The organism is Rossellomorea sp. SC111, assembly GCF_024733565.1.
GTDB lineage: Bacteria > Bacillota > Bacilli > Bacillales > Bacillaceae_B > Rossellomorea.
Genome location: NZ_JANIOC010000018.1, coordinates 1 through 57,671, shown reverse-complemented (window position 1 = coordinate 57,671; position 57,671 = coordinate 1). Strand labels below are relative to the sequence as shown.

The 57,671-nt window shown below is 40.4% G+C and carries 56 protein-coding genes and 1 riboswitch (1 of these 57 running past the window's edge); of the genes, 35 read left to right on the top strand and 21 right to left on the bottom strand.

What is annotated here, in order from left to right:
* Nucleotides 1-264, top strand: the 3' portion of a protein-coding gene (locus NQ095_RS19490) for a hypothetical protein (RefSeq protein ID WP_258265106.1). The gene continues 60 nt to the left of window position 1, outside the view; only the last 264 of its 324 coding nucleotides appear in the window; its start codon lies off the left edge, out of view; the stop codon is at nt 262-264.
* A gap of 487 nt (nt 265-751) precedes the next feature.
* Here NQ095_RS19490 and NQ095_RS19485 read toward each other — a convergent pair whose 3' ends face one another.
* The 3 genes from NQ095_RS19485 to NQ095_RS19475 form a co-directional block, all read right to left on the bottom strand.
* Nucleotides 752-1,987 carry an efflux RND transporter periplasmic adaptor subunit gene (locus NQ095_RS19485; RefSeq protein WP_258265105.1) on the bottom strand — a complete coding sequence of 412 codons (1,236 nt, stop codon included), beginning with the start codon at nt 1,985-1,987 and terminating at the stop codon, nt 752-754.
* 23 nt (nt 1,988-2,010) lie between these two features.
* Nucleotides 2,011-2,607 (bottom strand): hypothetical protein, encoded by a 597-nt coding sequence (locus NQ095_RS19480; protein ID WP_258265104.1) that lies wholly within the window; start codon nt 2,605-2,607, stop codon nt 2,011-2,013.
* 185 nt (nt 2,608-2,792) lie between these two features.
* Entirely contained in the window at nt 2,793-2,921 is a 129-nt protein-coding gene (locus NQ095_RS19475) for a hypothetical protein (protein ID WP_258265103.1), read from the bottom strand.
* Between the two features lie 16 nt (nt 2,922-2,937).
* Nucleotides 2,938-3,012, bottom strand: a riboswitch (cyclic di-GMP riboswitch).
* Nucleotides 3,013-3,208: 196 nt separating this feature from the next.
* Between NQ095_RS19475 and NQ095_RS19470 the strand changes: the two genes are divergently transcribed.
* Nucleotides 3,209-3,370 carry a YwzD family small protein gene (locus NQ095_RS19470; protein WP_258265102.1) on the top strand — a complete coding sequence of 54 codons (162 nt, stop codon included), beginning with the start codon at nt 3,209-3,211 and terminating at the stop codon, nt 3,368-3,370.
* A gap of 135 nt (nt 3,371-3,505) precedes the next feature.
* Here NQ095_RS19470 and NQ095_RS19465 read toward each other — a convergent pair whose 3' ends face one another.
* Nucleotides 3,506-3,919 (bottom strand): helix-turn-helix domain-containing protein, encoded by a 414-nt coding sequence (locus NQ095_RS19465; RefSeq protein WP_258265101.1) that lies wholly within the window; start codon nt 3,917-3,919, stop codon nt 3,506-3,508.
* A gap of 196 nt (nt 3,920-4,115) precedes the next feature.
* On the opposite strand from NQ095_RS19465, the gene NQ095_RS19460 reads away from it, so the two are divergent.
* The 8 genes from NQ095_RS19460 to hutG all read left to right on the top strand — a co-directional run bounded on the left by NQ095_RS19460 (nt 4,116) and on the right by hutG (nt 11,908).
* Nucleotides 4,116-4,304, top strand: a complete 189-nt coding sequence (locus tag NQ095_RS19460; protein ID WP_258265100.1) for a hypothetical protein — start codon at nt 4,116-4,118, stop codon at nt 4,302-4,304.
* A 145-nt stretch (nt 4,305-4,449) separates the two neighbouring features.
* Nucleotides 4,450-5,022 carry an REP-associated tyrosine transposase gene (locus NQ095_RS19455; RefSeq protein WP_258265099.1) on the top strand — a complete coding sequence of 191 codons (573 nt, stop codon included), beginning with the start codon at nt 4,450-4,452 and terminating at the stop codon, nt 5,020-5,022.
* A 101-nt stretch (nt 5,023-5,123) separates the two neighbouring features.
* Nucleotides 5,124-5,606, top strand: coding sequence for a hypothetical protein (locus tag NQ095_RS19450; RefSeq protein WP_258265098.1), 483 nt, complete (start codon nt 5,124-5,126; stop codon nt 5,604-5,606).
* A gap of 211 nt (nt 5,607-5,817) precedes the next feature.
* Nucleotides 5,818-6,264 (top strand): histidine utilization transcription antiterminator HutP, encoded by a 447-nt coding sequence (gene hutP, locus NQ095_RS19445; RefSeq protein ID WP_258265097.1) that lies wholly within the window; start codon nt 5,818-5,820, stop codon nt 6,262-6,264.
* Nucleotides 6,265-6,490: 226 nt separating this feature from the next.
* Complete coding sequence (gene hutH, locus NQ095_RS19440; RefSeq protein WP_258265096.1) at nt 6,491-8,023, top strand: histidine ammonia-lyase; 1,533 nt, start codon at nt 6,491-6,493, stop codon at nt 8,021-8,023.
* Nucleotides 8,016-9,686 (top strand): urocanate hydratase, encoded by a 1,671-nt coding sequence (gene hutU, locus NQ095_RS19435; RefSeq protein ID WP_258265095.1) that lies wholly within the window; start codon nt 8,016-8,018, stop codon nt 9,684-9,686. The genes hutH and hutU overlap by 8 nt, the downstream gene beginning before the upstream one ends.
* Nucleotide 9,687: 1 nt before the next feature.
* Complete coding sequence (gene hutI, locus NQ095_RS19430) at nt 9,688-10,971, top strand: imidazolonepropionase (RefSeq protein ID WP_258265094.1); 1,284 nt, start codon at nt 9,688-9,690, stop codon at nt 10,969-10,971.
* The gene (gene hutG / locus NQ095_RS19425; protein ID WP_258265093.1) at nt 10,949-11,908 is read left to right on the top strand and encodes a formimidoylglutamase; all 960 of its coding nucleotides are present in this window, start codon (nt 10,949-10,951) and stop codon (nt 11,906-11,908) included. Before hutI ends, hutG begins: the two co-directional genes overlap by 23 nt.
* A 110-nt stretch (nt 11,909-12,018) precedes the next feature.
* Here the strand turns inward: hutG and NQ095_RS19420 are convergent, their stop codons facing one another.
* Together NQ095_RS19420 and NQ095_RS19415 are read right to left on the bottom strand one after the other, a co-directional pair.
* On the bottom strand, nt 12,019-12,345 hold the full coding sequence (locus tag NQ095_RS19420; RefSeq protein WP_258265092.1) for a hypothetical protein: 327 nt from the start codon (nt 12,343-12,345) through the stop codon (nt 12,019-12,021).
* Between the two features lie 208 nt (nt 12,346-12,553).
* Nucleotides 12,554-12,682 (bottom strand): hypothetical protein, encoded by a 129-nt coding sequence (locus tag NQ095_RS19415; RefSeq protein ID WP_258265091.1) that lies wholly within the window; start codon nt 12,680-12,682, stop codon nt 12,554-12,556.
* A gap of 198 nt (nt 12,683-12,880) precedes the next feature.
* Here NQ095_RS19415 and NQ095_RS19410 point away from each other — a divergent pair, with 198 nt between their 5' ends.
* A complete protein-coding gene (locus NQ095_RS19410; RefSeq protein WP_258265090.1) occupies nt 12,881-13,762 on the top strand; it encodes a helix-turn-helix domain-containing protein in 882 nt (293 codons plus the stop codon).
* Between the two features lie 228 nt (nt 13,763-13,990).
* Here NQ095_RS19410 and NQ095_RS19405 read toward each other — a convergent pair whose 3' ends face one another.
* Both NQ095_RS19405 and NQ095_RS19400 read right to left on the bottom strand, forming a co-directional pair.
* Complete coding sequence (locus tag NQ095_RS19405) at nt 13,991-17,356, bottom strand: S8 family peptidase (RefSeq protein ID WP_258265089.1); 3,366 nt, start codon at nt 17,354-17,356, stop codon at nt 13,991-13,993.
* Between the two features lie 229 nt (nt 17,357-17,585).
* Entirely contained in the window at nt 17,586-18,650 is a 1,065-nt protein-coding gene (locus tag NQ095_RS19400; RefSeq protein ID WP_258265088.1) for a C40 family peptidase, read from the bottom strand.
* Nucleotides 18,651-18,949: 299 nt separating this feature from the next.
* On the opposite strand from NQ095_RS19400, the gene NQ095_RS19395 reads away from it, so the two are divergent.
* Complete coding sequence (locus NQ095_RS19395; protein WP_258265087.1) at nt 18,950-20,068, top strand: glycosyltransferase; 1,119 nt, start codon at nt 18,950-18,952, stop codon at nt 20,066-20,068.
* Between the two features lie 53 nt (nt 20,069-20,121).
* Nucleotides 20,122-21,180, top strand: a complete 1,059-nt coding sequence (locus NQ095_RS19390; protein WP_258265086.1) for a glycosyltransferase — start codon at nt 20,122-20,124, stop codon at nt 21,178-21,180.
* A gap of 135 nt (nt 21,181-21,315) precedes the next feature.
* Here NQ095_RS19390 and NQ095_RS19385 read toward each other — a convergent pair whose 3' ends face one another.
* Nucleotides 21,316-23,889 carry an SH3 domain-containing protein gene (locus NQ095_RS19385; RefSeq protein WP_258265085.1) on the bottom strand — a complete coding sequence of 858 codons (2,574 nt, stop codon included), beginning with the start codon at nt 23,887-23,889 and terminating at the stop codon, nt 21,316-21,318.
* Between the two features lie 278 nt (nt 23,890-24,167).
* Here NQ095_RS19385 and NQ095_RS19380 point away from each other — a divergent pair, with 278 nt between their 5' ends.
* The 14 genes from NQ095_RS19380 to NQ095_RS19315 all read left to right on the top strand — a co-directional run bounded on the left by NQ095_RS19380 (nt 24,168) and on the right by NQ095_RS19315 (nt 39,695).
* Entirely contained in the window at nt 24,168-25,277 is a 1,110-nt protein-coding gene (locus tag NQ095_RS19380; protein ID WP_258265084.1) for a DegT/DnrJ/EryC1/StrS family aminotransferase, read from the top strand.
* A 78-nt stretch (nt 25,278-25,355) separates the two neighbouring features.
* Nucleotides 25,356-26,087: a GumC domain-containing protein gene (locus tag NQ095_RS19375; RefSeq protein WP_258265083.1), complete on the top strand. Its 732-nt coding sequence runs from the start codon at nt 25,356-25,358 to the stop codon at nt 26,085-26,087.
* Nucleotides 26,084-27,094 carry a Gfo/Idh/MocA family protein gene (locus tag NQ095_RS19370; protein WP_258265082.1) on the top strand — a complete coding sequence of 337 codons (1,011 nt, stop codon included), beginning with the start codon at nt 26,084-26,086 and terminating at the stop codon, nt 27,092-27,094. The genes NQ095_RS19375 and NQ095_RS19370 overlap by 4 nt, the downstream gene beginning before the upstream one ends.
* Before the next feature lie 31 nt (nt 27,095-27,125).
* Nucleotides 27,126-28,439, top strand: coding sequence for a nucleotide sugar dehydrogenase (locus tag NQ095_RS19365; RefSeq protein WP_258265081.1), 1,314 nt, complete (start codon nt 27,126-27,128; stop codon nt 28,437-28,439).
* A 16-nt stretch (nt 28,440-28,455) separates the two neighbouring features.
* Nucleotides 28,456-29,877 (top strand): oligosaccharide flippase family protein, encoded by a 1,422-nt coding sequence (locus NQ095_RS19360; protein ID WP_258265080.1) that lies wholly within the window; start codon nt 28,456-28,458, stop codon nt 29,875-29,877.
* A 1-nt stretch (nt 29,878) separates the two neighbouring features.
* Entirely contained in the window at nt 29,879-31,264 is a 1,386-nt protein-coding gene (locus NQ095_RS19355) for an O-antigen polymerase (RefSeq protein WP_258265079.1), read from the top strand.
* A gap of 162 nt (nt 31,265-31,426) precedes the next feature.
* Nucleotides 31,427-32,083: an SH3 domain-containing protein gene (locus tag NQ095_RS19350; RefSeq protein WP_258265078.1), complete on the top strand. Its 657-nt coding sequence runs from the start codon at nt 31,427-31,429 to the stop codon at nt 32,081-32,083.
* A 1-nt stretch (nt 32,084) separates the two neighbouring features.
* Nucleotides 32,085-33,593, top strand: coding sequence for a SpoIID/LytB domain-containing protein (locus NQ095_RS19345; RefSeq protein WP_258265077.1), 1,509 nt, complete (start codon nt 32,085-32,087; stop codon nt 33,591-33,593).
* A gap of 251 nt (nt 33,594-33,844) precedes the next feature.
* Nucleotides 33,845-35,707 (top strand): polysaccharide biosynthesis protein, encoded by a 1,863-nt coding sequence (locus NQ095_RS19340; RefSeq protein WP_258265076.1) that lies wholly within the window; start codon nt 33,845-33,847, stop codon nt 35,705-35,707.
* A 22-nt stretch (nt 35,708-35,729) separates the two neighbouring features.
* Nucleotides 35,730-36,440: an N-acetyltransferase gene (locus NQ095_RS19335; RefSeq protein WP_258265075.1), complete on the top strand. Its 711-nt coding sequence runs from the start codon at nt 35,730-35,732 to the stop codon at nt 36,438-36,440.
* 14 nt (nt 36,441-36,454) lie between these two features.
* Nucleotides 36,455-37,681, top strand: a complete 1,227-nt coding sequence (locus tag NQ095_RS19330; RefSeq protein ID WP_258265074.1) for a glycosyltransferase family 4 protein — start codon at nt 36,455-36,457, stop codon at nt 37,679-37,681.
* Nucleotides 37,682-38,695 carry a Rossmann-fold NAD(P)-binding domain-containing protein gene (locus NQ095_RS19325; RefSeq protein WP_258265073.1) on the top strand — a complete coding sequence of 338 codons (1,014 nt, stop codon included), beginning with the start codon at nt 37,682-37,684 and terminating at the stop codon, nt 38,693-38,695.
* Nucleotides 38,622-39,296 (top strand): sugar transferase, encoded by a 675-nt coding sequence (locus tag NQ095_RS19320; RefSeq protein WP_258265072.1) that lies wholly within the window; start codon nt 38,622-38,624, stop codon nt 39,294-39,296. The genes NQ095_RS19325 and NQ095_RS19320 overlap by 74 nt, the downstream gene beginning before the upstream one ends.
* 177 nt (nt 39,297-39,473) lie before the next feature.
* Nucleotides 39,474-39,695, top strand: coding sequence for a hypothetical protein (locus tag NQ095_RS19315; protein WP_258265071.1), 222 nt, complete (start codon nt 39,474-39,476; stop codon nt 39,693-39,695).
* A 79-nt stretch (nt 39,696-39,774) separates the two neighbouring features.
* Here NQ095_RS19315 and NQ095_RS19310 read toward each other — a convergent pair whose 3' ends face one another.
* Both NQ095_RS19310 and NQ095_RS19305 read right to left on the bottom strand, forming a co-directional pair.
* On the bottom strand, nt 39,775-40,740 hold the full coding sequence (locus tag NQ095_RS19310) for an LCP family protein (RefSeq protein ID WP_258265070.1): 966 nt from the start codon (nt 40,738-40,740) through the stop codon (nt 39,775-39,777).
* Nucleotides 40,741-40,849: 109 nt separating this feature from the next.
* Nucleotides 40,850-41,488, bottom strand: coding sequence for a YigZ family protein (locus tag NQ095_RS19305; RefSeq protein ID WP_258265069.1), 639 nt, complete (start codon nt 41,486-41,488; stop codon nt 40,850-40,852).
* Between the two features lie 508 nt (nt 41,489-41,996).
* Between NQ095_RS19305 and NQ095_RS19300 the strand changes: the two genes are divergently transcribed.
* Both NQ095_RS19300 and NQ095_RS19295 read left to right on the top strand, forming a co-directional pair.
* Nucleotides 41,997-43,139 (top strand): sensor histidine kinase, encoded by a 1,143-nt coding sequence (locus NQ095_RS19300; RefSeq protein ID WP_258265067.1) that lies wholly within the window; start codon nt 41,997-41,999, stop codon nt 43,137-43,139.
* 29 nt (nt 43,140-43,168) lie between these two features.
* Complete coding sequence (locus tag NQ095_RS19295; RefSeq protein WP_254652408.1) at nt 43,169-43,846, top strand: response regulator; 678 nt, start codon at nt 43,169-43,171, stop codon at nt 43,844-43,846.
* Nucleotides 43,847-44,058: 212 nt separating this feature from the next.
* Here NQ095_RS19295 and NQ095_RS19290 read toward each other — a convergent pair whose 3' ends face one another.
* On the bottom strand, nt 44,059-46,434 hold the full coding sequence (locus tag NQ095_RS19290) for an immune inhibitor A (RefSeq protein WP_258265066.1): 2,376 nt from the start codon (nt 46,432-46,434) through the stop codon (nt 44,059-44,061).
* 314 nt (nt 46,435-46,748) lie between these two features.
* Between NQ095_RS19290 and NQ095_RS19285 the strand changes: the two genes are divergently transcribed.
* The 3 genes from NQ095_RS19285 to NQ095_RS19275 all read left to right on the top strand — a co-directional run bounded on the left by NQ095_RS19285 (nt 46,749) and on the right by NQ095_RS19275 (nt 48,962).
* On the top strand, nt 46,749-47,294 hold the full coding sequence (locus NQ095_RS19285; protein ID WP_258265065.1) for a signal peptidase I: 546 nt from the start codon (nt 46,749-46,751) through the stop codon (nt 47,292-47,294).
* Nucleotides 47,295-47,355: 61 nt separating this feature from the next.
* Nucleotides 47,356-48,078: a CalY family protein gene (locus tag NQ095_RS19280; RefSeq protein WP_258265064.1), complete on the top strand. Its 723-nt coding sequence runs from the start codon at nt 47,356-47,358 to the stop codon at nt 48,076-48,078.
* A 59-nt stretch (nt 48,079-48,137) separates the two neighbouring features.
* Nucleotides 48,138-48,962: a hypothetical protein gene (locus NQ095_RS19275; RefSeq protein WP_258265063.1), complete on the top strand. Its 825-nt coding sequence runs from the start codon at nt 48,138-48,140 to the stop codon at nt 48,960-48,962.
* 118 nt (nt 48,963-49,080) lie between these two features.
* Here NQ095_RS19275 and treR read toward each other — a convergent pair whose 3' ends face one another.
* Nucleotides 49,081-49,803 carry a trehalose operon repressor gene (gene treR, locus NQ095_RS19270; protein WP_258265062.1) on the bottom strand — a complete coding sequence of 241 codons (723 nt, stop codon included), beginning with the start codon at nt 49,801-49,803 and terminating at the stop codon, nt 49,081-49,083.
* Nucleotides 49,804-49,921: 118 nt separating this feature from the next.
* On the opposite strand from treR, the gene NQ095_RS19265 reads away from it, so the two are divergent.
* Nucleotides 49,922-50,530, top strand: coding sequence for a Cif family virulence factor (locus NQ095_RS19265; RefSeq protein WP_258265061.1), 609 nt, complete (start codon nt 49,922-49,924; stop codon nt 50,528-50,530).
* Nucleotides 50,531-50,560: 30 nt separating this feature from the next.
* Here NQ095_RS19265 and NQ095_RS19260 read toward each other — a convergent pair whose 3' ends face one another.
* The 8 genes from NQ095_RS19260 to treP all read right to left on the bottom strand — a co-directional run bounded on the left by NQ095_RS19260 (nt 50,561) and on the right by treP (nt 55,780).
* Nucleotides 50,561-50,728 (bottom strand): aspartyl-phosphate phosphatase Spo0E family protein, encoded by a 168-nt coding sequence (locus tag NQ095_RS19260; protein WP_258265060.1) that lies wholly within the window; start codon nt 50,726-50,728, stop codon nt 50,561-50,563.
* Between the two features lie 70 nt (nt 50,729-50,798).
* Complete coding sequence (locus tag NQ095_RS19255) at nt 50,799-51,026, bottom strand: hypothetical protein (protein ID WP_258265059.1); 228 nt, start codon at nt 51,024-51,026, stop codon at nt 50,799-50,801.
* A gap of 11 nt (nt 51,027-51,037) precedes the next feature.
* The gene (locus tag NQ095_RS19250) at nt 51,038-51,421 is read right to left on the bottom strand and encodes a DUF4176 domain-containing protein (RefSeq protein ID WP_258265058.1); all 384 of its coding nucleotides are present in this window, start codon (nt 51,419-51,421) and stop codon (nt 51,038-51,040) included.
* A 55-nt stretch (nt 51,422-51,476) separates the two neighbouring features.
* Nucleotides 51,477-51,713, bottom strand: coding sequence for a hypothetical protein (locus NQ095_RS19245; protein WP_258265057.1), 237 nt, complete (start codon nt 51,711-51,713; stop codon nt 51,477-51,479).
* A 106-nt stretch (nt 51,714-51,819) separates the two neighbouring features.
* Entirely contained in the window at nt 51,820-51,945 is a 126-nt protein-coding gene (locus tag NQ095_RS19240) for a hypothetical protein (RefSeq protein ID WP_258265056.1), read from the bottom strand.
* A gap of 4 nt (nt 51,946-51,949) precedes the next feature.
* Complete coding sequence (locus NQ095_RS19235) at nt 51,950-52,180, bottom strand: DUF5082 domain-containing protein (RefSeq protein WP_258265055.1); 231 nt, start codon at nt 52,178-52,180, stop codon at nt 51,950-51,952.
* Nucleotides 52,181-52,367: 187 nt separating this feature from the next.
* Nucleotides 52,368-54,053 carry an alpha,alpha-phosphotrehalase gene (gene treC, locus NQ095_RS19230; RefSeq protein WP_258265124.1) on the bottom strand — a complete coding sequence of 562 codons (1,686 nt, stop codon included), beginning with the start codon at nt 54,051-54,053 and terminating at the stop codon, nt 52,368-52,370.
* 311 nt (nt 54,054-54,364) lie between these two features.
* On the bottom strand, nt 54,365-55,780 hold the full coding sequence (treP, locus tag NQ095_RS19225) for a PTS system trehalose-specific EIIBC component (RefSeq protein WP_258265054.1): 1,416 nt from the start codon (nt 55,778-55,780) through the stop codon (nt 54,365-54,367).
* A gap of 504 nt (nt 55,781-56,284) precedes the next feature.
* Between treP and NQ095_RS19220 the strand changes: the two genes are divergently transcribed.
* The gene (locus tag NQ095_RS19220) at nt 56,285-57,202 is read left to right on the top strand and encodes a peptidoglycan endopeptidase (RefSeq protein ID WP_258265053.1); all 918 of its coding nucleotides are present in this window, start codon (nt 56,285-56,287) and stop codon (nt 57,200-57,202) included.
* Nucleotides 57,203-57,458: 256 nt separating this feature from the next.
* The coding region (locus tag NQ095_RS19215; protein WP_258265052.1) for a hypothetical protein at nt 57,459-57,671 on the top strand (213 nt) is incomplete at its 3' end.

The window sequence follows — 57,671 nt, the reverse complement described above, 5'->3', positions numbered from 1 at the left end:
TTGGTGTTTTTCTTCAGTCTGTTCGGAAATTTTTTATATGGATTACCTGTCTCACTGATAGCAGAAGTTATTTCTATGAGGTTTTCTTCAATGAGAGCGTGGATTTCCGGATTCATACATATTGGATTCGGGGAGGTCACTTATTTTATCTTCCCCGGTTACTCGTTAGGAGCTATTTGCTGTGCGGTCATATTCTTTCTAATAGATGAAAGGATGCGGAAAAATTCAAAAGAAAAATTAATAATGGGATTATTTGTGAGGTGAAAAATGTTCATTCACAGACCTAACCAGAAAGCAAATTAACCGTAAGTTGTACAAGTTCATTTGGTGCTAAAAAGAGTTTAATAAATAAGCGGAGAAATTCCTTTTAAATTGGGTATAGCACTAAACAATGGCTTGAATAGACGGAGAGATTCCGACTATTACCTCGAAAAAACGCGAAAATGGTGAATTTACTTAGCTTAATCGGAAAATTTACACTTATATAACCCGATCCGAGCTCTATTTGCAGTTTAACCGGAAAATCTCCGTTTATTTTATGATAGATAGCCTTTAAAAGTAATCACCATATACTCCACCTCCAAATCATAAAAATTATTTACACGGTGAATTATGGAACGGCAAGCAAGGAGAAATCTCCAGAATGCAGATAAAATCAAGAAAAAAACGCACTGTGAATTCAAGTGCGTTTTACTATGTGTTCTATAATGCTTTCACCTTTAAAGTATAGGACGTTTTCCTTTGCTTACCCTTATTTCCGTTCCAGAATCCCCAACAACAAATTCTCGAGTATCGTCGGACGATCGAATTTCTTCAAGTCTCTCAGTTTCACTTTATCCCAATCAAGGGCTGTGATGAAAGGGACGCCTTTTTGTAATGCCGGGATCTCATCAGGATAGACGATATAGTATTCGCCAGCTTTGACTCCGGATTTGATTTGTTGCTGTCCGTCAACTGTAAGGCCGGTTTCGACCTTGCGTTTTTCGACGGTGCCTTTTGACGTTAAAATCCAAATATATTTCGATTCGCCATCTTTTTCAACGGCCGTCACTGGGACCACGAATGCACCTTTGACTTCTTCCGTGATGATGGATAAGAAGACGTGATGTCCTGGAAGCAGCTCGTTTTTTGTGTCCTGCAGTTTGATTTCTACAGGATACAAGCTGTCCGTTTGGATGTGCGGATCGTTTTTAGGGAGGGTTGCCACACGGGTAACAAGCCCTTTTTGAGTCTTTTTCTCAATATCCGATTGGACGGTTGCACTCATGTTTTCATCGACTTGGACGATTTCTTTTTCCGTGAGATCGGTTGTGACGATGGTTGATTGAGATGCGATCGTGATCAATGGATTGTCGATGGCATGGGAAAGATCTTTAATGGTTCCGTCCACACTGCTTTGGACGGTCAGGGTGGTTTCGTAGGATTCGATATCCTTGATTTGGCGCTCAAGATTGTCAATTTGGCTTTCAAGGCGGTCGATTTCCAGTTCTTTCGCGGCAATTTCTTTTTTTAAATCATATTCCGATTGAAGGGCACTTGCGTCGATTGGGATTTCTTTATCATCCGTCGAGCCTGATGGAAGGGATGATTCCAATCGCTTCAGGTCGGAAATATTGTCTTCGATGCTGTCGATTTCGTCTTCCAGTTGATCAGCTTCTGATTCCAGGACACTCTTTTGCTGGGATTGATCAGTTACTTCATATTCATAGAGGGGGCTTCCGGATTTAATCTGATCCCCTTCTTTGACGAGGAATTTTTTAAAGGAACCGAATTCATCGTTAAAATAGATGTAGTTTTCTTCCTCGGAAGCAACGACTCCTGCTTTCGGCATTTCTTTTGCCAGAGCCCCTTTGTTGACAGGTTCCCATTCGGCGACACGGACTTCCCGGTCGACTTTACTGTCCGCTTTTTCAATGAGGTATGTATTGGCACCTATAAAAAGGAGCGTCAGAGTGAGGGTGGTATAGAATAAGGTTCGTTTGTTCATGAATGTTCACAGCCTTTTAATAGTTAGAGTAGAGTGGAAATACTGAGATAAGCCAATAAGGCATTTATTGACCAAATGAAAAGGTTTGTAAGGAAGATAGCCAGCCAGATGATCCAATTCTTCTGCCCCGTTAATCGCTTGATTCCCTTATATTGAATGAAAAACACCCATACCTTGAAGAGTGAGAAACTTCCCATTAAATAAATGACATATGTATTGGATGTGGCATACTGGGTTATAACCCCTAGCGATAGCGGTGAAGAATACCATTCAAGTGAGAAAAGAAGAGATAAAGGTATGTAAGTAAGGTGTTCAAGTAATAGAACAATTAAGACCAGACCTTGTGTCATAACTAGTTTTCGATATTCGCCTTCATTCGATATCGTCCAAAAAATAAGTGAACAGAAAAAGAGGACGATGGACGCATATAGCAATCCGGCTATTAATCTACCCAGGAAAAACAAAAATTTTTCTAATTCAAAGGTGACGGGTGAGAGAGTTGTAATTTCTTTTGAAAGAGGATCCATGCCAATCCCGAAAGATGAAATGAGACCAAAGACGATAATTGACAGCCATAAGAGGTGAAAAACCTTTTTTCTATATCCTGTTACAACCTCCATGTCTTTGAGTTGATAAAAGAAGAGCGATGGTTTGAGTAAACCTCTGAAAAGTCTGACTTCTTTTTGCATATAATGTAGTCCCCCAAGTAGAATAGATTCCATCTACTATTCTATCGGAAATAATCGAACTTTTCCATATATTGTAGAATGACATTTGAACTAAAAAAAAGCGTCGAATGGACGCTTTACATCTGGTACGTAAGAAATGTCGTACCTGCTATGAGGATGATCGTAAATAAAAACAGTCCTGCGTACATCCATTTTTTCATTGTTTTCTTTCTAATATACATCTCTTCTGGTGTTAAAAACGACAAATACAATCCCTCCTGGTTTGGTAGCTGGCTGGCATGGTTAGCCCCTATAGCTTTGCGTCATCACCTTTCGATGATTTTGCCATTATTCAGAACCTTACTCTCATTGTATAGACAGATTAATACAATGAGAGTAAGGTAATTTGCACTTATTTACTGGAAAGTATTTAGAAATACTCTATCTAAATTTGCATTTTTTTGGTATTATATCAAGTAATTGATGCTTGAACTTTTGTCTAATAGTGTAATAAAGTGATAGAAACTGTTTGATAATGTAGGAGGTTGCTATTTTGAAAAGAAATGTGAACGACGATCAGCATATTTTGAACGTGATCCAAAAAGCGTTCGACAAAGGTCAACAAGGAAACATGGACACAAACACAATGATCCACTGGCTCAAACAAGAACTCCAATCAGGATATACCGTAGATACAAACCAAAAAGCGCTCTAGACCCCGAAACCCGGACATCTAGGCGCTTTTTTTGGTTAAGGGGCGGACCTCATTTTAATGATAAAATGGGAGCGGAAATCCCGGTATAACAGGGTTTATGCTATGGATAGTGAGGTCCGTCCCTCTCGGTAAGCTCTACCAACCTTTCATCGTCTGGTAGAAGTGGTTGACGTGTGCGATGAATTTTTCTTTGCGCTTTTCTGTGAGGTAGCAGAGAGAGGACAGGGTTCGTTTGAATTTTGGGTGCTCCTGGAGGATTTTCAGAATTTCTTTTGTTTCTTCGTCTTCGAAGGTTTCTCTCAGAATCATGGGGTCGTGGCTTTGCCCAAGGCTTTCGCTTTCCTCCCCGTACAAGATCCGATTCATTTCGTGGGTCGGGATTTTATAGACTTCTTTAAAGGTAAGCAGCATTTTGTAAGGGATGTCCCGTGCGCCAGTTTCATAGTTTGATAGTGCGCCCTGGCTGATATTCAGGCGAAGGGCTGCTTCTCTCTGGGTAAGCTCTAATACATCATTGCGGTAATGCTGTAACTCTACATGTAGATCCATTGTTTTCACCGACTATCCCTTTTTTCTTCAAGATAAAGGTTTTATGTTCAGGGATTAGGAATTTACACGATTTGAAATGGTTATATTGATTACGATTTAAGATAATTTGGAAAAAGCATACAAAATTACAGATATACGTATTAGAATGAAAATATAATTGTGATTTTGTCGAATCGGGGGTAAAGGTGGAGATGGAATGGGGGACCAAATGAACGGGAGAGGGGTAAACCTTTCAGCTGACACAGAAAAGAAAACCATCACATGGGTATGGCTGAAACCAGAATCAAACCTTGTCTTCAGCACGAAGCAACACAGCAAACAGCGAGTCATCTACTACTCGCAAAAAAACATCACCAACCTTGACTACCACAGAAGAGATAAATAATAGGAGGGACGGACCTCGCTACCCTTTCATTTTCACGGCTTTGTGAAAGAATAGAGGTCCGTCCCTCAATAAAAAAGAGGATTTTACGCATTTATGTCGAATAGGTTAGGTGTAAGATTATGAGGTTGTGAGAAGGAGTGATGTTATGGTTCGAACGCCTCGGAATTGGAGTCCGGGATCGACGTATCATGTGACGGCAAGGGGGAACCGGAAGCAGGATCTGTTTCATGATGATGAAGACCGCAAGAAGTATTTGACGTATTTGCAGGAAACGAAAGACAAGTACCCTTTTACCATCCACGCCTACTGTTTGATGTCCAACCACATTCATCTGCTGATCGAAACCCACGATGTTCCACTGGAGAAGATCATTCGAACTCTTCATACCCGATACGCCGTCTATTTCAATAAAAAATACGATTATGTCGGACATGTGTTCCAAGGCCGATATGGATCCAATAAGATCGATACGCCATCGTATTTTATTAAAGTGAGCAGGTATATCCACCACAATCCAATTGAAGCGAAACTCACCCCACACCCCGAGAAATACCCCTGGAGCAGTTATCCTTTCTACATCCATTCCATCAAAAACCCACTACTTTCCAAGGAACGAACGCTTAATTATTTTCAAACTCCCCAAATCAGCCGGTATAAGGAATATGTAGAAAAAGAAGCTCAAAGCGAAGAGTCGTACAAAAGCCCCATTAAAAAGTGAAAAAAAGAAATTATTTTTGGAAATTTTTAGAGGATTTTGGATATTGGTGTCGAAATTCATAGTCAGTAGGACAAAATTCCTATTTTGAGGAGGAGGAAAGTATGAGAAAAGAGTTTATTTTAGTATTCGAGGATCTTCACGTTTCCAGAAGAATCGTCAAGAAATCAAAAAAACATTTAGTCGTTTTTCAAGGGCAGCATTATTACAATAAGTTAGTCGTGGTGAATCGTCCGCCGGGATTTTCACATGCGCTTGAGAGCATTATGTACTCGGACAAGATTCTTGAAACAGTTGGATTCACGACATTGTTTGCCGTTCCGATCGACCGGAATCACTCCATCCCATTCAAGTTTGTCCGCATAGGCGACAATACACCAAAGGATTGTAAGATTGTACTCGATAAGCGTGAAGGAGTGGAGCAATTGAATATCCTGCCCCTATACCCTGTAGACGGTCCACTGTCCCCCGAAGACAAACAGGACATCCTATCCTACTTAAGCCTGAAGTCCGATGACGGAACCGTCACCTACCTCATGAACAATCCCCAGGTATTCAAAGGAAAAGGCAAAAAACAAGAAGAATAAAGGAGGAATGAGGCGAACCTGAACAGGTACGTCTTTTTTTGAGGGACGGACCTCCACAAGCGCCACCGCAAAAACCCTTTACCACACTACCAAACTACCTCTCTAAGTTTCTAAAATCACCACTTTTTTCGTTGACCTCTCCTGAATCAGACCATACAATAATAGTAGTTATTAGTATTTTTAGAATTTTCACGTAAGGTGCGAATGCCATTTGAATAAGACAGATCATACTCGTATCGGAAAGAATGCCATGCTTCTTCTCCTCTTAGACAGGGAAGAGGAAGAGTGGAATCGCCATTTCAATGAGCTGAATTGGAGTTACTGCACGGGGAAAATCGGATCCATGGACAGTCAGAAGATCGTAGCTGCGATTGAAACGGCGGCAAAGCGGAGTGACCTGGTCCGGGAAGATCTGTACCGGGAGATGCATGCCTTGTATCACGCAATCATGGAAGCACTGACGGGGGTTACCCGGGGTCATACCCAATTGGGAGAGATCCTGCGCACGGTGGGACTGCGTTTCTCTGTTGTGAGGGGTACTCCGTATGAAAGTGAAGAGGAAGGCGAATGGATCGCAGTCGCGCTATACGGGACGATTGGGGCGCCCATCAAGGGATTGGAGCACGAAACAATCGGACTTGGAATTAATCATATTTAAATAATCCAGAGCCTAGAGATATTAGTTGATAGGAGGCTCGACCAAGGGCAGAAGTCTGTCTTTGGTCGAGCCTCCTTTTTGTGTGGGAACGTGTCCGAAGGTCCGTCCCCAACAGGTTAAAGCGTTAAAAGTGAAAAACCCAGTAATAACGGTAAATAGCAGTGGGAACGCACTGAAAACAGCTGTTTTTCAGAGGTCCGTCCCTAAATAGAAGGAGTGAACGGAAATGGTGGAGTTGACGGGTTGTAGTTTGAGTTTGGATGAGGCGAAGCGGGTGATTTATGGGAAGGAGCATGTGGAGCTTTCGCCGCTTAGTATGGAGCGGGTGCGGAAGAGTCGCGGGGCGGTTGAGAAGATTGTGAAGGAGAAGCGTGTGGTGTATGGGATCAACACGGGCTTCGGGAAGTTCAGTGATGTGCTGATCGATGCTGATGATGTGGAGGAGCTTCAGCTGAATCTGATTCACTCCCATGCGTGTGGAGTGGGTGATCCGTTCCCGGAGAATGTTTCACGTGCCATGCTTCTGCTGAGATGCAACGCTCTGTTAAAAGGATATTCGGGTGTCAGACCGGTGATCGTCGAGCGATTGGCAGAATTTCTGAACAAAGGGATCCATCCGGTGATTCCGCAGCAGGGTTCCCTTGGAGCGAGCGGAGACTTAGCTCCACTTTCCCATCTGGCCCTGGCTTTGATGGGAGAAGGAGAGGTCCATTATCAGGGTGAGGTCCAACAAACCCTGCCGGTCCTATCTAAAGAAAACATCTTCCCAATCCAGCTTCAGGCCAAAGAAGGATTGGCCCTCATCAATGGAACGCAGGCGATGACGGCAATGGGTGTCATTGGGTACCTGGAAGCGGAGGAGCTTGCTTTCCAAAGTGAAATGATCGCCAGTCTGACCTTGGAAGGATTAAGAGGAATCATGGATGCCTTCGACGAAGATATTCATGTAGTAAGAGGATACCCTCAACAGGTCGCAACGGCTCAAAGAATCAGAGATTACCTGCAAGACAGCAAGCTCACAACGAAACAGGGAGAACTCCGAGTACAGGACGCATACTCCCTAAGGTGCATCCCACAGGTTCATGGAGCATCCTGGCAGACACTGGACTACGTAAAAGAAAAACTCGAAATCGAAATGAACGCAGCGACGGATAATCCGCTCATTTTTGATGATGGCGAGAAGGTCATTTCAGGCGGGAATTTCCATGGCCAGCCGATCGCATTTGCTATGGACTTTATGAAACTTGCTATAGCAGAGCTGGCCAACATCTCAGAACGACGCATTGAACGACTTGTGAACCCGCAGCTGAATGACCTGCCACCTTTCTTAAGCCCACAGCCGGGACTTCAGTCCGGTGCGATGATCATGCAATACTGCGCGGCATCACTCGTCTCGGAAAACAAAACCCTGGCCCACCCGGCGAGCGTCGACTCAATCCCGTCATCCGCCAATCAGGAAGATCACGTCAGCATGGGAACGATCGGATCACGTCACGCCTATCAGATCCTGCAGAACACAAGAAGAGTCCTCGCAGTCGAGCTTATCTGCAACCTGCAGGCGGCGGAACACAGAGGGACGGACCTCATGGCAAGCAAGACAAAACAATTTTACGATGAAGCGAGAAAGGTCATTCCCTCCATCACAAAGGATCGCATCTTCTCGAAAGATATAGAGAAAGCCAACGAGTGGCTGCAGCAAACCACTCTTAGCGCACTGATCAAACCAACCAAAACAAAGGAGGAAACGACAAATGGTTAAGGCAGACAAACGTATCGTACATGTAAAAAGAGGGACGGACCTAGAATGTAAAGGATGGGAGCAGGAAGCGGTCCTCCGCATGCTCTACAATAACCTCGATCCTGAAGTAGCGGAAATCCCTGAAGAGCTCGTTGTATACGGAGGAATCGGGAAAGCGGCCCGTAACTGGGATTCTTTTGACGCTATCGTCCATACGCTCAGAAACCTGGAAAACGATGAAACCATGCTCGTCCAATCCGGTAAGCCGGTTGGTGTGTTCAAAACCCATAAAGCGGCGCCGAGAGTCCTGCTATCCAACTCAGTCCTCGTTCCGAAATGGGCCAACTGGGAGCACTTCCACGAGCTTGATCAAAAGGGCCTCATGATGTACGGCCAAATGACGGCGGGAAGCTGGATCTATATCGGGACACAAGGAATTCTGCAAGGGACGTATGAAACGTTCGCGGCACTGGCGAAGAAGCATTTCAACAACTCCCTTAAAGGGACGATTACTCTCACAGCAGGCTTAGGCGGAATGGGTGGGGCACAGCCACTCGCCGTCACGATGAACGGAGGAGTTGTAATCGCCGTCGACGTCGATGCAGAGCGCATCCAGAAGCGCCTTGACACGAAATACTGTGACGTAAAAACCGATTCCATCGAGGAAGCGCTGATGATGGCGTATGAAGCGCGTGACCAGGGCAAGGCTCTGTCCATCGCCTTACTTGGGAATGCGGCTGAGGTTCATCATGAACTCCTTAAGCGTGACGTCAAAATCGATATCGTAACCGACCAAACATCCGCTCACGATCCACTGAACGGTTATGTACCAGAAGGATATACACTCGAAGCGGCAGCAGAACTTCGCAAACAGGACCCGAAAGCCTACACGGCCCTGTCACAAAAAAGCATGGCGAAACACGTAGAAGCGATGCTCGAATTCCAGCACAGGGGATCCATCGTATTCGACTACGGCAACAACATCCGTCAGGTAGCGAAGGATGAAGGAGTCGAAAATGCTTTCGATTTCCCTGGTTTCGTCCCCGCATACATCCGTCCACTATTCTGTGAAGGAAAAGGACCATTCAGATGGGCGGCACTATCCGGAGACCCTGAAGACATCTACAGAACGGACCGGTTGATCAAAGAGCTTTTCCCTGAAAACGAAGCCCTGAATCGCTGGATCGATATGGCTCAGGAGCAGGTGGCATTCCAAGGGCTGCCTTCACGCATTTGCTGGCTGGGTTACGGAGAACGTGTGAAGATGGGTCTTGCCATCAATGAATTGGTGAAAAATGGAGAGCTGAAAGCACCGGTCGTCATCGGACGTGACCATCTCGACTGCGGATCCGTTGCTTCACCGAACCGTGAGACGGAAAGCATGAAGGACGGAAGTGACGCAGTGGGTGACTGGGCGATCCTGAACGCCCTCATCAACACAGCGGCAGGCGGCTCATGGATTTCCTTCCACCACGGCGGCGGAGTAGGGATGGGTTACTCACTGCACGCAGGAATGGTCGTTGTGGCAGACGGGACGGACCTTGCGCAGGAACGCCTTGAGCGAGTCCTGACAACAGACCCTGGAATGGGTGTAATCCGCCACGTCGATGCAGGATACGACATCGCAGAAAAAACTGCCGAAAAACATAACATCCACATCCCAATGAACAAAGGAGGAGAATAAGATGACCACTACACATTTCGACACCATCATCGACAACATCGGCCAGCTCCTGACGATGGATCATGGGGACGGACCTCTGAAAGGGGAGGCGATGAGCAAGCTTCCTGTCTTAGAAAACTCGGCCATCGCCATCAAAGACGGCCTTGTTGCATGGATCGGCACGCATGAAGAAGCGCAAACCCTGAAAGCAACGGAACGAATCGACGCAGAAGGGAAGCTCGTCTCACCAGGTCTAGTCGACCCGCACACGCACCTGGTCTTCGGCGGCTCCCGTGAACACGAAATGGCGCTTAAGCAGCAGGGTGTTCCATACTTAGAAATCCTGAAACGGGGAGGAGGCATCCTGTCAACAGTGGGTGCCACCCGCGAAGCATCGGAAGAAGAGCTCTTAACGAAAGCACGCTTCCATCTAAACAGGATGATTTCATACGGGATCACAACAGTAGAAGCTAAAAGCGGATACGGACTCGATCGTCAAACCGAACTAAAACAGTTAACAGTAGCTAAACAACTAAACGAAACGCATCCTGCTGAAATCGTCTCCACATTCCTGGGAGCACACGCCATCCCACCGGAATTCAAAGGACGCTCCGATGAATTCCTACAGGAAATGCTAGATTTACTAAACGACATCGAAAAAGAACAGCTCGCTGAATTCGTCGACATCTTCTGTGAAACAGGCGTATTCACCGTTGAACAGTCACGAGAATTCTTAACCAAAGCCACAGAAAAAGGCTTCTCAGTTAAAATCCACGCCGACGAAATCGATCCACTCGGAGGAACGGAAATGGCAACGGAAATCGGAGCGACAAGCGGAGATCACTTAGTGGGAGCATCTGATAAAGGGATCCAGGCACTGGGCGAAACAGACACGATCGCCGTCCTCCTGCCAGGAACGTCTTTCTACCTGAACAAAGGGAAATTCGCCAACGCACGAGGCATGCTGGAAGCGGGAGCGGCAGTCGCCCTATCAACCGACTTCAACCCGGGAAGCTCACCGACGGAGAACTTGCAGTTCATCATGAACCTGGCATCTTTGCAATTAAAAATGACGCCGGAAGAAATCTGGAACGCTGTCACCGTCAACTCGGCTTACGCCATCAACAGGGGAGACTCGGCTGGGAAAATCGTACCAGGACGTAAAGCAGACATCGTCCTATGGGATGTCCCGAACTATCATTACGTTCCGTATCATTACGGAGTCAACCATACCAACACTGTCCTGAAAGACGGCTGTATCATCTACCGCAAGGAGAAGCTTCATGAGCACATTTCAGCACATTAAGCCGGCAGGGAAAGCACAGTTCAAAGACCGCTACACAACGAAAGCGGCCGAACTCCTGACACCATGGGAAGAAGGAAAGAAAGGGGACATCGCCATCATCGGCGCCCCTCTTTCCAAACCATCCATCTCCCACTCAGGAGCAAGCTTCGCACCAGACGCCATCAGACGGTGCCTGAACTCGTTCACGACCTACAACATCGAGAGAGGGACGGACCTCGCCGAAGTCGACGCTCGGAAAGCCATCATCGACTTCGGCGACATCTCAATGCACCCGACCTCCATCGAAGAGTCCCATCAGCGAATCTATGAATCTACGAAAGCAGCAACGAGCACGAAGGCTGCACCCTTCACCATCATCCTGGGCGGTGACCATTCCATCACCACGTCAACGGTCAAAGCCATCAAGGAAACGAAGGGGACGGTCGGCATCATCCAATTCGATGCCCATCATGACCTCAGGAACACAGAGGACGGGGGACCTACCAACGGGACGCCTTTCAGGAGATTAATAGAAGAGGGTTATATTAAAGGAGAGCAACTCATCCAAATCGGCATCCGCAACTACGCCAATGCGAAAGCCTACCATGATTATGCAATCGAGAAGGGTGTGACGGTGTACACGATGGAGGACGTCAGACAACCGAACTCATCCATCACCGAACTCATCCAACACGCTCTATCTCAACTACAAGACAAAGTCGACACCATCTACCTCTCCGTCGACATGGATGTCCTCGACCAGGCATATGCCCCAGGCTGCCCGGCAATCAGTCCGGGGGGGATGCATCCGGATATGCTCACGGAAGCGGTACAGGTGGCGCTGAAGCATCCAAAGGTTCATTCGATGGATATTGTAGAAATCGATCCTACCCTGGATATCAGGGATATGACAAGCAGGATAGCTGCTTCCTTGATTTTGGAAACGCTTATAAAATAATAAAAAGCTTCAGGGAAGCAGAATTTACTTTCCTGAAGCTTTTTATTTATATTGCCGAACCGCGATCATATCCCACCTAGCACTCCATTAGGAGCGGGCTTTCTATAAAATCAATTGCTGACACTCTCACTATTCATCTCATAACCACAATGAACTTCTGCCATTCCGATCACCTTCAGAAAGTGTCTCATCTTCTTCATGCTTACCTCACCAAGCTCACCCACCACATCATACCGATCAATGACTGCACACTTTTCGATTGAGGTTGAAGTACCAACTTGGGACTTACGATACTTCACCTGGTTATTCATAACATACGTTGAAACCATGGCTTCTCCGACTTTACAATCACCTTTTGAAAATTCAAAATGGAACTGGATCGACATATCCATATCCGAGTATAGAGGATTTACTTTCATGCTTATGCTTTGCATCATGAAGCCCCCTTTCTTATATTGTATTTTCATCCTATCACGCCTGACGAGAATGTGTATTTTGGCTCATAAATGCGTAGGAGCTGAAATTCATTAATTTAATGGGTAAAACGTTTTCTTTTCTTTTCTATCATAACTCTAAGCATATTCCTATAAGAATATTATCCAAAAGAAAAAAACTTCCTGAATGCAGGAAGCTTTAACATGGTGATTAATATTGAGTTGGAAGTTCAACTTTTTGAATTTGTACATTTGCAGTTTCAGTATCGTTAGTAGCAAGCCCTGCAATACCAAAAAGAAGAACCGATGCTGTTAAAATTGTAAGAAAACGTCTTTTCATAGGACTTTCCTCCCTTTCTTGTTCGAATCAATGTTCGGTAAAATAAAAGAAATATCTGTTATAATAATTAAAACACATATTAACATTTTGTACATTCTGAATATGGTGTCAAATTACCTAATTAAAAAGCCTATTATTAGGCTTTTCATTTGATTTCTTCAAAAATATAACTCTAGGCATATTTAGGGGTGGATTTATATGGATTTTAAAGCAGTGGGAAACAAAATAAAAGAGTTGAGAAAAACCAGTGGTCTTTCTCAAGAAGATCTTGCACAAGGGATATGTACACAAGCGCAGATCAGTAAAATCGAAAAAGGAGATGTCTATCCTTACGCTTCTACATTGTATCAAATTTCTCAGAAGTTGGGTGTAGATGTGAACTACTTTTTTGATATCGGGACAACTCCACGGCTAGATTACTTTCAGGAAGTATTCCAACAGCTCCAGATACTCCGCAGAAATGGGAAATATGAAGAAATGATGGATATTGTAAAAGCTGAAATAGATAATCCGTTATTTTCACAAAACAACAAAAACCTACAGTTGTTGCTATGGCATAAAGGAATCTATTTATATGAAGTAAAGAAAGATTTGAGTAAATCAGTTGATACTCTAAAAAAAGCCATCCATCTCACCCATAGCAAGGGGAAAATTTTGCTTGAGCGAGAATTAGAAATTTTCTTGGCATTGGGGGCAATTTATGTTAAAGAAGACATTAATAAAGCGCTAGAGGTTTTTGAGGAAGTCAAGGATCATCTTCAGCTTCTTCCCCATTTGAATGATTATAAAATAAAAACACGACATTATTATCATATTACGAGGGTGTTAACTCGTCTAAACAGACAGGAAGAATCAAATAAATATTGTGAAGATGGGATAAAATGGTGCCTGCATAAAGATAGTTTATTCCTATTAGGTGAGTTACATTATCAAATAGGATATAACATGGAGCTGATGAATAAACCTGAGGAAGCCGTCAAGTTTATGAAAAAAGCAATCATCGTTTTTGAACTTCAACAAGATACCAAACACATACAATTCATTAAAAACAGAATTAAGGAACTAAGTGCATTGATTTAATGAAAGATATTCACAGGATGTTTTTTATTATTTGCAGATGAAATTGTATGTACTTTCACTAAAGCTTTTTTGGTCTAAATGTCACTTATGATTTTGAATAGAGTATTATGAATCACGTTAGTCAATTAGAGAAATTCCGGCTTGAACAGTAGGTTCAAATAACAAAAAGCTCCCGAATTCTATCAAGAATCGGGAGCTTTTTATTATAACCACTAAAGAGGTTACTCACTATTTAACAATGACCTTCTTCATCTTACTCACATTCCCCGCCCTATCCTTAGCAGTAACATATAAAGCAGTTCTCTCCTTCTGAGTTTTGATTTTCATTGTGAAAGACCCTTTACTGTTTGCTTTGGCTGTACCCAGCGTTTTAGATTTGGCTTTTATCGTAACGACAGCATAAGGTTCTGTTTTTCCTGTCACGGTTTTGCTCTTTGTTGTAACAGTATTTACTTTAGGTGTTCCTGGGGCGGTTTTATCACTTACGGTCAGATTGGTGCCCTTACTGATATTTCCCGCAGCATCCTTCGCTGTCACAATCACAGTGGTCCCTGCTTTTTGTTTCTTGATCTTTAAGGTGAACAGACCTTTAGAGCTGGCCTTGGCTGTTGCGATTTGCTTTCCTTTAACTTTTGCCACCACATAAGCATTGGCTTCAGTCGTTCCCGAAATGGATATACTTGCATCACTGACCGCCTTTACTTTAGGTGCTGCAGGAGGGGTCCTGTCAATGACTTTCAGGGTGGTTCCCTTACTGATATTACCGGCAGCATCTTTCGCCGTGACAACCACTGTGGAGCCTGCTTTTTGTTTCTTGATTTTCAAGGTGAACAGACCTTTAGAGCTGGCCTTGACCGCTGCGATTTGCTTCCCATTCACTTTGGCTGTCACTGTAGAAGATGCTTCGGCAGATCCAGTGATGCTGGTGCTTAGATCACTGATGGCATTCACCTTTGGAGTAGTAGGGGCGATGACATCGGCAACGACCACTTTTACCTCGGAGCTTTCTTTATAGCCATCGAGAACCGTTACATATAACGTAGAATACTCTTTTTGTTTAGGAATCTTTATGCTGAAGTCACCTTCGTCATTCACGATTCCTGAGGCAATGATTTTTCGTGATGAATCCTTGACCGTTACTTTCAAGTTTGGTTCTGCACTTCCCGAGACCGAAGTGGACAGGTTGGTCAGTTTGTTTACGTAAGGTTTATTTGGTGCTTTTTCTACTATTTTTTTAATCGATGTGGAAGCGTCCTGATTCGAGATAATGACATCAAGGATTTGATCGGCTTTTTGAACAGGGATCGTGATGCTGAATGTACCCGATTTCGCTGAACTGATTCCTAATTGCTTCGTTCCGTTCATAATTTTGATAGTTGACCCGGTTTTGGCTGAACCTGTCACTTTCGTTTGGTTGTTTAAGATCGGTTTCACCTTTGCTGAGAGCTCCACAGCGCTGACGGCACTATAGGCGTTCATACGACCCCATCCGGAAATGGCATCATAACCCGGTACAACCTCTTCAATTGGATATTCAGGATCTTCTTCATAATATTCATCTTCATAGACATATGGATTATCTTGTTCATCGAATGAGACGTCTTTGGACGTTTCCGTTAATATCTTCTCTACTTCTGCAGGCTTTAGATTCGGGTTCTGTGACAATAGTAAACCAGCTACTGCAGACACATGAGGCGTTGCCATGGACGTCCCGCTCATATACGTGACATTGCCATCAGGTAAAAGGGCCGGGATGTCTGAACCGGGTGCGACAAGGTCAAGCCCCTTTCCATAGTTGGAAAAGTCGGATACGATGTCCAGACGATTCGTAGAACCGACTGCAATCGCATATTTGGAAGATGCAGGGTACGATAGTTCTTCCATTCCATCGTTTCCACTTGCAGCGACAATCGCCACGCCTTTCGAGCTTGCGTATTGCATGGCATATTCGATTGTACGGCTATACGGTCCGCCAAGGCTCAGGTTAAGGACCTTTGCCCCTTGATCAGCTGCGTACATGATTCCGTAAGCGATTTGTTCTGTATCGCCACTGCCGCCGCTATCAAGGACTTTGATTGGAAGAATCTTAACAAATGGATTAATTCCTGCAATCGAATAATAATTATCTGAATTTGCCGTTATGATGGATGAAACATGAGTCCCGTGTCCGTTGTCATCCATTGTGTTGTCAGAACGGTCCACAAAGTTTTTCCCTTTTTCCACGAGTACTTTGTCAGAAAGGTCGGCTAACGTGTGGTCAACGCCAGTGTCAGCAACGGCAATGATAGTTGGTTCAAGGGTTTTCCCGTTCAACAATGTTTTCATCGGCTCAAATCCTATGTCACCGGAAATCATATCGTTGTTTTTCAATGACCACTGGTATGGATATTGACTATCAGCGGACAATGCCTGATAGGTCTGAACAGGTTCCACGAATTCTACTTCAGGGAGCTTGGCAAGCTGTTGCATAGCTTTGGTGGAGCTGGCTGCATACTTACCGTCCTGATCTTCTAGATTCACGACTACAAGGTTTTCAGAAGTATCCTTGCCTTGAGATAAGGCTTTCGTTGATTGAACCCCGTAGGTTTTCATTTTAGACAATGCCGCGGTCTGAGACTTTCCGTCCTTGATTTTAACAATCAATCTGGAAGGGTCAGATGTGCTTGTAGTCACTAAACCGGCTTTTGTTATGACTTGAGAAACAGATGAATTCGCAAGGGATGAAATATCCACCTTATTTGTCACGTTTTCAAGTTGTTTTTGCAGAGAGTCAGGCGCGGACTCATACGCAATGGTATAAAGGTTCTGAATGGCTTTCTGTTCACTTGAAGAAATCGTATAGGAACTGAATTCTCCATTTTTGGCTGTGTCAGCCAATAAACCTTTTAATGTCACGAGATCGGCGTAAACCGTTTCACGCGTATTTTTGCTAAAGATCATTTTGGAACTGATGAAAGGAGCTGTTTTATAGTATAGAGAGGTCAACTCTTTTCCATTATCCGTATTGGATAAGAGAGATTGCCTTATCGTACGTAGATCTTGTAAAATGGCTTTTCCATTCGCTCTTTCCTTCGTACTTAGTTCAGCCGGACACTCCTCCCCAATGATCCCGTTGGATGGGGGAAGGGAGACACCATCATAGGTGATGGTATAGGAGATCTGATCTGTTTCGATCTCCTCTTCAACTGTTTCCTCCACATAAGATTCCACTTTAAGATAATATGGTCCCGTCCAGGAAATCGGAAAGTCCACAGAGGCGGTTTCATCTGAATAAGAATAAGCTCTATATTGATCAAACGTTTGATCATTCGTAGCATTTTCCAGACTGGAGTAGACAGTCAAATTGACTTCTTCCTCAGATTGAAGTTTAATCCGGAAATGAGTGAAGCTTTCAATGCTTTCTTCCGAAGGGGTGATCGTATACCAATGGACATGTTCGTCCTGATTAAAGCTCTTGTTCTTCACTTCTGAAAGCAGCAATGGTTCTTCTTCAATTACGCTTCTTTCTTGAGCATGTGTTTCAGGGACTTGCGAAAGGCACAGACTGTACATCATCATGATAACTAGTAAACTTTTAAATACCTTTTTCCCCATAATATCCTCCATCGTCTAATAGAATAGTAAAATCAATTAATTAAACCATATTTAAGATTGATTTGGAATATATTTCATGTAGCCCTGAAATAAATATTATTCTACAAAATGTGAAAACAGAGATAATAAAAAAACCGTGGCGTAGAACTACGCCACGGTTCACACTGCCAATTAGTACATTTCCATTTAGCTGTTGGGAACATACTACAAAGTAGTGGTATATCAAATTTTACAAATCATAAAAGCGTTTAAAACCATCAAGCTTAGATTTCCAATATGAATTACTTAAACTGGTAATCTCCACCCCATTATCACCGGCGTGAATAAACTTATTGTCTCCAACATAAATACCTAAGTGAGAAATTCCTTTTTTGTATGTATTTTCGAAAAAGACGAGGTCTCCAATGGCTGGTTTATTCACATAATAAGAACGATTGTAATAGCCTTCACTGGATGTGCGGGTCACTTTCACACCACTCTTATTGAATGCGTAGTAAATGAAGCCGCTGCAATCGAAGCCAGAGGTTGTAGAACCACCCCATACGTACGGGATGCCAAGCTGTGCTTTTGCGTGAGAAAGGAGCGTACTTGCATTGAAAGACGGATTACTCTCTTCGTTAGGTGTCACATTTTCCGTTGGTTGTGCTGGTTTTGAGGCTTGTGATTTTCCAACTTTCAATACCTGTCCAACATAGATTAGATCACTAGAGAGGTTATTTAGGCGCTTAATATCTTGAACAGAAATATCGGATCTTAGGCTGATATGGGATAAAGTGTCCCCGGATTTAACCGTATATGTACTTGAGCTTCCCTGTTTAGATGGTGTAGAGGGAGCAGGTTTATTCGAATTACTGCTACCTTGCGTACCAGAATGAGTACCTTCACTAACGACAAGTGCCTGTCCTGGATAAATCAAATGAGTATTAATGTTATTCCATTTCTGCAATTCTGCAAGAGTAATAGAATGCTTGTAAGCGATGGCGCTAAGTGTATCTCCAGACTTTACTATGTATTCTTTAGCAGATCCGGTTTGAACAGGTGGTGCAGAATTGGAAGGTGTTGCGGCAGGCTTGTCCATTTGAACAGTGTCTACCTTAAGTAATTGATTGGGAAAAATCAAATCGGATTTCAGTTTGTTTAAATCTTTAAGAGTAGCAACGGACGTATCATACTTAATGGCGATGGACCAAAGAGAGTCACCGGACTCGACTTTATGGGAACTGGCAGCGGCAGAAGCGACAAATGTTGTAGAGAGGACGGCGGTAGTAGCGACGGTAACTAGTGTTTTTTTCACTTGTTTTTCTCCTTTTTTCTCAATACTTGAGTCGATTGGTATATTATAATGTCATTTTATCACATATTTATATAAGTTTAGGGAAAATATTTTGAAAGTTCATAATAGAATTCTATAATATATAGAATTCATACCATTCCTATAATCTAAAGTGTATCTCAGGGATTAAAAATTTCAAAAAGTGGAAAGTCATAACATACAGTTGATGACAAATAAAATAAATGAAATAATGTAATACTATAAAGACTTACCTGCTCTTGGTGAGAACTTAGACAATACGGAGAAATAATGAGGTATGAATGATGAAAAAAATAATAGTTTATTATCCATTTGAGAAAAGAGACCTTACTAGCGGGTCATCAGTTAGACCTGTAAAGTTGTTGAATTCTTTCAAGGCATTTGGGGAAGAAGTAGGGTTTGAAATAATTGAAATTTTTGGTTCCTCCAAATCCAGAAAGGAAAGAACGGAATATATCTATTCCCAAGTCGATCCGGAACAAATCATATACTGTTATATGGAAAACTCGACAATACCTATTTGGTTATCTAATAAAAATCATATACCTACTCATCCATTAGTTGATTTGAAATTCTTAAAATACCTGAAAAAACAAAAAATTCCGTTAGGTCTTTTTTATAGAGATATTTATTGGAAGTTTGATGAACTTTATAAGTTAAGCTCCCCTCAAAGACAGATTATGCAAACGTTATTTAAAGTTGAATTGAGTATGTATAAAAAATATGCTTCAATATTCTATTTACCCAGTTTGCAAATGGGTAAATATTTAAATTTAGAAAGAAAGAACGTATATTCATTGCCACCCGGAGGAGAGGACTATTTAAGTAAAGTTGGCAAAACATACTCTAGCCCGTTAAAAGCGATCTATGTAGGTGGTATACATCCGCGATATGGAGTATATGAGATGCTTGAAGCTTTATCAATTATAAATGAACCAAAAAAGAAAATTGAGTTGACCTTTATTATTCGAGAAGCAGAAAAAGAAAAATATAAAGAGAAACTTGAAAAGTATCAAAATCAGACCTGGTTATCAATTAAACATGCATCTGGATCTGAATTGGAGCCTTACTATTTAGAAAGTCATTTTGGCATTGTGCCAATAAAGAAGGATTATTATAATGATTTTGCAATTGCTGTGAAAATGTTTGAATATTTATCTTATGGTCTACCTATGATTGTTTCAAATTGTGAAGCACAAAGTGAAATTGTAGAGAAAGCAAATTTTGGTATCATTCAAACTAGTACAACGGAAGGCTTTTTAAAAGGATTCAATGAAATTTTAAATGAAGAGAAGTTCAATACGTTGCAAGTTAATGCAAAGAGAAGTCTTCTGGAAGAGCACTTGTGGAAACATAGAGTAGAGAAGATTCATAAAACTTTGATGGAGTTGAGAAACTGAAAATGAAGGTGCTAATACTAACTCAGGCCTATCCTTCGCCAGATAGCCAATATATGATGAATTATGTGCACACAAGAAATAAATATTACGCAAGTGAGGGTATTAACTTTAAAGTTTTAAGTTTCGATACCGATAGATCCTATATTTATGATGGAATAGAAGTGATAAGTGAATATGATTTTCACCAATTACATTCACAAAATGAATTGGATTTGATCATTAGCCATGCACCAAATCTTAGAAACCATTTAAGGTTTTTAAAAAAGAAAGAGGTTAAATATAAAAAGCTTCTATTCTTTTTTCATGGGCATGAAGTACTCATCAAGTCTCATTATTATCCAAAGCCATATAATTATGTTAAAAGAAAGCCTTTGAATGAACTCACTCAACTCCTTTATGATCATGTTAAAGTAAAATTTTTAGGTTCATTTTTCAGGGAAAGGCTAAAAGAAAATCATGCGTCTTTAATATTTGTTAGTCAATGGATGAAAGATGCTTTTATGGATAATATTAATATTGATAGAAAATTAGTGGACAACAATTGTTATATTATCCACAACTCTCTAAATAAGGAATTTATTGAGACTTCTTATAATTTCGACTCAACAAAAAAGGCAGACTTTATTACCGTCAGGCCGTTTGATCAATCTAAATATGCAATTGATGTTGTAGTTAAATTAGCAGAGGAAAACCCTCAGTTTACGTTCCATGTCTATGGTAAGGGTGACTATTTCAAACATAATCTTAAACCGAAAAATCTTGAAGTTTTTTATGAATTCTTTACGCCAGAGCAGCTATCGAACCTATTAGATCATTATAGATGCGCGATCATGCCGACTAGACTAGACGCCCAAGGAGTAATGATGTGCGAAATGGCTGCATATGGAATCCCAGTAATTACTTCAAACCTATCTATTTGTAAAGAAATGGTGAGTGATTATGGCAACACTTATTTTATCGATAATGACCAAGCAGCTATTAATTTAGAAAAAATAATGGGAAAATTCGATAAAACTACAAGTCCTGAAACCCTAAAGAAGAAATTTTCAAGTCGGAATACTTATTATCGAGAAGTAGAAGTGATAAAAGAAATTATTAATAATAAACCTTAATTCGTTTTGGAACTAATCATTTAGGTTAAGTATGACTTATATAGTTTCTCTAATTATTATAAATTTCAATAATAAAAAGCACTCTATAGGTAGAGAGATGATTAATCTCTACGCTACAGGGTGCTTCTTTGTTAATTACTCAAAATAGCTTATTAATCCGTTAATGATACCGTCTGTTGCGTTATCTTGGAAATTGGATGTTTGAACCTCGTATTCATCATGCATATTGGACAAAAACCCCAGTTCTACAAGGATACTCGGTCTGCTATTCTCTCTGATTACATGGAAGTCTCCAAACTTTATATCTCTATCATAAAAACCGGTGTGGTTGATAATGTTTTGTTGTACGACGAGAGCAAGGCTTTTGTCTACAAATTGATTGTAATAATAAGTTTCTATACCGTTTGGAAGAGTACTAGTATTCATATTGTAATGAATACTAACAAATGCATCTGCCGCATTCTGTTTGCTGATAGTGGCTCTTTCACTTAATTCTAAAAAGACATCAGTGCTTCTGGTCAATATGACATTTGCACCATGATTTCTTAATTTTTCTGCTAATAGGTTTGCAGTAGTAAGATTTAGACTCTTTTCAAATACTCTTGTATACCTGCCGATGGCACCTGAGTCATGGCCGCCATGTCCTGCGTCAATGACAATGGTTTTCCCCAGAATCGAAGTATTCCCTCTTTCTGAAAGAATAATAGAAGAGGAAGGGGCCCATCCATATTGGCTATTTAATTTTATATAATAATAGCCTTCTACTTCCCGAATGATATCGATGATCATTCCTTTGTTTATAACGCCTATCGAAGTGGAATTTGAACCTTGATCTTTCGTCACTGTAATATTATCAGATATGGAAATTCCTTTTACTATAGGAAGATCTGTTCCTGTTTCGATATGACTGTGGTAAATCCAGCCAATCATATTATTCATTTTTACTTTGTACCAACCATTTAATTCCTCAATAACCGTAAACTCAACCCCGCTTGAGAGGACTGTTTCTATATTCTCTCTCGTACTTGGCTTCTCATATATTACGACGTTAGCAGCATTTGTAATTTGTTCTTTGAAGATAATATTCTTATATGTCCACCCTTTTTTACCTGCTGAATCAACTAGATACCAACCATTAATTTCTCCCAAGACAGCTACTTCAGAATTACCTGGTATTGTATAAATGATATTCTGTCTGGTGCTCGGTTTATCATACATATAGGTGGGGCTTTCCGTGGAAATTATGGCTTGTTTATTAACAGGATTAAGAGTTACATTACTGTTGTCATCTATGTGAGTAGAATAAACCCAACCAGAGTAATCCTTTGTTTCAATCTGATACCAACCATTAATTTCTCTTATAATTATGAAATCGGTTCCTTTATTCAATACATTGACAATGGTTTGTCGCGTACTGGGTTTATTATATAAATTGGCTCCGTTAGAAGTTACTTTCTGGTGAATGGGAAGTAGACCTTGGTAAACCCATCCTGTGATGTCACCTGAAGATATATTGCACCAACCATTAATTTCCTTATGAACTTTTACTATATCATCCTTTTTTAAGGATGATATAGTAGAAGATCGGGTGCTGGCTTTATTATAAACGTTTAGAGTTTCAGGGAGAACGATAGATTGATCATAAGTAGGAATGATTACTGGACTACCGTTGTACACGTGACTTGAATAAACCCAACCTTCAGTGTTCCCACCAGAAACGAAGTACCAGCCATTAAGTTCTTGTTCAATTATTAGTGGATTCCCCTTTTGAAACATCCCTATTTTTGGAATATTTACAGAGGGTTTAGGGTATATATAGACGGTTGGCCCAAGGACCGTTATTTCCGAATAAAGGACCCCCCTATAAACCCATCCCTGTCCCTGATTGCTATCAATGTAGAACCAGTTCTGGATATTATAAAGGACCTTTACAGGTGTGTCTTTTTGTAAGGAGAACGAGCTACCTGAACTGGAACTCGGTTGATCAAAGACCGTTTGAAGGTCATTTTTGATTATTGCTTTCTTATTCAACACGTTTTTAACCACCGGACTGCCTTCGGTTATATGGCTTGAATATATCCATCCTGAAGCATCATCACTTTCTATCCAATACCATCCGTTAATTTCTTGTTTTATAGTAATTGAATCCCCTTTGGTTAAACCACCAATCACGACTGATCGGGTGCTTGCCATTTCATATACATTCACATGATCGCCAACAATTTCAATTAATTCAGGACTGTCTGATAAACCTTCATAAATCCATCCTTGAAAGGAAGAAGAAGTAATATGATACCATCCATTTACCCATTTATTAATCATCACATTTTCTGAAGAACTTGTGCTATATGTAATGGCAGAGTGAGTGCTTGGATTACTATAAACATTAGTATCGCTACCAATATACGATTGATAGGGAATTTGTTTCTCTACTAACCATGAAGCAATCCATCCTACTTTCCCATCAGGCAATTTTACATTGTACCAATCATTACTTTCGCCAAGAATGACAACAAATTCATTAGCAGATAATTGATCAATCCTCGAGGAATTAATATCACTTTGCTCTCTTACGTTAACGAAATCATCAGTAATTCGACCGTAAGTCAGGCTGTCGGCACTTACTGAAGTAAAACAAACGAAAAATCCATATAGTAGAACCGAGAAATAAAGAGACAAGAGTTTAAATGTAGTGCTTTTAATTGTCATTACCTCCAAAAATTAGTTTACAAAATATATATCGTACAAATTTCGGAAAAATGAAGTGGAATATAAAGGAATTTACAGAGGGTGCTTAAGAGGGGTTAGAGTAGTCAGTTTCCTATACTGAAAAGTGAAATATATTCCTTATTGACGTTAAAACACGAAGATTACATTATAACAAGTAAAAATGTTTTTTTACATTCGTTTTTCAAAGCTTTTGTATTTATTGTAATTATGGTATTATATCAACGAATTAAAAGTTATCTCAAAGGAGAAGATTAATTGTGAATGTTCCAATGTTGGATCTAAAAGAGCAATATTCATATTTAAGGGATGAAGTTTTAGAAAACTTAGATAAAGTCATGTCATCATCCAGATTTATTTTGGGTGAAAACGTAAAAAAAATAGAAAATGATATAGCAGATTATTCGAATGTTGCAAGAGGAGTAGGAGTTGCGAATGGGAGCGATGCCCTTCATATTGCGTTACAAGCATGTGGGGTAAAGCAGAATGATGAAGTGATCACCACTCCATTTACTTTCTTTGCTACTGCAGGAGCCATAGCGAGAGCCGGGGCAAAACCTGTATTCGTAGACATAGACCCTAAAACATTTAACATAGATCCGTCTAAAATTGAAGAAGCAATAACTGAAAATACAAAAGCGATTCTTCCTGTTCACTTATATGGACAGACGTCAGACATGGATCCGATCAAAGAGATTGCCGAAAAGCATAGTTTACATGTAGTTGAAGATGCTGCACAAGCAATTGGTGCCAAATATAAAGGGAAGATGGTCGGAGAACTGGGAGACGCGGCATGTTATAGTTTCTTTCCTACCAAAAACCTTGGCGCATATGGAGATGCAGGGATGATTGTGACCGATTCAGAAGAGTTGGCAGACAGTATGAGTGTCATAAGGGTACATGGAAGTAAACCAAAGTATTATCATCATGTACTTGGTTATAATAGTAGATTGGATGAGATGCAAGCGGCCATTTTAAATGTAAAGTTTAAACACATCGACAGCTGGATTGAAAAAAGACGCCAGCTTGCTCGAAACTATACAGAACTCGTCAGTGAATTAAACCTTGATATTGTTACGCCAGAAGAAGAGAATGATCGTTTCCATGTTTTCCATCAATATACCATCAGAACAAACAAACGTGATGAATTGCAGAAGTTTTTATCTGATAGAGGAGTACAAACAATGATTTACTATCCTCTACCATTGCATATTCAACCAGTATTTTCAGATCTTGGATATAAAGAAGGGGATTTCCCTGAAGCGGAAAAAGCAGCAAAAGAAGCTATTTCATTACCGATGTTCCCTGAATTGAAAATTGAACAACAGGAATATGTAGTTTCCCAAATTAAAGAGTTTTTTAATCAATAAGAAGATTCTAAACAAAACATCCTATAAAAAGTATTTCTTTATGGGATGTTTTGTTGCAGTATAATTTTGGAGGTTCACATGAAAAAAAACAATTATGTTTTTTATGAATACCTGCATTTTTTTTGGAGAAAAAAGGTTATATTCTTTTTAATACCTTTAGTTGTGGCTTTGGGTACTGTTATGTTCACTTTAACAAAAGATGATGTTTATAAAGGTGAAATAACTGTCTACACTTCTTCTATTGGAATAAATGACTTGACGCACCCTGACCTTATTCAATCAAAATTCAGTGGAAAAGTCAGTGAAATAGGTGTAGATAATTTTAATGTCAGTGCTACTACCGGGAGAGTGTTATTTTCCTTTAAAGATCCTGATAAGGACCAGATAAAGGAAGCTATTGATATTATTGAAAAAAACTATTTAAAAGATTTAAATGAGGAATATTCCAATAGGAAGAGGCATCTTGAATCGGCAATTGAATCCTATGAGAAGGCGGATAAGATGCTTCAGATTAGAACTGATTTTTTAGAAAGAAAAGTTCAACAGGGAACGTTAACTTCAGATGAATTACAGGAATCTAACTATCTTTCAGGAAAATCAGATTTTCAATTCATTGAAGATATGAAAATGACTAAGATGGAACTCGATGAGCTTGACGATCCCAAGGTTTTGTCAAGTTCTATCACAAAAAGTAACAACTTCATAATAAGCAATTTGATCACTTCAGTACTCATAGGGTTTATTTTTTCTACTTTGATACTCATGTTATGGAAATATATTTTAGATGCACGAAAGGAGAATGACCTTTGATAGGATTTGCAATAGTGGGTATTGGCCACATTTCTAAAAAACATATAGATGCCATTCATCATAGCTCAGATGCTAAGTTAGTAGCTATTTGTGACAATAATTCAGCTCGATTAGAGGAATTTAAGGATAAATATAACTGTTACACCGACCTGGAAGAAATGTTGGAGAAACAAAAAGATTTAGACGTAGTAAACATTTGTGTTCCTTCCGGTTTGCATTCAACCATGACTAAATTATGTGCAAAACATGGAAAGCATGTCATTGTTGAGAAACCTATGGCTTTAAAAGAAGAAGACGCCCAGGAAATGATGAGGACATCTGAAGAATATGGAATAAAACTCTCGGTTGTTCACCCTAATCGATTTAGACCTGCTTTTATTGAGTTGAAAAAGCATATGGAAAAGGGAGATTTCGGGAAGTTAAGTCATGCAAATGCCACAGTCCGTTGGAATAGAAATCAGGAATATTATGATCAAGCACCATGGAGAGGAACGAAAGAATTCGATGGTGGTGTATTGATGAATCAAGCGATACATGATATTGATTTAATGTTATGGTTAATGGGACCTGTAAAATCTGTTCAGTCAATGGTGACGACGAGGCTGCGAGATATCGAGTCAGAAGATGTAGCTATGGCAGTTGTAGAATTTGAGAGTGGTGCATTGGGGATGATTGAGGCTGCTACAACCATTTACCCGACAAATCTGGAAGAATCATTATCCATTTTCGGTGAAAAAGCTTCTGTCAAAATTTCCGGTAAAACGGCGAACTATATTGAAACTTGGAATATGGAAGGTCTTTCAGATGATGAAACCCTTTCTATTAAAGAGAAAATAAATAATGATCCGATCGGCAAACCAGGGCATCAATGGATTATTGAAGATATGGTAAAAGCAATAAAGGAAGACACTACCCCAATTGTCAGTGGATTAGATGGATACACTCCTGTCAAGCTGATTTCGGCAATTATTGAGTCGTCTGAGAGTGGTTCAAAAGTATATTTATAATTAAACCTAATTTTAGATAGGAGAAATTCATATGAATTACGCAAATGATTTAATAAATAAAATTGATAGTAAAGAGGCTGTTATTGGAGTGGTAGGTCTTGGTTACGTCGGGTTGCCATTAGCAGTTGAAAAAGCAAAAGCAGGCTTCAGGGTAATCGGGTTCGATGTTCAACAAGCCAGAGTGGATCAAGTGAATAGTGGTGTAAATTATATCGGCGATGTGGTTGACGCGGAATTAAAGGACTTAGTCGATAAAGGTCTCCTTACTGCAACCACAGATTACCAGAAAATCAGTGAAGTGGATGCTGTAGCAATTTGTGTGCCTACACCATTAGATATATACCAACAACCAGACACATCTTATGTTGAGGCATCCACCCTGGAAATTGCAAAAAATGCACATGAAGGAATGTTGGTAGTACTAGAGTCTACCACATACCCAGGAACAACAGAAGAAATCGTTCAAACTGAACTAGAGAAGCATGGGTTTAAATGCGGAGAGAATATGTTCATCGCTTATTCTCCTGAGAGAGTTGACCCTGGAAATAAACAATTCAAAACAAAAAATACGCCTAAGGTAGTAGGTGGGATTACACAGGAGTGTACAAGGGTAGCAGCTACTTTATACAGAAGTGTTCTTGAAGGGGATGTACATGAAGTTTCCAGTCCGTCGGTGGCAGAGATGGAGAAGATTTTTGAAAACACATTCCGAAATATTAATATAGCTTTATCCAATGAAATGGCCATTCTATGTGAAAAAATGGGCATAGATGTTTGGGAAGTCATTGATGCTGCAAAAACAAAGCCATACGGTTTCATGGCATTCTACCCTGGTCCTGGACTAGGTGGACATTGCATTCCAATTGATCCATTCTACTTAACATACAAAGCAAGAGAATTCAATTATCATACCAGGTTGATTGAATTAGCCGGCGAAATCAATAATTCTATGCCTGAATTTGTAGTGAATAGAATGATGCATATCCTGAACGGTGAAAGTAAAGCTCTAAGAGGTGCTAAAATTGCCATCTTGGGTGTTGCATATAAAAAGGATATCGATGATTACAGAGAGTCTCCTGTATTACCGATACTTGATTTATTAGAAAGAGAAGGGGCGTTAACTTCTGTAGTAGATCCCCACGTCAAAATGTTCAAGATGAATGGACAGGAAAGAAAGACTGAGGACTTCAATGAAGGTATGATTGAAGAAGCTGACTTAGTATTAATAACAACTGACCATAGTGATTTTGATTATAATGTAATTTCAAATAAAGCAAAAATTGTGTTCGATACTCGGAATGCGATGAAGCATTATAAGAAACCAGAAAAATATATCAAGTTATAGTAGGGGTTAGGTAATCTTGATTGCAACGTTGAAACGCTTAGGGGGGGATTCCCTCCTATATGCACTTATGAATGTAGGAACTAAGCTAATTGCATTTTTAATGCTTCCTATCTACACCCACTATTTGAATCCGGCACAAATGGGTGCGTTTGAAATGATGGAGGCCTTAACTTCAGTCTTAACCTTCATTATAATATTTGGTACCGACAACTCTTTAGCATTCTATTTTTATGACACAGATGAACCTGATAAGCGATTGAAGTTATTCAGGGCTGGATTGCAAATACGACTAATAATTGTATTTGCAATCATCCTTCTGTTTGCGTCATTTAATGAACTAGTGGGGCAGCTCCTTTTTAACTCTCAGACTTATCAAAATGTCATTTTCCTGGGGTTGTTGGTCCTTTTATTGGATACTCTAGTTACTTTGGTTCTTACTCACTATAGATTCTCTTTTCAGGTAAGAAAAGTAGCTATTTTCACTGTGCTGAAATTGCTCATGGTGGCTATATTTTCATATTTGTTTTTACGCTTTTTTATGAACTCTGTTGACTCAATTTTTTTAGGGAGAGCTTTGGCCTCGGCAATCATCATTGTTTTCTTATTAGGTAAAATAAAAAGTTTTGTATCAATAAGATTGGATAAAAAGCTTATTCTCAAGTTAATCAAATATGGAGCGCCACTGGTACCTGCTTCTATTGCTTTCTGGGTAATCACTTTTTCTAATAGATTTTTTTTATCGCATTTTGAAACATTAAGTACGGTTGGGATTTATGGGGTCGCGATTAAATTTGCCACTGTTATCAGCTTATTGACTTCAAGTGTACAAATGGCTTGGAGACCTTACTCCATGTCCATTAAAAATAATGAAAATGCAAAAGAAACATTTGTTAACATCTTTTATTTTCTAATGATATCCGGTAATATATTCCTATTAGTTGTTTCTACCTTTGTACCTAGTATTATGGGGGTTGTAGTCTCCGGTGAGGCATATAAGGATTCTACCCATTATATTGCTTTGCTAAGTGTTGGATCGTTTTTAAGTTTCTACTATTTAATTATTTCTGTTGGCTTATTTATAACTGAAAAAACAAAGGTGCTAACAACATATGTACTAATATCTGCTGTTGGATCTGTTATCTTAAATATCCTTCTTATACCTATATTTTCTATATGGGGAGCGGTAGCATCTCTTATCATTTCTTACTTGATTGTTAACATTTTGATATTTAATAAAAGTCAGCAATTTTATAAGCTACCCACATCAGGGTTTGGTCTCCTGTTACATTTTTCATATGGTATTTCTTCAATTATTGCAATTACTTGGATTCAAGTCAAAGAATTAAATAATCTGTATATCCTATTTATATGGCTTATTTTTATCTTTGCGAGTTTTAGTACTTCATACAGCAGAATTAAACTGATTTGGAGAAGATAAAATGGTTTATATCCTTATATGGATTCTTACTTTAGGAATCTCACTCTTCTTGTTTAAGAAGAGTTCAGGAAGTCTGTCCTTATTTAAACCTAATATGCTATCAATAATCTTCTATTATTCATTTTTCTTTTCATCGTTCATAGGGGCCTTACTCATTGTCCTTGGGATTGATGATAACTATATGATTAATAGGATTAGGGATGATTCAGTCAGAGTGACAGGCTTTTACTTTATTTGTTATATAATGATTTTCACTCCCCTAACCATGTTTGTAATATCCAATCTCTTAGGATTTAAGGGCGAGAAGGAATTTAAAGAATATTTGGAAAAGCCTATTAGTGTCCAAAGAGAGGACAGTAAAGACATTAAGATGGTTTTTTCTATTACTTCGATAATATGCCTATTTGCAATCGCATATGTTACATTGAAGTTGGATAAAATCCCTATAATCGAAATGTTTAAGGGGAGTGGCAATTTAGGTGAACTTAGAATAGAAGCGTCTCATAACTTTCGTGGGAATATTTATATAAAAAATATTCTGGCTATGGGCTTAACCCCGATTTTATCATTGGTTGCTTATGCATTTGCAGTGGGGACCAAGCAATTATTTTGGAAGCTAAGTTTTGTTGTTTTATTTGCATCTTCATTGTATATTAGTATTTATGATTTGCAGAAAGCACCTATTTTCTTTTATTTGCTTATGCTCATTTTAATAAGTATTTATTTGGGGAGACTAAAACTTAATTGGAAAAAAGTTACTTTAATTGGCTTGCTGGGAGTATCATTTATTACAATTTTGTATATATTTGTCCAAAAAATAGCTATCAGTGAGTTTTTCCAATACAACACTGGACCTATAGGCAGAATCATTTTAACTCAAATTGCACCATTCTATCTTCATCTTGAATTTTTTTCGAATTATGATTTGAATGGTTCCAGCCTACCATCAATTTTTCTGGATCTTTATAATATAGAACATGTAAGGTCTGCGAGAGTGGTGATGGAAGCTTATTACCCTGAAAAAGTTCAAAGCGGCATTGCAGGTGTACTGAATACATTGTATGCAGGAGAGGCTTTTGCTAATTTCGGTTATAAAGGCATTTTATTCAGCACCTTTTACATCGGAATCTTTACTCAGTTATTATATATCCTATTTATAAGGTTACCTAAACATCCTTTTTTGTTAGCCCTATTCGTTTACTTTTCCATAAACATACCAAGGGTTATGGTCGGAGGGATTACTGAGTTTATATTTAATCCTTTTTGGTTATTCATCTTTGTATTCTTTTCCGGACTTTTAATTAGTATCACTTTTAAAAATAAAATTATTAAAGGATATAAGGGTTATCTAGGATATTTGAAAGAAGAGGAAGTACAAAAGAACTGACTTAACATGAGCGTGATATCATGTTAAGTCAGTTCTTTTTTCTTAGAAAAAAATACCAATTAATAAAAATTTTTCAATAGATTGTAAATATATGATATTATCATATTGTAACTAAAAAGATATAAAAGTTATTTAAATTTAATTGAATTTTAGGAGGACGAAATGAAAAAGAAAGTTGTATTATTAATTGCTGTTTTTATTCTTGGGACTGGTTTTGGGTCTATTATGACTGTGGATACAAAAGCAAATACATCAACAGTACTAGCGAGTGTGGAATGGGTAATTTCAAAAATCACTCCAATGGAAAATCGAATAAATGAATTAGAAGATAGGGTTGATAATTTATCATCTGGGGGTGGCAATACTCCTGAAACACCTGTTAGAGGAACATCCGATGTCATTACCACTACAAACACTTCGGTAAAGCGCGGTGCTTCAGCTGGCTATGAAGATATGGTGGTTGTTCCTAAAGGGACTATCCTATCATACTATGATACTTACAAAAATAGCATTACAAATGAAAAATGGTATCTTGTAAAACTTTCAAATGGTAAAGTAGGCGCTGTATTATCACAAAGCTCAACGATTGATGTTGACGGTGATACCTCTACATATGCAAAAGTAGTAATAAATGAAAATACCCCTGCAAGAAGAGGGGCATCTAAAGATTATGCGGTTTATCAAACTTTAACCACTAACACCGTTTTGACTTATATTAGTACGTATAAAGATCCTTCTGGCCAAGGCTGGTATATTATTAAGTTATCTGATGGACGAAGTGCGGCGATTCTTTCGGATCATGCAGAGGTGGCAAAATAGAATGAGAAGGTTCTTTGCTTGTGTGTTAGTGCCTATCATCTTATTAGGATTTACTATGAACCAAAAAGTCAATGCTCAAATTTCTCCTGTAAACCATCAACAACCAATTTCGGTTGAAATATATAATTCTAATAATATATCTTTCGAACTAAAAGGACTATACTACTTTATAGATTCCAATAATGTAAAGATATTATTAAGACCGAATTTAAATGTAGGTTTGAGTTCATCCGCAAATAGTGTAAGCGCCAACTTTGGTGCGTTCAATCAAAGTTCGGCTGAATTAAAGTTTGAGGAAGCTTCAACGGAGTCGAACTTAATAGCCTTTTATAATACCACTGGAGCAAAGAAAAATGCAACATCCTCCGATCCTGATGTTGTAAAGTATTGGAACGGTGAAGCTGCGGAGCTGGTAACTGAAATACCAGGGTGGTACATCATTAATGCTAAGAATGGTAAGCAACTAGCAGTACCGAATAATTCAAATGTAAAAAAGATAAGTGCACCTGCATATAATTCTGTCACTTTCAATAATTCCGGCAAAACTTACAGAGGTAATATTGAATACGGAACTTCAAAACAGGTTATTAATTCACTTGGGATGGAATATTATCTTAAAGGTGTCATTGCAAATGAGATGCCTGCGAGTTGGCACTCGGAAGCATTGAAATCACAAGCAGTGGCAGCAAGAAGTTATGCATATGTAAAAAGTAAAAGAGGGGTTCTAACTAGAACAGTCTCCAGTCAAGTCTATAATGGGATGGATTCCGAGACGTCTAGTACAAACAGTGCTGTGGACAGAACAAAGGGAAAAGTGGTTAAGTACAATGGAACGGTAATCGAAACGTTCTTCCATTCTACATCAGGAGGAAGAACGGCCAATGTTGGAGATGTCTGGAACTCTAATCAGGCATATTTCCCTTATCTAATAAGTGTAGAGGACACATTTGAGGATTCGCCTTATTCTAATTGGGCATTTGCATTCAGACCTAGTGAATTATTTTCAACTTTTGGTCTTCCGGAAGATACGATTCTTTACAATTTATCTACAGAATCAAATAGCTCCAATGGAGAGGTTAATTCGGTAATATTGAAAACATCCAGAGGAGATATAAAAAAATCCGGAAATGAATTGACGATTAGAAAATTATTCCCGACAAATGGAACATATGGTTTCCTTTATAGTAGTTGGTTTGACATTACATCTTCACCAACTTATACGGTTAAGACAAGTTCAAGTGAAGATGTTCAATACAATATCGCGAACCAGCCTATAAAGACCGCTGACCAAGATGTGAAGATCTCCTCGGGGAACATCAATATCCAAATGAAGGATAGCCGAATCTCTTCACCAGTAGATCCTAAGGCTATCGTGGTCCAAGGTAAGGGGTTTGGTCACAGAATAGGCTTAAGTCAGTATGGAGCTAAGGGTTTCGCTGAAAATGGGTGGACTTACGACAGAATCATCAAGCATTATTTTCAAGGTGCAACACTGGAGCCTCTTTATTAAAAATTGTTAATATGTTTTATAAACACACATCATGATTGTAGTTTATATGTTAAACTGCGTTCATGATGTGTTTAGTATGTCTTGAAAAAGAAACATAAATGTATCAATTCTGGTAATAAAAAGTAGTTTTAAGAGGTAATATTACGTAAATATTATAAGTAGTAGTATATAGTCAATTATCAACAATTCTTCACTTTGTATGTTATAATACAAGTTGAAATTTATTGGCTAAATTTGAGGAGGCACCTTAAATGAATTATAAAACGAGAATGATGTCTTTGTTTTTTATTGATTCAGTAATAGTTTTATTTTCTATATATATGTCACACTTTTTTTTGAATCCATTTTCAGCTTATATAGTCAATGAAATGATCATTATTACTTCAATAACTTTGCTAATCGGTCATCATTTCTTTTCATATGTATTTGGTTTATATAGGAAAGTCTGGCGGTATGCCAGCATGGATGAGTTAGTTGGTCTCTTTATGGTCGTCACCTCTTCAATAGTGTTGACAGCCATAGTTCAAAAAATCACCTTCAACAATATTTATTTTAGGGGTCTTTCACTGACGTACATGCTTCACATTTTGACTTTAGGAGGTATCAGGTTCTGGTGGAGGTTTTCATCTGCAGTCACATTCTCGATTAAGTCTAAAGGAAAAATACCTACAAAACGGAAAAGAACATTAATCATCGGTGCAGGATCTACAGGTAGAATGTTACTTGGACAATTAAAAGACCATCCAAGCACAAATTTGGAACCGGTTGCCTTTCTAGATGATGACAAAAAAGTACAGAACCTGAAGATAGGGAATCTGCCGGTAGCAGGTACCATTGAAGATATGGAGAGCATTGTTACCAAATATAAAATCGAACACATTGTGATTGCCATTCCATCGTTATCTAAGCAAGAAATCAGGAATATTGTAACCGAAGCGAAGAAAGTATGCAAAGATGTTCAGATATTGCCAATGATTGGAGACTTAGCTGCAGGGAATATTTCAATTAATGAAATAAGAGATGTCTCGATTGAGGATCTTTTAGGAAGAGAACCGGTAGAATTAGATATCGAAGGAATTGCCAATAAGATTGAAAACCAGGTCGTCCTGATTACAGGAGCGGGTGGTTCAATTGGATCGGAATTATCCAGGCAATTATGCAAATTCAATCCTAAAACCGTTGTTTTACTGGGGCATGGAGAGAATAGTATCTATACCATTGAAATGGAATTGAAATCCAAATACCAAGGTGAAATTGAATTATTAACAGAAATTGCTGATATTCAAGATAGAGACAAAATATTCAATATCATGATGAAATATAAACCTGCATTTGTTTATCACGCAGCAGCGCATAAACATGTTCCATTGATGGAAAGAAATCCTGAGGAATCCGTAAAGAACAATATTTTTGGAACGAAAAATGTTGCTGAAGCAGCTGATATGGCTGGAGTGGGGACTTTCGTTATGGTATCTACTGATAAAGCGGTAAACCCCACAAGCGTTATGGGTTCAACAAAAAGAATTGCCGAGATTATTGTACAGGATATGGCAAAGTACAGTACAACCCGATTTGTTGCAGTCAGATTTGGGAATGTCCTTGGAAGTAGAGGGAGTGTGGTGCCACTATTTAAGAAGCAAATTGCTAAAGGTGGGCCACTAACCATTACTCACCCTGATATGACAAGATACTTCATGACAATTCCAGAAGCGTCAAGGCTTGTAATCCAGGCAAGTGCATTAGCAAAGGGTGGGGAAATATTTGTACTGGACATGGGAGAACCTGTTAAAATAATCGACCTGGCTAATAATTTGATCAAGTTATCAGGTTACGACAACGACGAAATAAAAATCGAATTTACTGGTATGCGACCCGGAGAGAAATTATATGAAGAAATCCTTAATCCCAATGAAATCCATCCTGAACAAGTTTTCGAGAAGATATACATTGGAAAGTCAACAAATAAAAATGCCCATGAAATCATCTTGTATATTAATGAATTATTAGATGACCAAGATAAACTGAGAGACGCACTTATTGGCATTGCAAACAATGAGTTGTTGTTGACAGATGAAAATTGTCCCAGAAGCTTAGTTGTAGACACACTAAAATAAATCTTTGACAGGAGTTTATAGAATGAACACATTAATTAAAGGATTGAATGTAATTATTGGAGAGGGAGTTACAATAGGGGAAAATGTAAGCATTGCAAACAATGTAGTGATTAAAGCTGGTGTAACAATAGGGAGCAACTGTATTATTCAAGACAATGTGGTTATAGGTAAGAGCCCAACTAGAGCAAAAACATCCATATTACCTGAGGTTAAGCAACTTCCTCCAACAGTCATTGGATCGGGTGTTACCATTGGTACTTCTTCTATCATTTATGCAAACGCAACTATCGAGGATGATGTATTCATCGCAGATTTAGCTACCGTAAGAGAAAGGGTAGTAATTGGCATGGGTACAATCGTCGGACGTGGGGTATCAGTGGAAAACGACTGTAAGATAGGTTCAAAATGCAAATTAGAAACCAACAGCTATATCACTGCTTATTCAGAACTTGGCGATTATGTATTCATAGCGCCTTATGTAGTCACAACTAATGATAATTACATGGCCAGAAGTAAGGAAAGATTGGATAAATTTAAGGGTATAACGATAAAAGATGGTGGCCGCATAGGAGCAAATGCAATCACCCTACCTGGTATCACTATTGAAGCAGATGGTTCCGTAGCTGCGGGAAGTGTAGTAACCAAAGATGTAAAGAGGGAAGAACTAGTATTGGGCTCCCCGGCTAAAAGAATACGGAATGTACCGGAATCACAACTACTAAGAAATCAATAAAAAGAGGTAATAGTGTGAATATTTGGATTTTTAATCATTATGCTGTGGGTCCTAATTCTACAGGAATTACAAGACATCTTGATTTAAGTAGAGAATTAGTCAAAAAAGGGCATAAAGTAACCATATTTGCTTCTTCATTTAATCATTGGAAAAGAAGTGAAACGGTAGAATACAATACAAATCAACGCTACAAAATAAAAGAATATGATGGAGTTCGCTTTATCTGGATGAAGACTCCAGCTTATTATAAAAATGATTTCAAAAGAGTGAAAAATATTCTCTCATACTCCAGGCAGTTAAGCATGGTAACTTCTAAAATGGATGATAATCCAGATATCATCATAGGCTCATTGATGCATCCATTGGCTGCGATGTCAGGGTATTTGATTGCTAAAAAGAAAAATTGTAAATTCTATTTTGAAGAAAGAGACCTGTGGCCACAGTCATTGATTGATTTAGGAAAAGTATCACCAAGTAATCCTGTCGTCAAAGTCCTTTCAAAAATGGAGTTATTCCTTTATAAAAAGGCTGATAAAATTATTGTTTTATTTGACAAAGCCCCAAAATATGTGGTATCAAGGGGAATTGATGTTGAAAAAGTAATTTACCTCCCTAATGGGGTGGATATGAATCGATATCAGGAAGCATCAGATGATGTATCATTATCTGAGAATCATTTATTGCTATCTCCAGAAAAATTTAATGTTATATATACAGGTGCTCATAGTCTTGCCAATAATTTAGGTGCAATATTAAATATTGCAAAGAAAATCTCTTCTATTGATCCAGAAATAATGTTTACAATGGTCGGAGACGGACCGGATAAGAACAGTCTAATCCAAAGAGCAAAAACTGAAAATATCAACAATCTAAAATTTATTGAAGCTGTACCAAAAGAATCTGTACCAAGTCTACTCAAGCAAGCAGACATCGGAATCATATCAATGAAGAATGCTGAAGTTTATAAATGGGGAATTAGCTTAAATAAAATGTATGATTATATGGCAGCAAAACTTCCAATCGTCATGTTATCGAACCTAGAGGATACCATAATTAGTCAACATGATTTAGGGTATGTAGAAGATTCTGAGGATGAGGTTGTAAAGAACATAATACATTTAAAAAATAGTCCTGACAAAACAGACAAATTGGGAACACGAGCTCGCGATTTTGTTAAGGATACCCATTCTTGGGAAAAGTTAGCTGAAAAACTTCATGTAGAAATGTGCAAAGGTAAGTAAATGAAACGTGGTGTTAAGATGAGTTTTATGAACATAATTGAACAAGTCTTGGAACATAATCCAAGGTATTTATTTATAGGCTCAACTGCAAGAGATTCTGAAAAGATCAGTCTGTTGCCTAATCGATTCATTAACAATGAACTGGCCATGAGCATTTTAGTTACAGATGAAGAAATTTGTGAGCAAATCATAAATAAATTTGATGGGGAAATTCCTACAATCTTTGCAGATACAGAATCAAAGCAGGATATTAATATCTATCAAAAAGCTCTTACAATGGTCAAAAATTCCGAGTTGCTACCTTACAAGCCAAATGATATGACAGTAGAAGCAACTGATATTTTAATTAATAATATCTATGGAAAGGATATTTATGGAAAAAGGATCCTTGTTCTCGGTACGGGTAACATTGCTGTTAAAATATCCCTTCGTCTTGCAGAAAGGAATTGCAAGGTTTTTATAAAAGGAAGAAATAGTCTAAAGGTTAGTAATATAGTGACTGTTCTGAACTCTATCCTTCCAAGATATTCAAGTAATAAAGTTGAAGCATTTGAAGAAAATATTAATCAACTCGATACATTGATTTCTTTTGTAAGCGCAGAAAGAGTCATTTCAAGTGAGCTGTTGCTGCATATGAAAGACAATGCATATGTCGTTGATGGGGGAATAAACAATCTAAGCGAAGACGCAATATCCAATTCCTTTGATAAGAAATTGCAATTTATTAGGCTGGATACTAGAATCGGGTTGCCCTTTGTTGAAGCATTTTCAAATTCAGTTAATAGTGAATTTTTCAAAGAAGTAATCGGTAAAAAGATTATAGAAGGTATTGACTGCGTATCAGGAGGAATCATTGGAAACAGAGGTGACATTATTCTTGATAAGATTGAGTTTCCTACTCAAATTGTAGGAATAGCCAATGGGATTGGAGGTTTGTTGAATGAAAGAGAATATAGCGCAAAAAATTGGCAGCAGTTATCAACCATCAAAAAATCTATACTTTATAGCAAGTAAGAGATTTTTAGATGTTTTTTTAAGTATTGTTGCATTAATTATTTTTTCTCCTATCTTTTTATTTGTTAGCATCCGAATCAAATTAGACGATGGTGGTCCAATCTTTTTTAAACAAGAAAGAGCTGGGAAAAATGGAGTGCCTTTTCAAATTTATAAATTCCGTTCTATGAAGATTTCCAACAATAATAGCACGCAATCAAAGAGTCCATATGATTGGGAAGATGGTGTGCCGGACGATTTCATCTTTAAGAGTACCAAAGACTTCCATCCGTCTGTCACAAATATCGGCAGAATAATAAGAAAATATAGCTTGGATGAACTGCCTCAGTTCTTGAATGTATTAAAGGGTGATATGAGCGTTGTTGGTCCACGTCCTGAGATAACAGATATCACCAAGTGTTATAATTCGCATCAAACTAATAGATTATTAGTGAAGCCAGGAATAACAGGATGGGCACAAGTGAATGGTCGAAGTGAAATTCCTCATGGAGAAAAAATTAAATTCGACTTATTTTATGTCAATAATCAAAGTTTAATCTTAGATTTAAAAATTATGTTCCTAACAGCCATTCAGGCATTGGTTGCAAAAGATGCCATATAAAAAACCTTCCTTTTATAGGCTCTTGATAATCTGATAGGAACTTTGAAAACGGTGTTGAATGAATATTCAACACCGTTTTTTTATTGGGGGTAATCTTATGAGGTACGGCAAAAGGCAAAGTCAAAAAGTTGAAGTAACCAAACTCCTTCACAATACTGAAATACACATCAAGAAGAAATGAAAAAGATCAAAGAGGAATTAGAGAAAATAAGAAAAGAAATTGGGAAGCGAAGCGCGGACGCAAGCCAAATCGAAACGAAAACTCAAATGGTATCAGTTGTGACAACGGATCAGCATGTCGGTGTATTAAATCTTTCTGGAAAATTTCATGGCCCTCACTATTTAGCTCATACCACCATTGAGCAGCACATGGAATTATCGGTGATATTCATAATATAAAAGGGAAAGGAGGCTGCGCTCCTTTCCCTTTTATCAACAGCCCCTTCTAGGACAGTTTTTTATTGATTCGTTGGTTTTATTATGGTGTGTAATTAAGATGGTCTTGCAAATCTGATATTATTTCATCTGTTTTTTCTTCATCAGGAATAAAATAGTAAATGCCATCAATATATTTGTCTTCACCCTTGAATTCTTTTGAATTTATAGCTGATTTGGAAAACCCTTTATACTTTTGGGCGAAAGCAAGACCTTCTTTGACCTTCATATTTGTTTCGATGTTATCTCCGATTTGATAAGCAATGTTATCAATTTTCAGAACTGTTTTGGGAGATAATGCTTTATTAAGGAGACCTGTGACAATTTGTCTTTGTCGTTCATTTCTCCCAAAATCCCCTCTGGGATCCTTTTTACGCATTCTTGCATATACTAGAGCTTCCTCACCATCTAGTTTTTGTTTTCCCTCGGTAAAATAAAATTTTTCTCGATCTTTATTGATATCATAGAAATCAAAAGGAACGTCAACGGTAACGCCGCCTAATTCATCTATAATATTTTTGAATCCTTTAAAATTTACAGTAACATAATAATCTATAGGAATTTCAAGGAAGTTTTCAACGGTTTCTATGGTCAGATCTTTTCCTCCATAAGCATATGAATGGTTAATCTTATCTCTACCATGATCAGGAATATCTACCAGGGTATCCCTGGGGAGACTGACCAGATTCATTGTCTTATCTTTTGGATTCAATGTGGCCACCATTATTGTATCTGTTCGACCTTTATCATATTTATCACTGTAGTCTTCCACTCCTAAGAGAAGAATAGAGAATGGATCATCAGATACATATATTTTTTCATCTCTAAGTTTTGACTTTTCTCCTCTTTCCACTCCACTATAGGTATTATCAATAGCCGAAAAAGACTTATATCCAATAAGGCTGACTATACTAATCGTAAATAATAAGAAGAAAAACAAAGTCAGGATGATTCTTTTTCGTCTCTTTTTCTTAATCATACGTTTATGTCTAAATTTGTTTTCTTGCATTCAATACCATCCTTTAAAAAGTAATCCTAAAAACAACTCATTATACAATTATAATCGATATTGGAATATTTTTAAATGATAAGTAATATTACGTTTCCTTTACTTATCGCTATACGTTTAATAAATATTCAAGATATTCCGAATCCCCCTCGGAAATCTCACCCTGCCCATTCGTAAGCTCCGTCATCCAATCAACAAACTGATCCTTAGATGCTTCCTCCACATATACTTCAACTTCAACAGCATCCAAATAATGAATGTCTTTCAATTGATAGTGAGACGACCGCACTTCATTTTCCACCTTGCCCAACCACGTATAATCGATCTTCGTCTTCATGATCCGCATAAGCCGTCTTTCGACAATCCCAGTGACGTTGAGCCCTTCCGAGGTAGCCCGTCCATACGCACGGATCAGGCCGCCTGCCCCAAGCTTGATCCCGCCGAAATAACGTGTCACCACAACGACGGTGTCCTTCAAATCCCGCTTCTTCAATACTTCAAGCATGGGAACCCCGGCAGTCCCACTCGGTTCCCCGTCATCATTAGCTTTCTGGATCAGATTCTGTTCTCCGATCATATAGGCCGAGCAGTTGTGGTTGGCATCGTGATGCTTCTTTTTGATCGTTGCAATGAATTCCTGGGCCTCTTCCTCGGTTTCCACCCGATTCACATAAGTGATGAATCTTGAACGTTCGATATTGATTTCATTTTCTCCGTAACCCTTGACGGTATTATACTGATGTAGCAAACTCATTTCTCCTTTCACGATTGCCGCAACTTGCGACAAAGTACGCGCCTTTATCCTAATTCTACTATATAGAAAAATGGTGAAGAATGCACAATTCTAGGTGTTTATCGAGGTAAAAACTGGTTCTACATGAAATAATGGTAATACAATGTAATCAAACTTTAATCTCCGACAATATGTGACATGGTATAATGGACGCTGATAGTAATACTTCAGTTGTTCCAACGCTTCTTTAGGGAAGCCGAATGGTCTAGATAATTGCCATAGTTTCTCTATTATTCCTGGAGCGAATAATCCCTTGGTAGAGGTATTACATAGGAATATGCCTAGATGAATAAAGGAATTTCGTGACTTTCCATTGAATTGATAATAGGTACTATTTATTATAGATGAATAGTAGGTCTATGGACGTGATGTCCCTGAGCTTATTAAACCGATTATTACTATATAAGGATAGTGTTCATGAAGCTAGGCGGACGACTATTGTGGAACAAAAGAGGGGTGTACCGTGTCACTTAAAAAAATAGACACCAAGATGTTGGATAGCATCCTGAAAAAGATGGTCGATACGGTTGACGAAAGTAAGGATGAGATCTTCCAGATTGGGGAGCAATGTCGAACTGATTATGAAGATTTGATGAGAGAATTACTGGAAGTGAAAGAAATGGTCCTGAAGGTGATTGATGAAGGAGATGATCTCCAACAGAAATCGAAGTTTGCCCGGCTCAGACTATCTGAAGTCAGCAAGCATTTCCAAACCTATTCAGAAGACCAGGTAAGAGAAGCGTATGAGAAGGCTCATGACCTGCAGATGAAGCTATCCATGAACAGACAGCAGGAGAAGCAGCTTCGGAATCGCAGGGATGAACTGGAAAGACGCTTGCAGGCACTCGGGGACACGATTGAAAAGGCAGAGAATCTCTGCTCACAAATATCCGTCGTTCTCAATTATTTGAATAGTGACTTAAGGCAAGTGGGTGAGGCGTTAGAAGACGCGAAGCAGCGGCAGGATTTCGGTCTCAGGATCATTGAAGCACAAGAGGACGAGCGGAAACGCTTATCCCGTGAAATTCATGACGGCCCTGCGCAAATGATGGCAAATGTGATGATTCGCTCGGATCTGATTGAACGAGTATTCCGGGAGAAGACCACTGATGATGCCATCACGGAGATCCGCGATCTTAAACGGATGGTCCGCTCAGCCCTGTATGAGGTCCGCCGCATCATCTATGACCTCAGACCAATGGCGCTTGATGACCTCGGGTTGATACCGACCCTCAAAAAATACTTGAGTACAATCGAAGAGTATAACCAGGAGACATCCATACAGTTTGTGAATATGGGGCTCGATATCAGACTTCCTTCCAAATTCGAAGTCGCTTTGTTCCGGTTGGTACAAGAAAGTGTCCAGAATGCCCTTAAGCACGCAGAAGCCACGCATATCCAAGTTAAAGTAGAAGTAAAGAAAGATCAAATAACAGTTGTCATCAAAGACAACGGCAAAGGATTCGATAAAGACACACAGAAAAGAGGATCCTTTGGAATCATGGGGATGAAAGAACGTGTCGACCTTCTCGAAGGAGACATCACGATTGACTCAAAAGTAGGGGCAGGGACGGTCATACTGATCCAGGTTCCTCTTAATACGTAAATTTTCGAAGGTTTAGGGAGGCGAAAGACATGGCAACAAATATTGTTATCATTGACGATCATCAGCTTTTCAGGGAAGGGGTTAAACGAATCCTCGAATTCGAACCTTCTTTCAATGTAGTAGCAGAAGGTGATGACGGTTCAGAAGCGATGAACCTCGTCGAAACACATGAACCCGACGTAGTCCTCATGGATATTAACATGCCTGAGATAAACGGCGTGGAAGCAACTCGTGAATTAATGGACAAGTACCCGGATACGAAAGTCATCATCCTGTCCATCCACGATGACGAGAACTATGTGAACCATGCGTTGAAAACAGGGGCTCTCGGTTATCTATTAAAAGAGATGGACTCAGATGCTTTAGTAGACGCAGTAAAAATTGTTGCTGAAGGTGGTTCATATGTCCATCCTAAAGTGACGCACAACCTGGTTGCTGAATACAAGCGCCTGGCTAATGCTCAAAATTCAGGTGGATTCCAACAGTCCGAAGTTCGCCGCCCGCTTCACCTGTTAACGCGCCGCGAGTGTGAAGTCCTGCAAATGCTTGCAGATGGTAAGAGCAACCGCGGCATTGGTGAAGGCTTATACATCAGTGAAAAGACTGTTAAAAATCATGTAAGTAATATACTTCAAAAAATGAACGTGAACGACCGTACCCAGGCAGTCGTGACTGCGATCAAGAACGGTTGGGTGGAAGTACGATAAGTACCGGATGATAGATAGAGTATTGTTAATTTGTTGTTGAGAGAGCGGCCCTTCCTGGTGGAGGGTCGTTTTTTTGGTTTGATTTCAAGAGAGAGGGATATATATACAGTTAGTGAATGATGTGACCATTAATAGAATCCAAAAAATGCCTGGACAAGTAAAGAACCGCTCCTTGTCCAGGCGTTAATCTGTTATTGTGTCATTTTATTATTCTACTTCGACAAAATGATCGAACCGACCGATTTGTCTTTTGCTTGATCATTGACCAGAACCTTCAGTCCGTAATGGCTGATATTACGGCCGGCATCCGGCAGGTAGGAGTTGTTATAATCCTTCATATCGTTAAATAAAGGAACTCCGCGCTGACTTGGGAACGTCAGGGTTTGAGTAGGGTAAATCAAGTTCAATCCTGACGTCGGCATGAAGTTAAACGCTGCATCTGCCACATGGTAGCGACTTGAAGCCTTAACTCCAGTATTCCAGACTAAATTCGTGTCATCGTGGGCATCGACGACTCCAAGGAACCCGTCACCAGGATGGATGCCTGTCCAGTTATCAGTGTACGTATCATCGACATACCAGACGACAAGGCCGCCATCATAGCTCATCAATGAGTTGCCACGTGCGATGTGGGCAAGACCTTTGTCCACACCTTGATGGTTACGCCATTCCATTAAGTAGTAGTGGTCGACATATTTATTTCCGTCGGAGCGTTCGAATCCATTAAGTGTGAATGGTGTGTTTGTCGATTCTCCACCATCACTGAATACAGTTGCCCCATCTGCCACAACCTTGATGTTGTCAGCAAAGAATCCAGTCAGACTTGTACCCCAGTCAGTTGCATAACGCAATCTTAATTTGATTTTTTGTCCTGCATATTGATTTAAGTCGAACGTTTGGGCTTTCCAGCCATTGGAATTACCTGTGAAGCCCGGCATTGAGTTCAAAATGGTCGGATACCCGTCTGCCACTACATCGCTTCTTGTGTTTTCATTCCCTAAAGACTTCCATGTGGAGCCATTATCCGTTGAAACTTGTACAAATCCAAAATCCCATTGTTCTTCAATATCATACCAAGCGTCGAACGTCAGCTTTGCAGAGGATTTCCCTGTTAAGTCAACATCCGTCACCATGTTCGTATCGATTTCATCTTTCTGGCCGCCCCAATATTCGTAGCTTCCGGAGGCAGGGGTATTGATGGCTGTCTTCTTCTGAGGTAAATTCACTTGAATCGCCTGATGGTTTTGTCCATTAGGAGAATTCGCCTGATCCAGAAGGAAGGTCGTTCCTTTTTTCTTTAAATCTTCAAAGTCGATAACGGTCGGTTTCGTCCAGTTTCCACCAAGTGTCGATTGTAAGTAAGATTTAGCCCACGGGGAGAAACCAGTCGGTTCCGTACCTGGCACTTTACCAGCCCATGATCCCGCAGACATGATCGACCAATATTCGACCGCATCCCCTTCACCTGAATAGATTGTGTCATACTCATCCGGTAATCCTAAGTCATGACCATATTCGTGAGCGAATACACCTGTTGCACCATCTTCTGGCATCATCGTGTAATCATAGAATCCAGGCTTACCATTACCAAGTCCATCCGTGTCAACGAATACGGCAGATCTGTGAGACCAGATGGCATTATCAAATAAAGAACCGCCTCCAGCTTCCTGTCCCATACCTGCGTGAATGATTTGAAGGTGATCGACCAATCCATCCGGCTCCCAGTAGTTACCGTCTTCATCTAAATCATGTGGGTCTTCCAAGTCATAATCCTCAAGGGGTATTCCTGCTGCAAGTGCCGCAGCATAAGTATCTTTTACTAATTGTTTCGATCCACCCGGAGTCACATTATCATGACCTCCTGATGCTTTGTCAGCTCCGTAATACTTCGCTGTACCAGGAACTTTGAGCCAACCATAAGCGTTCCCTTCGACTGTGTACGTCCCGCCTGATTGCTCTTCATAGTACTGCTTTTGGGACACGAAATTTTCTCCATTTGGACCCGTTACGCCATCTTCGCCAAAGATCATTTCTTCGAAGTGCTCCGTATTGTAATCAGCGTAGTAGTTATCCGTTTCGCTTGGTTTGATATTGTTATGGGCGAAATCCGAGTACTCTACCATTATGGTAAGAAGCTTTCCTTTTTTAGCTATTCCCGGTGACGCTGATTCCTTTACGGTATCAGGATGTTTTGTACTTCCTTGTAGTTTGCCGCTGCTCTTTTTACCGGCATCTTTGAAATTCTGATGCTTTTCGGATTCAGCAGCCTTCGCCTTAGGTGCGATGGGATCCTTACCACTGGCATCTTCCACTTTCTTTCCTTTGAGTTCGATATACTTCTCCAACGCTTTTTGCTTGGAGGCATCAGAAGCCTTGGATGAAATCTTCCCTTGCTTGATTAATGATGCCAGCAATCTCTCATCATTGATCAACGCAGCATCCAATGTCCCAATGTAATGTGAATCCGTTTTATTTACTTTGCTTTCTGTCACTACACTTGCCGACACAGACGAACTGACTGGAATCCCAGCGAATAACGTTCCTGCCATCACAACTGAAGTGATCCCTGTTTTGAATAGCTTGTTCATACGTAACCCCCTAAATGTTTTTTGGTACATTCCCATATTATTCTATTAAAATTCACAATTCTAGAAGAGTCGCTCATCAAATTACGACATATTGAAAGGGTGTATTTCGTAGGGACCGAACCTCACTAATCGTCATTTATGCACTTCAACCCTTATCCTATCTCGGTTTCGATTGTTCGATATAAAGAATTTCCCGCTAAAATATTTTGTCGTATTTTAACGAACGTTTTTGTTCGTTATAACGTTGACACTTTTATCCAAGTCTAGTAAATTTGTGATTACAGGCGATAACTTCAATGGGAGGATGTGATGAATTGAAAAGAAAAATGTTGAAAATGTTCACTTATCTCCTGTCGATATCCGTTCTTTGCTGTATTGTATTTCTCTTATTCGTCTCTTATCAAGCACAACAGAATCCGAGTAAGATTCCATCTTTTTTTGGGTATAAGCCGTTAACGGTCCTGACAAACAGTATGGAGCCCAAGATCAGTGCGGGGGACATGGTCTTTGTAAAGGAAAAGGATGCTATGAGTGTGAAGGAAAAGGAAATCATCACCTTCCGGACCGCCGATCAAAAGGTCGTCACTCACCGGGTGGTAGATGTCACTCCTGAAGGTTTCCTGACAAAAGGGGACAATAACAATGTAGAAGACAGCTGGAAAGTGAAACCTGATAGTTTGATAGGGGAAGTGGCCGTCATTCTGCCGAATGCAGGGTATGTGGCGAAATTCATTTCGAGCAAAATAGGATTTTCCCTGTTTGTTCTGCTGCCATTCCTATTATTTATCCTGATTGAAGTATTTGAACGCACCAACAGATATTTCAACAGGAAGGAAGATACTGCATCATCAAAGGTTTAATCGTATCCGGGTTCAATGAAAGAAAAATAGAGTATACCAAAATCGAGGAGGAAATCATTTTATGAAATCAGTTAAAAAAGCATTATTGGCAACATCATTGGCAGGGGCTTTAGTGGTAAGTGCAGGATATGGTACATATTCTTGGTTCACGTCCAGTACATCGGCAACGGGAACCATCGATACGGGAAATCTATCGGTGAATAACGGAGAAGCCATCACGACACCTCTATTTAACGGTGAAAAGTTCGCTCCGTCACAAGTGATTTATGGAGATTTTATTACTCTTGAAAATACAGGAGACCTAAAGCAAAACTTAAAACTGACGTATACCGGCTCCGTCGATAAAGCTTCTGCAGATCCGTATAAAATCTATTATATGGCTTTTAAATATAAAGCAAAGCCTGATATGGATGAAATGAATGATTGGAGAATGGCGTGGGAAAAAGGCTTCTTCAACGGAAATCACAATCCACAGATGAGCATGTCGAAGTCAGCAGTGGCTGCATTGCCTAAAGGGGTAGAGGTCGTTACTGGAGAAGCAACGGTGGAAGAAGTGCAGGCAATGTCGACTCTTGCGAAATCTTCTTCCGAGGGAGATAAGACCTTTAAGTTCGGTAAAGACGAGTTCTTCACGCTGGAAGAAGATCAATACATCACAATGGCATTCGATGTGAAACTTGATCAGAGTGCAGGGAACGAGTATCAAGGGGCGAAATATAACGGAAATCTAATGGTTCAGGCGAAGCAGACAGACCAGGGCGCTAAATTCGAAAACAAGAAATAATGACTGAAGGATGGGGCAGTCGCACTCAGGCTGCCTTTCTTTATTGAAAGGAGAATCTAATGAAATCGCTGCATAATGGATTAAAAGGGAATCGAGCCCTTATCATGATCTGCACCTTCCTTATCCTTTCCTCTATCTATTTCATTTCAACTGCTTTAAACAGTTTACCAGGAACATATGCGTGGTTCACATCGGAAACGAGTGCATCGGGCACCATTCAAAATGCCACAACGGAAGACATGTTGCAGATCGGGTCCTCGGAAATCACATATGGTGACGACTGCTCCATTGAACATTCACTATCTGTCAAAAATATATCGGATATGAGTACGAAGGTGACCATCTCCTTTCAATCCGGTAGCAGAGAGGAACTGATCGCCAGCCAAAAGCTGAAACCGGGTGAATCTTTTAAAACGGCACCGGATGCCATTTCAGACCGTAGCGGTGGGTGTGAGGCAACGTCTGTGGACTATCACATCAAGGGATTTATCAATTATGTGGATGAAACCTTCAGCGTAGCGGTGGATCCTGCGAAAATGATCCAACCAGTCGTTACCCAACCAGAAGAAACGAAAGTGGAAGATAAGGCGAAGGATCAAGATGAAACGAAAGTAGAGAAGCCAGAAAAGGCAGAACCTGAGGGAGAAGCAGCTGAAACCGCGGAGGAATCTCCTGTAATAGAAGAAGAGGAAGAAACGGTGCCGCCTGCTGTTGAGGAGCCCGAACAGGAGGAAAAGCCGGCAAATACACCTCAAGTAGAAGAAGATGAAAGTAGTAAGGAGCAACCAGAAGAAAAGGTAATAGAAGAAGCCAAGGAAGAAAAGCAAGTTGAAGAAGTGAAAGAAGAACAGTCGGAGCAAGCCAAAGGTATAGCTGGTGAATGAAACCTTATGATTAGTCCGGGCAATTTACTGACGGACTGATTTTTTTTGATTATTAGAAAGTGAGCAATTGTATCTTCTTCATAAAAAGTCCACTCCCCAACCAGGAAGTGGACCCACCCTAATGCTTTCTCCGTGCAAAATCAACAAACCGGAACATATCCAGCCTGTGGCGCGATTCTGTATACTCAAACAGTGTGGCATCTTTTAAATGGACATAGTTCTTTACGACGACCACATGATCATACTCATTCAGGTCCAGGTATTCCCGGTCCTCATCCGTACACTCTTCCACCACGATTTCTTTTTTTGCAAAATCGATGGGTAGTCCGAGATCCCCTTCGAGATATTCATAAATGGAGTTCTCACATATTTCCTTTGTCAGCAGAGGGACTTGTTCTTTTAGGAAATAGGACTTGTCCAAAATGATCCTCTCGCCTCCGATTTTGCGGGAGCGGACGACTTTCCAGATTTCAGCGTCACGGGACGTCTCGAGTTGAGTAGCGATCCCGTCATCTGCTGAGATCAATCCGAAGTCGTGGACGAACGTTTCGATCTGATCGCGTCCCATGGAAGTCTGAAGCTCTTTGAAGCTTACAAGTCCTGAAATCGGAAAGCTCATACGTGACACGTCGAGTACGAGGGAGCCTTTTCCGCGCAGTTTTTGTATCAGTCCTTTTTGAGCGAGTAATGTAAGCGCTTTACGAATGGTCTCACGGGAAGTGGCGTATATCACTGAGAGCTCGTTTTCCGATGGCAGGATCGAATTCGCTGCATACGTGCCGTTCTGTATTTTTTCAGAGAGATCCTCAAAGATTTGTTGGTATTTATTGCTTTTCGTCATAATATCACCTGCTATTATTTTACCATAATTATTAGGATGAAATGAGATTCAACTTGAGTGTTGCGAATATTTTCAATAGAATGGAGATAGTGCAAATTTTAGAAAAGGGTGAAGAGCATTGTCGAAACAGCATTGGAAGAAAATCATGTTGGGAATTGGCGTGAGCACGTTATTATTGGGTGCTTGTGGGGCAGACGAAGAGAAGAAGGAAGACAAAGAGACGGCAAAGAAGACAGAAGAGGTCAGCCCGAAAGATGATCCTGCGACTGATGAGGCGGCATCCCTGACCCAAATGACGCAGATCGTGGAGGACGCAAGTGAGCTGAAGGAAGCGGAAGGGATCCCGGAAGAAGAAAAAACGGCGATCGACGCAGCTTTTGATCAATATATCAATGCCTTTAACGAAGAAGATTTCGATTCATACATGAGTGTCATTTCGAAGACACCGGTGAACTTCAAGTACGAAGATGAAGAGCGCTATGTAAAGCAGATCTTTGATAGTGTCGATTCGAAGCGTACCGTGGAGAATGAGAAGATCATCAACTATGCCGGCAAGAAAGCGGATGTGTATGCTGAGATTACAGCAACAACGAAGGATCCGAACAGTGATAAGGAAGTGACCCGTTCAGGGAAGCAGGTAACCGTCTTCCATAAGAAAGAGGATGGATGGAAGGTTGCGGCGATTTTCTTCTTGGCCAGTGAGGGAGAAGATGAAGCGACGGAATGATGAAGAAAGGCTGTGCCCGGGCACAGCCTTTTATTTTTGATTCAATTGGTGGTAGAGGTTAAATAGTTCATCGAGTTCCTGACTGAGCTTCACCGTCGCGGGATGTGAGAAACCATGGTATTGGGCAAAGTATTTTAGTTCCAGACGTTTTGATTCCATTTCATGAAGAAGATGTTGATCTTTTTCCGTGGCATTCATTACAGGAACTCCTTTTTCTCTTTATTATCCCATTAAAGTATTTAAATGTTAACCTTAAATTAAAACAGGTTTACTTTTTAAAAAATTTAGAACGGACCACCAGTAAAAGAATTGCAAAGCCATAGTTAACCACGGCTATGACCATGAAAGCAGGAAGCTGTTCTGGCATGGAAGTGCCGGTGAAAATGGCAGGGCTGATGATGGCCAGTGGCATCGTTCCGCTAATGAATCCCATGATGGCAAATACAAGGAGTCCGGTCCGGATGATTTTTCTAAGGCATGGATTGTCTGAGAACATAGGTACACCTCCTAGTAGGTATTTTCCTCACGGTCGGCTTCTTCACGGATTTTCTTATCTTCATCCGTCACGTAGCCATTATGTAAAACCTCTTCAATCAAGTTCCTGTTAAAGAAAACATTGTAGTCTGGCGAAATATTGCCTTCCGGGTAAGGAACCGCAATATAGTCAAATTGTTTATTCGTGCTCACCTGGATTTGATTGTAACCGTAAATCATGACCGATTTATCCATTTTAGACAGTTTGACTACCGTTCCAATAGGGAGAAGTTTAGTCGGATCCAAGTTTTCTTCCTTAACTTTTTCTTCCTTTTTAGGTTCATCTGCAGTGGTCTGGCTACAGCCCAGTAAAGTGAATGTGATAAATATAAGCATTAATAGATATTTAATATTCATCTTGATTCCTTTCTTTGTTCCCGTTTTCCTTTATGTCCGATTGTTGGGTGGAGTCTTAAACCCCTTCTTTCTTAAAAAATTTTGAGCGGACCAAAAGTGCCGCTACACACGTCCCGTAAAAGAATAAGGCCATCATGGTCAAAGGAAGGCTAACAAATGACAGCTGATTTTTTGGAATCACCCATATGAGTAAAACGGAGAACATGGCAGTTCCGCCTAAACCCATTAATATAGTGTACAGTAATAATGCAAAGCGCACTGCTTTCTTAATGTTATGGTTGGTTGTTTCCATGAAGTGACTATCACCTTTTTACTGTTTTTTACTTGCTCGTCTCCGTGGCAGCCTGAATGTTCTTCAAGGATTCATTGATTTCACCCATGCGCAGGATGGCTCATGGTCATCCTTCCTTTCTTTGTTCCTGTTCGATACGGGCACGTTCACTGGCGATACTCGTTTCGAGGGACTGGATCTCTGTCCGGAGTGAGGCGATTTTGTCTTCGATGGTACTGATGGCCGTATCCATTTGGTTATGAGAAAGGTCTATGTAGGAAAGTAAACATATCTTCCCTGATTTCCGTGAAAGCTTTGGCTAATGTACCCTGCCAGGTAGTGGGGCTAAGGTCCGGTGCCGTAACGGATGATTGATGCTGAAGAAATTCACCTTGAAGGGCCTTGAGGCTGGAGTGGGAATTTCTCAATCGTACAAGCTGCTCTTTTTTCTCATGGAGCTGGGAAATCAAATATGATAAATAGGACAAGACTTTCATCCCCCTTATTAATAGTAAACACGCTAATTAATGGTATCAAATGGAAATAGTGGTTGGGTATGGGTGAATTGTACTGAAGTTGACTTCGTGACATAACTACCATATACCCATATTATGGATTTTTAATCGTCTTTACGTGAAAAAAGGCATTGCTCAAAAGAACAATGCCTCATCTTCTTTATTTTGTTAATCGGAACACCACAGACTCATAAGGACGAAGCGAGATTTGAGAATAAACATTCCTTGCATCCTCATAATTCGAAATCAGAACCTCACTCGACCAGCCTTCCACATCCACCTCATCAGGTAGCGTGAACTCCGTCTCGCGAGCATAGAAGTTATTCACCACAAGCAGCTTTTCGCCGTCGCCATTCCGTACATAGCCAAAAATGTCAGGGTGATCTTCCAGGATCAGCTGGTAGTCACCGTCGACAATGATGTCGTATTCCTTACGGAGGCGGTTCAGCTTTTGGTAGTGATAGAAGACTGAGCTTTCATCTTCTAACGCCTGCTCTGCATTGATTTCCTGATAGTTCTTCGCAACAGGGATCCAAGGGGTGCCGCTTGTGAACCCGGCATTCTCGTCACTGTTCCACTGCACAGGTGTCCGTGAGTTGTCACGGGACTTGTGTCGGAGGATCTCGAGGATCTCTTCTACCGATTTTCCTTGTTCCTTCAATATATTGAACGTATTGAGGGACTCCACATCACGATACTCGTCGATGCTTGTGAACTTCGGATTCGTCATCCCGAACTCTTCCCCTTGATAAATATAAGGGGTACCCTGCATCATATGGATCGTCGTCGAGAGCATCTTCGCTGATTCGTTACGATACTCTCCGTCATCACCGTAGCGGGACACGATCCGCGGCTGATCATGGTTGCACCAGAAGAGGGCGTTCCAACCGCCGCCTTTGTACATTTCACGCTGCCAGGTAGACAGGATGTCCTTCAACTTCAGGAAATCGAAGTCAGCGACCGACCATTTCTCACCGTTCGGGTAGTCCACTTTCAAGTGATGGAAGTTGAACGTCATGCTGAGCTCATTGCGCTCCGGGTTGGAATACTTGATACAGTTGTCGATCGTGGTGGAAGACATTTCCCCGACGGTCATGATGTCGTATTGAGAGAATACTTCCTTGTTCATTTCCTGCATATAATCATGGACCTTTGGCCCGTCAGTGTAAAACTTGCGTCCATCACCGGGAGCGACCGAGCCGTCATCATCAGGGAAATCCTGATCTTTGGAGATGAGGTTGATCACGTCCAGACGGAAGCCGTCGACACCTTTCTTCAGCCAGAAATGCATCATGTCATACAGCTTCTCGCGGACCTTATCGTTCTCCCAGTTCAAATCGGCCTGGGTGACGTCAAAGAGGTGAAGGTAATATTGACCCGTTTCCTCATCATACTGCCACGCATTGCCGCCGAACTTCGACTGCCAGTTGGTCGGTTCGGAGCCGTCCTCTTTGCCATCCTTCCAAATATAGAAGTCACGGTACTCATTGTCCTTCGACTTACGAGACTCGATGAACCACTGATTCTCCGTCGATGTATGATTGATTACGATGTCCATGATGATCTTGATGCCGCGGGAGTGTGCTTCCTCCAGAAGCTCATCGAAATCCTCCATCGTCCCGTACTCTTCATGAATGTTGAAATAGTCGCTGATATCATAACCGTTATCATTCTGAGGAGACTTATAAATAGGCGTAATCCACACCACATCGATCCCAAGCTCCTTCAAATAATCAAGCTTCGCCGTAATCCCCTTTATATCCCCGACGCCATTCCCCGACGTATCATAAAAACTCTTCGGATAAATCTGATACACAACCGACTTCTTCCACCAAGGCTGCTTCATACCACCTGCACCATCCTTCACATATATTTGAGGGACGGACCTCACATTTTCTGCTCATCCGTCTCATTTATTTCATATCATCATTGTTCTAATGCATTTTTAGAGGGACGTACCTTCCATTCTCCGTCACAAACCCTTAACTAATAGGAAAAGACGCTTCAAAACAAGCAGATTTGAAGGCCCGTCCCTCTAATGAAAAAGGGGACAAACATCCCCATCACTATCCTTTTCAGGCAAGTGCTAAGAATTCATTTGTCCCCCTTAGTTTAACTTGTATATACAAGTTGGTGCAACTGTTTTCTCTCTATTGCTTAGGCTACTTCGTTTTTGCTGAATTTGGACCAGATCATTGTCAGTGTGAATGGTACGACGATGGCGATGAGCATTCCGATGGCAAATGGTACCCAGTACTCTGACTTGATGGACAGAATACCCGGCAGTCCACCGACGCCGATGGAGAATGCTTTCGTACCTGTCATGGCAAGTAACACACCGCCGATGGCAGAACCGATCAACGCCGAGATGAACGGATATTTGTAACGTAAGTTAACCCCGAACATCGCAGGCTCTGTAATGCCAAGATAAGCGGAAAGGGCAGAGGTTCCTGCCAGACCGCGCAGTTTTTCGTTTTCTTTCTTCGCCACAAACATCATGGCGAGTGCCGCAGAACCCTGTGCAATATTGGATAGTGCCAGGATTGGCCACAGGAAGGTTCCGCCTGCATTTGAGACGAGCTGTAAGTCTACCGCCAGGAACGTATGGTGCATACCGGTAATAACCATGACGGCGTATAAACCACCGTACAGGAGACCACCTAACCATGATACGTGATCGAACACCCACACGACGCTATCCGTCAGCACGTTACCAATGAAGAAGGTCACAGGTCCGATTAGGATGAAGGCGGCAAATCCGGTAATCAAAAGGGCCACCGGTGCCACGACTAAGAGCTTGATGGAATCATGAACTCTCTTATCCAGGAACATTTCAATCTTCGCTAATAGATAGGAAGCGAATAGGATCGGTAAAACTTGTCCCTGATACCCGATCTTGTCGACTTCAAATCCGAATAAGTTCCACGTAGGAATCTTTTCTGCACTTGCATAAGACCAAGCGTTCAATAAGTCCGGATGAACAAGCATAAGACCTAATACGATACCGAGTAATGGACTTCCGCCGAAACGCTTGACTGCTGACCAACCGATCAACCCTGGCAGGAACACAAAGGCCGTGTTGGCTATCAAGTTAATGATCGAGGCAAAATCAGCCCACTGCTTATGAACATCGATGACCGATTTCTCATCATAGAAAATCCCCGGTCCGGTCAGAATATTATTCAGACCCATCAACAAACCGGCCGTTACGATCGCCGGAAGGATCGGAATGAAGATATCCGCCAGGACCTTGATCGCGCGCTGCAGGGGATTCAGGTTCTGAGTCGCGGCATCTTTAACATCCTGTTTCGATGCCTGCTCGATTCCTGTTTCCTCAGCCAAGATTTGATACGCTTTATTCACAAGACCTTGTCCGATGACAACCTGGAACTGACCGTTTGAGGAGAAGGAACCCTTCACCAAATCAATGGCCTCTAATCTTTCTTTATCCACTTTCTTCTCATCGTTCAGCACCAGCCGTAGACGAGTCACACAGTGAGTGGCCGTGCGGATATTATCCTTGCCGCCAATCGCTTCAATGATTTCGAGAACGTCTTCACGTTTCACGCTCATGAATTTCCCTCCCTTGGAATGGTGAAAGGTGACAGGCACCCTTCATAAAAGCATTGTACCCGCTTTCATTTCTATTTAATGGATTCCCCTAATTCGTATGTGGAAAACGCTTCGAACCATGCTTTTAGCATAAAAAAACGAAACGCTTTCATTTTGTCCGGGGTGTTGTATATACAAGATATACTTTTATTGTATTCATGTATATACAAGTTGTCAATGAAAAAGTGTAGCCGTTTTCATTTTGCAACAGATAAACAACCTACAAAAAAGGATCAAGGGTATTATGATGTAGAAATGTATGGAGGAAAGTACGAAAGTACTCACTCTATAAACGGCAACCCAAGGGAGTTGGAAACAAAACCATAAAGTACCAAACCTTATAATACTGGGGTTTCTTCCTGATTTTTCTTCATATAAGAATATTAGCCTATTAAAATATTTGTTGCTTTCATAGATAATGGACACGCACTAAAATTCGACACTATTTATGAAGGAGACATTTTTTTGAAGAAATCCATTATTGCCTTTACTGCTGCTGCACTAGTCTCGACAATGGCTGCCAACTCTACGGAAGCGGCCACTTACCGCGTACAATCAGGTGATTCCCTTTCCGTGATTGCATATAAATATGATACATCGGTTTCAAACCTTAAGAGCTGGAATAACTTAAGCTCCAACACGATCTATGTAAACCAAGTCCTGGAAGTGTCTAAATCAACAAGTACTTCTGCTAAAACATATACCGTCCAATCTGGTGACTATCTATCAAAAATCGGAGCTAAGTTCGATGTGTATGTTTCTGAATTGAAATCATGGAACAACCTGAAGAGTGATGTCATCTATCCTGGTCAAACGTTGATTGTTTCATCCGGCGGAACAACTACGCCACCACCTTCAACGGGATCAAGCACATACACTGTACAATCGGGTGACACACTGTCTCACATCGCCGTACGCTATGACGTCAGTGTGTCCGACATCATGTCCTGGAACAACCTAAGCTCAAGCACCATCTATGTTGGTCAAAAGTTATCCATTAATGGTTCTTCCGGTGGATCTGAAACACCAACTTCAAACGTTGTCGACATCGCCAAGAAATATGTAGGAACACCATACGCATGGGGAGGCACATCACCATCCGGCTTCGACTGCAGCGGATTCATCTACTATGTCTTCAACCAGGCGGGACAATCGATTGCACGAACGAATACAGAAGGTTACTATAGCAAATCCCATTTCGTATCAAGCCCGAAAGCTGGCGACCTTGTGTTTTTCGAGAATACGTATAAAGCCGGCATCAGCCACATGGGGATCTACGTTGGGAACGGGGAATTCATTCACGCGTCCGACAGTGGGGTAGTCGTTTCGAAGTTGAGCAATACGTATTGGAATCCGAAGTTTGTCGGGTATAAGAGATTTTAAGTTGGATTAGAGCGTCCTGCCTTTTAACCGGTGGGGCGTTTTTTTATTTGGTTTTAAAGAAAAAATTCTACACTAAATCACCATGTTAAATAATCCTCCGGCATGAGGCACCTATCTTCTGCTCCCTCTCCAGCCATGGGAATACCCTGCCTATATGGTAAAATGAGACACTATTTCAACACAATAGAAGGACATTCCATCCAATATCTAGAAAACTACTACATACAGAAAATGCAGTAAAAGGGGAGAGTGGAACATGAGCAGGAAGGTAGTCGGCATCATCATAGGAAGTGTCCTATTTCTAACCGCATTAGGAGTTTATATAGCAGTGGGAACCCTGGATATAAACCGCTCGAATAAAAGCGGAACAGGGAAGGAATCAACGGCGGATAGTATAGATCAGCCCGCATCCGCCGGTGTAGAGGATCAGGGGAATCAACAGGCAGAAGGAAAAGATGGCAATCCCTTC

What these genes read in the sequence shown, in the direction of transcription:
- hutH (WP_258265096.1), top strand. Translation starts at nt 6,491, where the DNA reads ATGGTGGAGTTGACGGGTTGTAGTTTGAGTTTGGATGAGGCGAAGCGG.
- NQ095_RS19325 (WP_258265073.1), top strand. Translation starts at nt 37,682, where the DNA reads ATGAAACGTGGTGTTAAGATGAGTTTTATGAACATAATTGAACAAGTC.
- treC (WP_258265124.1), bottom strand. Translation starts at nt 54,053, where the DNA reads ATGAAGCAGCCTTGGTGGAAGAAGTCGGTTGTGTATCAGATTTATCCG.
- NQ095_RS19280 (WP_258265064.1), top strand. Translation starts at nt 47,356, where the DNA reads ATGAAATCAGTTAAAAAAGCATTATTGGCAACATCATTGGCAGGGGCT.
- hutG (WP_258265093.1), top strand. Translation starts at nt 10,949, where the DNA reads ATGAGCACATTTCAGCACATTAAGCCGGCAGGGAAAGCACAGTTCAAA.
- NQ095_RS19455 (WP_258265099.1), top strand. Translation starts at nt 4,450, where the DNA reads ATGGTTCGAACGCCTCGGAATTGGAGTCCGGGATCGACGTATCATGTG.
- hutI (WP_258265094.1), top strand. Translation starts at nt 9,688, where the DNA reads ATGACCACTACACATTTCGACACCATCATCGACAACATCGGCCAGCTC.
- NQ095_RS19295 (WP_254652408.1), top strand. Translation starts at nt 43,169, where the DNA reads ATGGCAACAAATATTGTTATCATTGACGATCATCAGCTTTTCAGGGAA.
- NQ095_RS19385 (WP_258265085.1), bottom strand. Translation starts at nt 23,889, where the DNA reads ATGACAATTAAAAGCACTACATTTAAACTCTTGTCTCTTTATTTCTCG.
- NQ095_RS19240 (WP_258265056.1), bottom strand. Translation starts at nt 51,945, where the DNA reads ATGGATACGGCCATCAGTACCATCGAAGACAAAATCGCCTCACTCCGG.
- NQ095_RS19310 (WP_258265070.1), bottom strand. Translation starts at nt 40,740, where the DNA reads ATGCAAGAAAACAAATTTAGACATAAACGTATGATTAAGAAAAAGAGA.
- NQ095_RS19460 (WP_258265100.1), top strand. Translation starts at nt 4,116, where the DNA reads ATGGGGGACCAAATGAACGGGAGAGGGGTAAACCTTTCAGCTGACACA.
- NQ095_RS19245 (WP_258265057.1), bottom strand. Translation starts at nt 51,713, where the DNA reads ATGGAAACAACCAACCATAACATTAAGAAAGCAGTGCGCTTTGCATTA.
- NQ095_RS19465 (WP_258265101.1), bottom strand. Translation starts at nt 3,919, where the DNA reads ATGGATCTACATGTAGAGTTACAGCATTACCGCAATGATGTATTAGAG.
- NQ095_RS19450 (WP_258265098.1), top strand. Translation starts at nt 5,124, where the DNA reads ATGAGAAAAGAGTTTATTTTAGTATTCGAGGATCTTCACGTTTCCAGA.
- NQ095_RS19345 (WP_258265077.1), top strand. Translation starts at nt 32,085, where the DNA reads ATGAGAAGGTTCTTTGCTTGTGTGTTAGTGCCTATCATCTTATTAGGA.
- NQ095_RS19480 (WP_258265104.1), bottom strand. Translation starts at nt 2,607, where the DNA reads ATGGAGGTTGTAACAGGATATAGAAAAAAGGTTTTTCACCTCTTATGG.
- NQ095_RS19365 (WP_258265081.1), top strand. Translation starts at nt 27,126, where the DNA reads ATGAATTACGCAAATGATTTAATAAATAAAATTGATAGTAAAGAGGCT.
- NQ095_RS19395 (WP_258265087.1), top strand. Translation starts at nt 18,950, where the DNA reads ATGATGAAAAAAATAATAGTTTATTATCCATTTGAGAAAAGAGACCTT.
- NQ095_RS19250 (WP_258265058.1), bottom strand. Translation starts at nt 51,421, where the DNA reads ATGAATATTAAATATCTATTAATGCTTATATTTATCACATTCACTTTA.
- NQ095_RS19410 (WP_258265090.1), top strand. Translation starts at nt 12,881, where the DNA reads ATGGATTTTAAAGCAGTGGGAAACAAAATAAAAGAGTTGAGAAAAACC.
- NQ095_RS19405 (WP_258265089.1), bottom strand. Translation starts at nt 17,356, where the DNA reads ATGGGGAAAAAGGTATTTAAAAGTTTACTAGTTATCATGATGATGTAC.
- NQ095_RS19260 (WP_258265060.1), bottom strand. Translation starts at nt 50,728, where the DNA reads ATGAATGCCACGGAAAAAGATCAACATCTTCTTCATGAAATGGAATCA.
- NQ095_RS19415 (WP_258265091.1), bottom strand. Translation starts at nt 12,682, where the DNA reads ATGAAAAGACGTTTTCTTACAATTTTAACAGCATCGGTTCTTCTTTTT.
- NQ095_RS19420 (WP_258265092.1), bottom strand. Translation starts at nt 12,345, where the DNA reads ATGATGCAAAGCATAAGCATGAAAGTAAATCCTCTATACTCGGATATG.
- NQ095_RS19290 (WP_258265066.1), bottom strand. Translation starts at nt 46,434, where the DNA reads ATGAACAAGCTATTCAAAACAGGGATCACTTCAGTTGTGATGGCAGGA.
- NQ095_RS19335 (WP_258265075.1), top strand. Translation starts at nt 35,730, where the DNA reads ATGAACACATTAATTAAAGGATTGAATGTAATTATTGGAGAGGGAGTT.
- NQ095_RS19485 (WP_258265105.1), bottom strand. Translation starts at nt 1,987, where the DNA reads ATGAACAAACGAACCTTATTCTATACCACCCTCACTCTGACGCTCCTT.
- NQ095_RS19320 (WP_258265072.1), top strand. Translation starts at nt 38,622, where the DNA reads ATGAAAGAGAATATAGCGCAAAAAATTGGCAGCAGTTATCAACCATCA.
- NQ095_RS19355 (WP_258265079.1), top strand. Translation starts at nt 29,879, where the DNA reads ATGGTTTATATCCTTATATGGATTCTTACTTTAGGAATCTCACTCTTC.
- treP (WP_258265054.1), bottom strand. Translation starts at nt 55,780, where the DNA reads ATGAGCGTGAAACGTGAAGACGTTCTCGAAATCATTGAAGCGATTGGC.
- NQ095_RS19315 (WP_258265071.1), top strand. Translation starts at nt 39,474, where the DNA reads ATGAAAAAGATCAAAGAGGAATTAGAGAAAATAAGAAAAGAAATTGGG.
- NQ095_RS19375 (WP_258265083.1), top strand. Translation starts at nt 25,356, where the DNA reads ATGAAAAAAAACAATTATGTTTTTTATGAATACCTGCATTTTTTTTGG.
- hutU (WP_258265095.1), top strand. Translation starts at nt 8,016, where the DNA reads ATGGTTAAGGCAGACAAACGTATCGTACATGTAAAAAGAGGGACGGAC.
- NQ095_RS19340 (WP_258265076.1), top strand. Translation starts at nt 33,845, where the DNA reads ATGAATTATAAAACGAGAATGATGTCTTTGTTTTTTATTGATTCAGTA.
- NQ095_RS19350 (WP_258265078.1), top strand. Translation starts at nt 31,427, where the DNA reads ATGAAAAAGAAAGTTGTATTATTAATTGCTGTTTTTATTCTTGGGACT.
- NQ095_RS19390 (WP_258265086.1), top strand. Translation starts at nt 20,122, where the DNA reads ATGATGAATTATGTGCACACAAGAAATAAATATTACGCAAGTGAGGGT.
- NQ095_RS19275 (WP_258265063.1), top strand. Translation starts at nt 48,138, where the DNA reads ATGAAATCGCTGCATAATGGATTAAAAGGGAATCGAGCCCTTATCATG.
- treR (WP_258265062.1), bottom strand. Translation starts at nt 49,803, where the DNA reads ATGACGAAAAGCAATAAATACCAACAAATCTTTGAGGATCTCTCTGAA.
- NQ095_RS19255 (WP_258265059.1), bottom strand. Translation starts at nt 51,026, where the DNA reads ATGTTCTCAGACAATCCATGCCTTAGAAAAATCATCCGGACCGGACTC.